This window comes from Marinomonas sp. KMM3893 (assembly GCF_004352855.1).
Lineage (GTDB): Bacteria > Pseudomonadota > Gammaproteobacteria > Pseudomonadales > Marinomonadaceae > Marinomonas > Marinomonas arenicola.
The window spans coordinates 230,686-288,356 of record NZ_SJSC01000003.1 but is presented as its reverse complement, the minus strand read 5'-3'; the positions used below and the strand labels follow the sequence as shown (position 1 = coordinate 288,356).

Below are 57,671 nucleotides of genomic sequence, written 5' to 3'. Positions count from 1 at the left end.
AGGCGGAGATGTCGCCAACGCATTGGTGCCACCGTCTTTGGCCTTAGCGATAACCACTTGATGGCACCTTGCTGCTTGCAACAAGGCACTAAACTCCCCCTGATCCAATAAGGCGATGTCGCTCGGTATAATAATTTGATGGCTGAATCCGGCGTTTTTCACCCATTGGCAGGCTTGCGATAACGCACCATTCAGACCTTTTTTGCCGTCTTCACGCAGGGTGTTTGCCCCATATGATGCGGCTAACGACAACATCTCATCGGACTCACTAATCACCATCATATTGAGCGCTGGAAAGTGACGACGAAAAAACATCAAGGTATTCGTGAACATACTGATCGCCAACTGCTCACGCTCGCGATGAGACAAGCAGCCCGCTAACCGCTGTTTCGCATGGGCTGGGCGTTTCATTGGAATAACCACACACAGTTTGCTCATTAGGCTGCCCTCTGCTTACGTTGTTGTTCCGCAAAAGCCACAGTGTTGGTCAATAACGCGCATTTATCGTCGCGGGTTTTCATCAGCGTTGGCGTCACCAAGACATCCAGACCTTGATCCTGCAACCAAGGCAACTCATCGCGGTCCGCATCATCGATCACCATGGCATTCAATAACGAGCCATAGCATTGATAAATGCCTTTTGAATCGGTGCTTTTCCCCATGCTTTCCAGCATTTTATCCGCAGGCCCTTTAACGGTTTTACCTGCGATCAAGGGGGAGATGGCAATCACATACGCGGTGCTTTTTTCAATCGCTTCTTGGAGCCCCGGAGTGGCCAAAATGGCACCAATACTAACGATGGGGTTACTCGGTGCGATCACGATCACATCGCTCTTAGCAATCTGAAACAAGGCTTCCGAAGTGGCTCTGGCGATGTTTACTCCCTTATATTCCACCCCCAACACCTTAGGCTTGCATTGCTCACGTACAAAATATTCTTGAAACGACAACCAACCCGATTCGGTTTTTACTTGAGTTTGCACCACGTCATCCGTTGGCAACAAAATCGGCATGGTGACACCGTGACGTTTCGCCAAACGCTGAGTAATGTGGCTTGCTCGAACCCCTTGTTTGCGTAATTCGGTGCGGTAAATATGAGTGGCCAAATCCAAATCCCCAAGGGTCATCCAGGCTTCTTGGCCAAGGGCACTCAATTCGTTTAATACTTGATAGGACTCGTTTTTCCTGCCCCAGCCTCGCTCCCGGTCGATCTGATCTCCTAAGGAATACAGTAATGTATCTATGTCTGGCGATACCCATAAACCATGAAACGCGTCATCGTCTGCAACATTGCCAATGATGTGAGTCGTACTGGCATAGACACTGGCAGCCAATCCCTCTGCCGCTTTTGCTCCCCCCACACCACCAGCCAATAAAGTAATGGTCAAATCGGACATTAAGCGACTCCTTGAATGGGGATGCGTCGAATCACTGAGGTGTCTAATGCAAAGGTTTCTAATGGTTCATATAGGGTATTGCGTTGTACTGCCTCTAAACCGGCCGAGTGAATATTCGCCACCATGTCTTCAGGCATGACTTCTTGCCCATGCGTCGCCCCTGCCGCCCGAGAAATACTCTCGTTCATCAAGGTGCCACCCAAATCATTCGCCCCAGAACGCAGCATTTTCGCCGCCACATCCGGCCCCATTTTGACCCAAGAGGCTTGAATATTATCGATGTGACCTTGCAGCATTAAGCGCGCAATAGCGTGCATTTTAAAATGCTCATCCCGCGTCGGACCTGGGCGGACGACATCTGGGTTATCGTTATATAAGCGAGTTTCATAATGGATAAAACCCAATGGCACAAACTCCGTAAAACCACCGGTTTCCTTTTGAATATCACGCAACAATTCAAGATGGTTAGCCCAATGGATCGGCTGATCCACATGGCCATACATGATCGTTGAGGTGGTTCTCACCCCCACTGAATGAGCGGCTTTAACAATGCGCACCCACTCTTCTGTGGTCAGCTTATTTTTGGTCAATTGTTTACGAATTTCAGTGTCTAAAATCTCCGCGGCTGTGCCTGGCATGGTGCCCAGCCCCAGCGCTTTCAGTTCGCTTAAAAACGCCTCAGGCTCCAGTCGAGCTTTCTTACAGCCATACCAAATTTCAAAAGGTGAAAAGGCATGAATATGAATATCTGGCACGCGTTTTTTCACCGCAACAATAAGATCACGGTAATAATTCGCATCAATATCTGGGTGCAAGCCGCCTTGAATACAGACCTCAGTCGCACCACGAGCCCACGCTTCTTCCGCCCTGTCTGCCACTTGTTCAACCGTTAAAAATTCCGCGTCTTGATCGCCTTTTTCTTTGGCAAAATTGCAAAATCGGCAACCCATATAGCACACGTTAGTAAAGTTAATATTGCGTGTAATAACATAGCTTCCGGTGTTACCGACTCTTTTTTGGCGAACTTGATCGGCGGTATCTAACACCGCTTGCGCTTCTTCACCTTGCGTCGCAAACAACACACAAGCGTCGTCAACCGATAGCTCATTACCTTGTAAACACTGGGCTAAAATCTGTTGTACTGGCGCACTAACCGCTTGGCTAAAAAAAGCGGGCGCGCGGCGGCCTTGATAAGTTGACTGTATTGGGTTCATGCTGGAACACCTCCTGACTGAACATAGGTAGAGTGCGCAGCCTGCCCTGTTAGCAGAGCGATTTTGTGCGCCAAATGAGTGGTGAGATAGCCTTCTTTTTGCTGATAAAAACGCTCGTAAATGGTCAATCGCTCAGCAAGGGAATACCCCAAACCTTCACACGCTTGCGCCACACTGCTGATCTGAGGCCAGGCACGCTCTGGGTTAATGAAGTCTTTTGTTAAAGGGGAAATGCCACCAAAATCATTAATACCCGCACCGACATAACAGCCATATTCCCTCTCTAAGTTAGGTGGTGCCTGAATGCTGATTTCAGCCGGTAGAATAAGACGCGCCATCGCGATGGTGCGTTTCATGTCGTCTAAGTCGGGTTCTTGGCAACCCGCCATTGTGGTGCCTTCTTTGGCACGAAAGTTCTGGATAATGACTTCTTGAATATGGCCATAAGAAAGGTGACGGTCACGAATGGCGATCAAGCTATTCACCCGGTCTTGCCAGGTTTCCCCAATGCCAATCAAGATTCCTGTGGTAAAAGCGATGTCCAGTTTTCCCGCCTGCTCTATGGTGTCGAGCCGACGTTTCGGCGTTTTATCCGGACACGAGTAATGGGCTTGGCCTTTTTTAAGCAAATCGTTGGAGACATTTTCCAGCATCATCCCCATGCTCGCCGCCACAGGCTTGAGGTGCTTTAATTCGTCGTATGACAAAGCGCCAGCGTTCACATGAGGCAACAACGAGGTGTTCGACAAGACATTTTCACATTGGTCATGCAGGTAAGCTAATGTGCTGTCGTACCCTAACGCCGTCAGCAGCTCGCGGGCTTTTTGATGGCGCTCTTCCGGTCGCTCTCCCAAGCTAAATAAGGCCTCCTTACAATCTAGTTGCTCCCCTTCAAACGCCGTTTTAAGCACTTGAGATGGGGTCATGTAATTCGCATGAGGTGAATCAGGGCCTTGCACAAAGGTGCAATAACCGCACGCATCACGACACATATTCGTTAGTGGGATAAAAACTTTTTTAGAATAGGTAAGCTGTTTGCCCCAGTGTGCATCGCGTAGCTGAGCCGCTTGCTGGCAAAGCGAATACAAGTCTGGTCCAGTGACAAACTCATAAGACATAGCTTCAGAAACAGAAATCATATTCACTCTCCGGCAAACCTAAAATTTATTTTTTACCATTTGGTATAAAAACTAATATCAAGAATATCAAAGAGAGTAAATTGTTTTTTTTAGTGCAGAGACGCACCAATAACCGACCTCGAAACTAAAGTTTAGTTAACTTTAAAGTTAACTAAACGGTTAAGATCATGAATAGGAAAGGTTTTTATTTTTTAATCTATATTCTTAAGGGGAGATACACTGCATTTAAACAATAAAAAATCTTAAATTAATAAATCTATTTTTTATTATGTGCACCAAGAGCGCGCACAACAAAGTCGGTGACGGCTTTCTCTGCTCGTTCAAAGTCGGGTTCGGTCAAATCACTTTTCCCTAATAAAACTTCAATCTGAGTTGAAAAATCCGCATAAGTTTGCGTCGCGGCCCAAATGGTAAAAAACAAATGTTCAGGGTCAGTTTTTTCAATTAATCCCTTATTTATCCATGAGTTAACCAATGCTACATCGCGATCAAACTGAGGTTTAAGATGGCTTATTAAGTAATCCTTTAATACCGGAGCCCCACTGATGATTTCATGGGCGAAGACTTTGGAACCATTGGGGTAGAGGCGTGAGATCTGCATTTTTTCTCGCACGTAGCTGCGGATCACCTCTTCTGGGGTATCCCCATGATTTTCAAGAAAGGAGAGTTTTTCGATCCATATGTCGAGAATCTCTTCTAGTACTTTTCTATATAGTAAGTCTTTGTTTGGAAAGTAATAAATAAGATTTTGCTTGGATATTTTAGATATTTCCGCAATGCGTTCCATAGAGGCGCCGCTAAATCCTTTAGACGCAAATACAATTTCCGCCGACCGTAATATACGTGACTCTAATATCTTTCTATTAACCGACTGCTTAGTATATTTTGGCTTTTTCTCAATCAAAGTTTACCCCTACCTTATTTGACAACACTTATAAAAATAACTATCTATAATCTTATTTACTTCATTCTACCTTTAAAGTAGCATCGAAAATCACTTGAATTATCATATCATTTTAATTGCTAATATTAAAAGTTGGCCTGCTAATTGCTTTCTGTAAAGTCTAATACACTTTTTGCCAATCACGACTCAACGCTGGATCATTATATTCTTTCTTCGATAAAAAAGAGTATGTGATTCACTTTGTTTCGATAACTTTTTTACCTTTTGGTAAAAAGAATGATTTCAAAGAGAGATACGATACCTAGGAGAAAAGTATGCAAGATCTACGCATTAATGAGCAACGTCTTTGGGACACCTTAATGGAAATGGGTGAAATAGGCGGCACCGAGAAAGGTGGCTGTAACCGGCTTGCTGGCACCGACTTAGATAAGCAATCACGTGATCTTTTTGTGGCTTGGTGTAAGGCCTGTGGCTGCGAAGTGAACATTGATAAAATCGGTAATATTTTTGCGCGCCGACCAGGAAAAAACAACGACTTACCTGCAGTAGGCACTGGCAGCCATCTTGATACTCAGCCTACCGGTGGTAAATTCGATGGTGTTTTTGGTGTCCTTTCTGGTGTTGAAGTACTGCGCACCTTGCATGAAAACAACATTGAAACACCCACGCCAATGGAGTTCTCTGTTTGGACAAACGAAGAAGGCTCCCGCTTTCAGCCTGCCATGCAAGGCTCAGGTACCTATGTTGGCCGCTTTGACCTTGAAACCGAATTAAACAAAACCGACGTCAATGGCATTCGACTAGGTGACGAACTAGAACGCATTGGTTACTTGGGAGACATGGAGCTGGGTAGCCGCAATATGGGGGCCTTTTTTGAAGCCCACATAGAGCAAGGCCCTATTTTAGAAGACGAAAAGAAAGCCATTGGTATCGTTCGTCTTGGCCAAGGAATTCGCTGGTACAACATTGAAGTCGTTGGACGCCCTTCCCATTCTGGCACCACACCAATGCACCTTCGTAAAGACGCTATGCTAGCGGCGGCGGCCATAGTGACAGAAATGAATGCCATCGCCGATCGCCATGAAAATGGTTTGGGCACAGTCGGCTTTATGCAAGTCTGGCCAAACTCGCGCAACACCATTCCTGGCAACGTAAAATTTAGCGCCGACCTTCGCAACCCTCGTCCTGACGTACTGTTAAAAATGCATGAAGAGTTGCTCGCCTTTTGTGAAAAAATCGCCAGTGAACACGAATTAGACGTCAACATTGACCCTTTCTGGTATTTCGCCCCAGTAGAATTTAATGCGTCCGATGATGTAAAAGCCGCCACCGAAAAACTCGGCTACAGTCATATGGACATTTACGCAGGGGCTGGCCATGACGCGTGTTACATGGCGGACCTAGTTCCTACCGGAATGATCTTTACACCTTGCTTAAATGGCATCAGCCATAACGAAGCAGAATACAGCTCACCAGAAGAATGTGGCGCTGGAGCAAACGTATTGCTGCATACCATGCTCGAAGCCAGTGAACGAATAGCCAAGCAACATAACGCTTAGCACTCATATGTAACCCGTAATGAAGCGCATAATTTGACCCAATGACCTAACACTGATAATCACAAAAGAAGAGGTGAAGCATGACCAGCAAATCTGTCCAGCAAGGTGAGTTTTACGAACTCGAGGTCGATAGCGACCTCAAGCAAAGCCCGGCCTATAACGATGACTTAGCCCCAACTAAAGTGCATGAACGCACCTGGAACAAATGGAATATCACCGCTTTATGGGTGGGCATGGCGATCTGTGTGCCCACTTATACACTTGGGGGTGTACTCACCGCGTATTTTGGCTTATCCGTCATGGAAGCCTTATTTACCATCTTGGTGGCGAACATAGTTCTGCTCGTTCCTTTGACCTTGAATGCTTACCCAGGTACGAAATTTGGCATTCCCTTTCCGGTGCTACTGCGCTCTTCCTTTGGCATAGTCGGCTCCAACATTCCTTGTTTGATTCGAGGCTTAGTCGCCTGCGGCTGGTTTGGCATTCAAACCATGTTTGGTGGCCTTGCCATTCATCTATTCTTATCCGCCGTGTCGTCTAGCTGGGCAAGTTTAGGGGGGGTCGGCGAAGTCATTGGCTTCTTCATTTTTTGGTCATTAAATATGTACGTGGTCATTCGCGGGGCCGAGTCAATCAAATGGCTTGAAACATTGTCTGCTCCCCTGCTATTAATTGTCAGTATTGGCTTGATGGTCTGGGCCGGTGGCAAAGTGTCTTTTACTGAAATCCTAGCCACCCCTGCTTCACGCCCTGAAGACGCCAGCTTTTGGAGCTATTTCTTCGGTGGTTTAACCGCCATGGTAGGTTTTTGGGCCACTCTGTCACTCAATATTCCTGACTTTAGTCGCTATGCTAAATCGCAAAAAGATCAAGTTCTTGGGCAAATCATTGGTTTACCGATCACCATGTTCTTCTTTGCGGCGTTAGGCGTTGTGTTAACCGCGGCATCTTCTACCTTAGTTGGCGAAACCATTTCTGATCCTATTTCTTTAATCGGTAAGATCGACAGCCCTTTCTGGGTCGCCATCGCCATGGTGTTGATTATCATCGCTACCCTCTCAACCAATACCGCGGCGAACGTTGTCTCGCCTACCAACGATTTCCAAAACATTGCGCCTAAATACATCAATCATACTCGTGGTGCATTGCTCACAGGGTTTGTCGGCATTGCCTTAATGAGTTGGGAACTGTTGAAAAAAATGGGTTGGTTAGAATCCGACGTCAGTGTCGAGAGCATGTACTCCAATTGGCTGTTAGGTTACTCCAGCTTACTGGGGCCTATTGCTGGCATCATGATTGTCGATTACTTCTTGATCAAGCGTCAACATCTTGACCTTGTCGCCCTGTATACCCCAAACAGCCTGTACCCTGCCTTTAACAGTGCTGGTTTGATCGCCTTTGCGGTTCCTGTGGTGATCACCTTGATTGCTCTGAATGTCTCTGCTCTAGGTTGGTTCTACAGTTACGGTTGGTTTACCGGTGCTTTCACTGGCGCCATTGTGTACTTCATTATCGCGAAAGCACAACTTTCTACCGTCAGCCAAACAAACGCCGTATCGCCTTAAAGGGGATCTGACATTTCTTTGGTCATAACGCAACGTGTTCAGAAGAGTAGCGTGCGCGCAGCTCTTCTGAACACGCTCTATTTAGCCGCTGTTTCATCAGCAACAGGTCACATAACACGCTCAAAATACCAATAAGACACACAACAAAGGACAACATTATGAGCCTATTCATAAAAGGGGGGACAATCGTCACCCACGAAGAAACTTACCAAGCTGATATTTTGTGTTCAGGAAACAAAATCGTCGAAATTGGCCAACAGCTCACGCCACCTCAAGACGCAACCCTTTTAGACGCCACCGGTAAACTTATTATGCCAGGTGGTATTGACCCTCATACTCACATGCAACTGCCTTTTATGGGCACGGTCGCCAAAGACGATTTTGCTTCCGGCACCCGAGCCGCGTTAGCTGGCGGCACCACCAGTATTATTGACTTTGTTATTCCTAACCCTCAGCAATCCCTATTAGAAGCGTATCATCAATGGCGTGAATGGGCCCAAAAAGCCCACTCAAATTACACCTTTCATGTGGCCATTACATGGTGGGATGACAGTGTCGGAAAAGAGATGGAGACCCTGGTTAAGCAATATGGTGTCAACAGCTTTAAGCACTTTATGGCGTACAAAAATGCCATTATGGCGACCGATGACATCTTGGTGGCAAGCTTCACCAAGTGCCTTGAATTAGGGGCCTTGCCTACCGTTCACGCAGAAAATGGGGAGCTGGTGTACCATTTACAAAATTCTTTAATGGAACAAGGCATTACTGGGCCAGAAGCGCACCCATTATCACGACCTTCTTCGGTTGAAGGAGAAGCCGCTAACCGTGCGATTAGCATCGCCAACACATTAGGCGCGCCACTGTATTTGGTTCACGTTTCAACAGAAGAAGCGGTCGACGCCATTCGTTACGCAAAAGACCACGGTCATACGATATTTGGCGAGGTGCTAGCGGGGCATTTGACCGTGAACGACAGCGTTTACCAAAACCCAGATTGGGCCACGGCGGCGGCGCATGTCATGAGCCCTCCTTTTCGACCTAAACATCACCAAGATGCCTTATGGAAAGGCGTGCAAGGAGGCACGTTACAAACCACAGCCACTGACCATTGCGCCTTTTGCAGTGAGCAAAAAGCCATGGGTAAAGACAACTTCACGCAAATCCCCAACGGCACAGCTGGCGTCGAAGAGCGCATGATGGTGCTATGGGAAAAAGGCGTCAATGAAGGCAAGATCACCCCCAATGAATTTGTTGCTCTTACGTCGACAAATAGCGCTAAGATTTTCAATATTTACCCAGATAAAGGCTGTGTTCGCGTTGGGGCCGACGCTGATCTGGTTATTTGGAACCCGAACGCTGAGAAAACACTATCAGCGAAAACTCACCAATCAAATATTGAGCACAGTATCTTTGAAGGCATGACGATTCATGGCATTCCAGAAACCACCATCTGTAATGGTGCTCTTGCTTGGCATGAAGGTAAATTGCTGGCGCAATCTGGCGATGGAAAATACATAGACAGACCAACCTATGCGCCTTTTTACGAAGCGCTCAAAAAGCGCCAACAGCGAGCGAAACCGCAGTGCGTGCAACGCTAACCAGCGCATAAGCAAGACTCTAGAAACAACAAAGGGCACTGGGTAAGTGCCCTTTTCTTTGCTTAACCCGTTATCGGATAAAAGCTTAACTAAGCGCTTAACCGCCATTGTTGCGCCTGCTTAATGGCACTTTTTAATAATGGCCATTGCAACAAGCTCTGCTGATATTTTCCTGCATCGCCGGTTAAATACACACCGTATTGTTGCAACCGATACGCCAAAATGGCGTAACACGCATCCACCGCACTAGGGCGCTCAAACATAAATGGCCCTTCGGCTTGAGCAAATATCGCTTCCACTCTGAGCAACTCGCCTTGCACACTGCCTGGAATCACCTCTAACGGTGTTGAGTTGGCGGAAGAAAATGGGCACTGCTGACGTAGCTGATGAAAACCAGAGTGCATTTCTGCACACAAACTGCGCGCAATGGCTCTGTCTTCTAGAGAAATGGGATACAAGGCGCCTTTTGTCAGTTCATTCAGGTATTCAATAATGGCCAGAGAATCGTGAATGACAAGAGAATCGGTTTTCAGAGCAGGCACCAACCCTGATGGAGAATGCTGATAAAGGGTCGTTTTATAGTCTGCTAAAGACAGATCAATCACAGTTTCTGTCAAGTCAACATTGACCATTTTAGCGCACAGCCAAACCCTTAGTGACCACGTCGATTCCATTCCAACCACAAGCTCCATAGCACTCTCCTTTTTTATTATTAAGCGGACATATTGATCTACAATGCCTTCTCAATATACTCGCCTCAAGCCCTGCCTGGGAATAGCCAACGACATAAAGAACAAAAACACCCCGCTCTATAGCCGCATTATTCCTTACTTAACACCATCAGCCGTGCGCCTTCGCCGTAGCTTTCACTGACCGGAACCTCTTTTACTTGAAAACCATAGCGGGCCCAAAATGGCACTGACCCTTGCACGGCAACCAGCATAAAACGGCTATACCCCATTAAAGACGCTTGCTCGAAAAAAGCACTTAGCAAGGCTTTTGCAATGCCTTTCCCCGCCGCCTCTGGTGAGACCGCTAAATCGTGGACAAACAACTGATCACCAGCGCAAGCCTCAGGCAACGCATCGTGTAATTTTGGCGCTGCAGACGATCCCCATGCGTGGGTCAATAAATAGGCAACAATGCGCCCAGTCTCATCGCGATACTGAAAACAAGTGTCTGGAGAGGCCTGCCATTTACTTTTCAGTACTTCACACTCTTCATGCAGAGACTCAACATAAGCCGCTTGTTGGATCCGCTGAATATCTGACCATGAAGAGGCATTTAATACACTAACCGCCATACAATTTTTCCCGTTAATACGTAAACATTAAAGCGCGTCTGTAATGCTTTTTGCCATCGGGTCTATGACTTTTTGGAACCAAGTAGACGCCAACGTTTGTACCAAGGCGGAATAACCATTCTCGCTCAATGTTTCTTTTACCATAAACCCATGGGAACGAATAATTTGCCCAGTTTCAGAGAACAATGTCCAACGTCCAGACACATACACCTGACCATCTAACCCTCCATAAAAGGCGTCTACCTCTATGCTTAATTTAAGCAGATTCGACACCTGAGTATTGTGCCCTTTATACCAGTTTGCGGCCGGTAAACGCTGAATTAAGCCCTGCATCGTTAAGCGATTTAATTGCGAAGACAATGGCTCAGCCCATAAATTTTGTTGAGAGCGGTGCACTTCGCCTTGCTTAGACAGTAAAACGATTTCGCTGCCTGCCAAATAATCTGCCACCTGAATTGGCATGAGCTGAATATTGACCTGAGTTTTAGGATCACTGATCACCATTTTAGGCGTGTTGTCCATCAACAAATATTCACTACTCGGCAGCGCAGTGCTGGCACACCCTGCCAATAACCAAGATAAACAGATGACCATTAAAGCCGATAAATACTGACGTTTCATATCTCTTTCCTTTTACTGTGCGGCTTTAGGTTGTATATCTGGCTGCGATTTTTTATCAAAAATTAAGGTATTTGGGTTATTTCTCAGCTGTCGCAATAATGGCTGAAGCTCGTTTAACGACTTTTCCAACGCCGTTAGATTGTCTTTTATCGGCAACCCTATTTCACCATTTGTTTGATACGCTTCTAGAATACGTGACACTTGATTCAAGGTCGTCATTACCTCTTTAGGCAATTTCTGTATCCCTGGCTGATTTATCAACTGGTCCACTTGTACAGAAACGTCTTTCATCGAGGCCAAGGTATCGTTGGCATTGCTCATGGTATTTTTAATGCTCTGCAAACTTTCATTAACGGGTGCTTTCGCCAATTTATCGAGTATCTCAGTCACTTTCTTTTCGATGCTTGAGAAGCCAGTATTGGTCACAGGAAAGACGTCTATGCCCGCCACTTTTTGTGCTTTCTCAATCTTAGCATTAGGGTAATAATCGATATTAATCGCCTTAGCACCGGTTAAAAAGTTACGCGTTTTCAGCGTCGCTCGAAAGCCACTGTCAATTCGATCTTGAAGCAAGGCTTCCCATTCTTGTAACGTGAGGTCTTTGTCCCCATTGTTCAAACGCTGAGGTTCAATACGAGCCAATACAGGAATCGCAGACTGCTTCAATGACGTTAACGCCACCATAGAAAGACCTGTGAAAGGCACTTGCTCAACGGTACCAATGCGGATGCCTCGAAACTCCACGGGGGCACCAGCCGCCAAGCCACTGATGTCAGAGTTGAATAAAAAGACATACTCAATAAATTGATTAAAATACTGATTTTGCGCAGCTTCTTTGGATTTATACAAATGGAATTTGGCTAAATCTTCCACCGCTTTGCCTGTTCTCTGATGATGAACCAAGCCAAAACTGATGCCCCCAGATAATAAGGTTTCCAGTGAGTCAACGCGTACTTCCACCCCTTGGGCCGAACTTTTTAATGCAATGCCTGGGGTTATCCAAAATTCGACGGCGCGGTTTACCAACGCATCGTATGGGGCCTTGATAAAGACTTGGTAAGTAATGGCCCCAGCTTTCGTGTCAAAACCCACTTTTTCAATATAACCCACGTCGTAACCACGAAAATGCACAGCGGTGCCAACGTCCAGTTTTGAGTTGTCTGTGCTATCGAGTATGACACGCACCCCCTTGTCTTCTGTCGTCGACAGGGGCGCTTGTTCAAGCACATGAAATTGAGACTTGATGTCCCCATTAGAGCCGGGCTCCATATCAATATACGCTCCGGATAACAAGGTGCCTAAACCGCTGATGCCTTCTTTGCCAACACGAGGTTTGACCACCCAAAACTTAGCGTCTTGGTGCAACATATTGTCGGTGTCTTTGTTCATCCGCACAGAAATAATCGCCGTATTGTAATCTGCACTAAGGCGAATGCGAGTCACGGTACCAATATCAACATTGCGTGCTTTGATCTTGGTTTTCCCGGCTTCCAACCCTTCTGCATTAGAGGCGATCAAGGTGATTTCTGGGCCTTCACTCGACCAATTTTGATACACCATCCAACCCGCTACGATTAGGGCCAATAAAGGAACAAGCCAAATCGAATTGAAGCGTACCTTGCGTACCGACTGGCTGTTCTCTTGTAACTCACTCAACGTTTATTCCCCTTGTTCATTAGTAACACTTGCTCACTATTAATGACTGTTGCGCCCTACTTGCCTAACTCGCGCGCTCTTCTTGGTCCCACAACAGCCGTGAATCGTAGGACATTGCGGCCAGCATGGTTAAAATAACCACCCCAGCAAACGACAACGCCGCCGCGCCGGGCACCACCGACATAAGCCCGCCCATTTGCACCAAACCGGTCAATGTCGCCACCACAAAAATATCAATCATCGACCAGCGGCCCACACACTCTGTAAGGCGATACAGTTTCAATTTCTGTGTCGTTGAATGGCGAGAAGAAAAACGCAACTGCCAACATAACCACCCTAAAGAGAGAATCTTGGCAATGGGAATGAACACACTCGCCAATAAAATAATAATCGCAATAGGATAAGAGCCCATTCCCCAAAGCTGGAACACACCGCCTAAGATGGTCGAGGGCTCGCTGACACCAAAGAAGGTGGTGTCCATAATAGGCAGCAGGTTTGCAGGAAGGTACATCAATAAGGCGGCTATCAATAAGGCGATTGTCATTTGTACGCTGGCGGGTTTTCGACTGTGAGTTTTGTGCCCACAACGACCGCAATGGCCCAACTCATCGGCGACCAGCGCACCACAAAAATGGCACCCAACCAACCCTTGAGATAATGCAGAGCCACCACTAAAAGGCTGAGGTTTCGCCGCACCAGCCACTTGATTCCAGAGCCAGCGGCGATTCATTAACGAAACGGTTTTCAATAAACACAGCACGTAGCCACAAAACGACCAAAAAGATAAACCAAAACCAATATCCGCCATGCTTTGCATTTTTACCAATGCCACAAGCACACCGACTAAAAACACATCCACCATTAACCAAGGTTGAATGACCGTGGTAATGCGTGCGCACAAACGCTGCACTATTCTGTTTCTTCTTTTTTTAATAAGCCAAGCCAGCATCACCGCACTGAGTAAATAACACGCAGGCAACACCAAAAGCACAAACACCAATAATGCGCCTAGAAACGTAAAATGCTGATCTAATAACACAGACATGCTTTGCCAAAACGTCACAGTGCGACCTATTCCTGAGGTAGAAAAACTCAAAAAAGGAAAGCTCAGCGACAACACCAACATTAATAAACCCGAGCCACCATAGGCCAAGATTTTTTCCAGTCTTTTACTCGGCAAGCGCACCAATAGATGATCGCAGCGGGAACAGCACAGAAGATCACCAGACGCCATGGGGGGAATGTCATTCACCCAGTCACACTCATCACAGACTGTGGCATATTCGTTAAATTCTGAGCGACTCATACCCTTCCTAAAAAATAAAACGCGTTCAAGGTAATGTATTCCATCCAGTGAGATGACAGCAAGTTATGAAAGATAGTTCGAAAAACACACATATCTAAAAGCAAAACGCGACGTTAAAATGGCATTTTAAACATCGATCAATTCGCACACACTTTCTTTTAACTTTTTTGATACTTTCCTCACAAATAGGTTCATTTTTTTCACAGCGTAAATTAGCCTAAAAAAAAGGATGCGTCTTGCACTTTGTCTGCAAAAAAAGGAAACAAGGTCACAAAATCTTTTCAATTCTTGGACGCCAAAAACTCACTATGAAAATATGAAAGCTTTATCATAAGGCTTTATATTAAAAGAGATTCTCAAGGAGTCAGAGGCTCATAAAAACCACAACATTCAGAACCAGGTTTTATACTCAGTACTGTCTGTTTATTTAGAGCTCATTTTTTTTACTATGCATAATTCGACATCTATTAAATTCTTTTTCATTGTTGCCTCTCTGCTATTAAGCGCCTTTGCGCAAGCAGAAAATGACGTGGCAACCCCTAAACCAGAAAACCTTGTGGTGACCCCACAAATAAAAGACACACAAGACGACCTCGTTAAAACAACAGAGGACGCAACCACGTCAGCAAAGAAAATAGAAAAGAAAGGCGCCCAGTCTTCTGCTGAAAAGGATACTAAGTCAGTTAAGGAGACAGAAAAAGACGCGAAGGAAGATTATCCCTTTTCTTCCCAAACTGTGATCGATATTGCAAGAAATCTGGCTAAATCTCCCATGGTTGCCCCTGATGTCGCACCTGAAATGCTAACCAACTTAGACGCAGCAACCTATCAAAAAATAGATTTTCAGCAAAACAAGGCCGTGTGGGGGAATACACCGACGCCGTTTTCCATCCAGCTGTTTGCACCAGGCTATTTATACAAAGATTTGGTGTCTATCGATGTGGTTGAAAATGGTCGCGGCTTTCCTCTAGAAGTTTCCGCGTCGTCATTTACCACACCGACTCAAGAAATTGACGACATGATCGCTAAAGCAGGTAAATACGCGGGGCTGCGCCTTCATTATCCACTCAATTCAAGCGACGAAAATGATGAGTTCATCGTCTTTCAGGGCGCCAGCTATTTCCGCGCTATTTCGAAAGGACAGAGTTACGGATTGTCTTCTCGCGGTTTGGCGATAAATGTGGCGCAACCGATGGGAGAAGAATTCCCACGCTTTAAACATTTTTGGATCGAGCGCCCTTCTGTCACACAAAAAGCCATTGTGGTTCACGCTCTGCTCGACAGCAAAAGTGTCACCGGTGCGTTTCGTTTTGGCATCTACCCTGGGGCTCCAACACGAGTGGATGTTCAAGCAACCCTATTCCCACGCGTTGATATTAAACATGTGGGCTTAGCACCGCTGACTTCCATGTTTATGTATGACGGTTCTTTAGACATCTCGGATCGCCCTGATTATCATCCAGAACTCCATGACTCAGATGGCCTACAGATCCAAACGGGCAACGACGAAATGTTATGGCGCCCTCTGAACAACCCTAAAAACCTGCAAATCAGCGCCTTTGTTGACACCTCACCAAAAGGCTTTGGCTTGATTCAACGCCATAATAAATTCAGTGACTATCAAGACTTAGACAATGACTACCAAGATCGCCCATCAAGCTGGATTAAACCGCTGAACGATTGGGGGGCAGGTCACATTGAATTAGTAGAGATTCCTTCTAACTCAAAAGACAACGACAATATTGTTGCCTATTGGCAGCCAAAAGATGGCCTTAAGAAAGACACGCCATACACTTACTCATACCAACTGACTTGGCCCAATGACACGCCGACTTTGGCCGGAAAACCGCATATAGTGCGCAGCGCTAAAGAAGTGTCACCTGGGAACAACTACCGTGAAATATTGATTGATTACAGCAACCTAGCAATCAAAGACATCAATAAAATCACGGTAGACACGAGTACTAGTCGGGGAAAAATCGTAAAAACCCGCGTGGTAAAAAATCCTCACATTCATGGTGTTAGAGCCTACGTTACGTTTGATCCTCAAGAAGCTGATGTTGCAGAATTGCGCGTACAGCTGAAAGAAAATGATCAATCAATTGCTTCTACATGGTTATATCGATGGTTGAAACAAAAATGATGACTCCCCAAGAACGTCTAGCCTTGCCGCACGAAGCGCCACTAGATATGCCGCGCCATGCGGTGAATGAGCCTCGTCAGAAGGCTAAAAAGCTGGTTAAGCCTTTCCTGCTGCGCACCTTGTTAGCTCGCTTGTGCGTGATCAGCATTACTCTTGGCCTCACCTGGTACGGTGCGACAGAAATGTACGCCGTACTAAATACCAACGCCATTGCAGGCTTGCAGTGGGCATTTTTAGTGCTGTTTTGCATTAACTTCACTTGGATTTCATTTGCCTTTTCCCAAGCAAGCATTGGCTTTTTATGCCGCCTTTGGCCATTTTCTCGCAAAGTGAAAGAAGCAGAACCTGAAGGTGTCACGGCCATTTTATTGCCGGTTTACAATGAAGATCCGATTCGAATCCGCGCCAGCATTGAAGCCATGCACGATGATCTATTGGAGAAAGCCCCCGGTAAATTTGCCTTTTTTATTCTCAGTGACAGCAACCGCTCAGACGCCTGTATTAAAGAAAAACACACCTTCTATCCGTTACTGAACCATGAAGATCAAGGCTGCCCTATTTATTATCGCCGTCGTCATAACAACAACGAGCGTAAAGCCGGTAACATCGCCGAATGGGTGACTCGCTTTGGCGCACGCTATGAAAGTATGATTGTGCTAGATGCTGACAGCTTAATGAGTGCCGACTGTTTGATTAGTCTGTCTCGCCGCATGGCCGCTGAGCCTGGTCTTGGCCTCATACAAACTCTGCCAACCATCATCAAAGCGAATACCTTATACAGCCGCATTCAGCAGTTTGCTAACCAGTGTTTCGGGCCGGTTTATGCCTCAGGCTTAGCCGCATGGCATGGCACCGCCTCTAACTTTTGGGGGCATAATGCCATCATTCGCACCAAAGCCTTCGCCGAAGCGTGTGGTCTGCCTATTTTAGAAGGCAAAGCCCCATTTGGTGGCCATGTGATGAGCCATGATTTTATGGAAGCCGCCATGTTACGTCGTGCGGGTTGGGGAGTGCGTTTTGACATGGATTTGGAGGCCTCTTATGAAGAAGCGCCGCCATCATTGATCGACGTTATGGTGCGGGACCGTCGCTGGTGTCAGGGCAACCTACAACATAAAGCCTTCCTGTTGGCGCAAGACTTTCATTTTGCGACACGCGTGCATTTATTTTCGGGTATTTTCTCGTACCTAAGCGCTGTCTTTTGGTTTTTACTGATCGCCGTAGGGTTTGCTCTTGCCGTGCAAGCACACTTTGTGCGCCCAGAGTATTTTTCTAACCCTTCCCTGTTTCCTACTTGGCCTGTGTTTGATTTCCAAAAAGCCTTGTTATTATTCGAGCTGTCTATGGCGCTTGTCTTGGCGCCCAAGGTCTATGGCTGGTTAAGCGCCCTTCTCTACCCTAAGCGCTGCATGTCATTTGGTGGGCCCATATTATTGACGCTAGACACCTTACTTGAGGTGGCCTTGTCTGCCTTGTATGCGCCCATCCTGATGTTCTCTCAGTTCTTGGTCGTTTTTGATGTGCTAAAAGGCCGCGATAGTGGCTGGAAACCTCAATCTCGAGACGATGGCGCCACCCCATGGAAAACCGTTGCTCGCGCCCATTTGTCTCATACTTTGTTGGGAGCAGGGTTAGCCAGTGCCGCGTTATTCCTGAGCCCTGCGCTGTTTTATTGGTCCTTGCCCATTACCATAGGCTTGGTGTTTTCTATCCCTCTGTCCTGGTTAAGCGGTGGCGAAAAACGTGGCAACCTCTTGTCCAAGTTTATGTTGCTTCGAGCGTCTCAAGAAAAGCGCCCAACGGGCATAGTAAAACGACTCAATGAAAAACAAGCGCAGGCCATTGAAGATGACAGCAGTGCGACACAACCGGCGTTGCAACGCTTTATCAACGATGTGAACTTTTATCATTGGTACCTTGCTCAACTACCACAAGAAGAAGAAAACACCCTGTGTCGTAGTCGTATTTGTGCACAATGGCAGATCGAAAAAAGTGCGAACTTGGAGCAGCTTACCGAGCACCTTCAAGAAAGCGAATGCTTGGCTATTTTGAAACATAAGTCTTTGATGCTGGCCATGGGGAAATACCTACCTCAAGCCTAGCGCTTCGGCGCTATGACTGGCTATTGTCAGTCATAGCGCCCTACTTCCTCTCCTATCATTGTTCCTCCCCTCGCCATCTTTGTTTATTGTTTTTATCCCTTCGTTCTCACATATGTGCTTGTCCTCACGGCTTTTATTTACCCTATTCTTCACGCTTAGCTAGCTAATTTAAAATATTAGTGAGATAAATAAGTGTCGTAAGTGAGCAAGCTGAGCCATGCTTATCTTGTTAACTTAGTAGAAAAATCAATAATAAACGACTAACCACACTGTACTTCACCACTCTGTTTGTTAGTCCTACAGCAGGGAATGTCTATGTATGAGCTGATTCAATTGGCAGGCGCCATTACTTTATTGCTTTGGTCTATTCGCATGGTCCGCACAGGGTTCGAGAGAGCCTACGGAAAAAACTTAGAAAATGCCGTCCGCCTGATGACACGCCGCCGTCTGCAGACAGCGGTATTAGGCGGTGTCGCCGCCGCGGCTTTACAATCAGGAACCGCTGTCGTGCTCTTGGCTGCAGGCTTTGTCGCCACCAGCGCATTAGGGCTTATTCCTGCGCTTGCCTTAGCCGTTGGCGCCGAAATTGGCTCTAGCCTAATGGCGATGCTATTGAGCTTTGACCTGTCCGCGCTCTCGCCTTTGCTGCTTTTAATTGGTTACGTCAGCTTTCAAAAATCGTCCAAACGAAAACACAAATACTGGGGGCGAATTTGCTTAGGCCTTGGCCTGCTTTTGCTCGCCTTATCCTTGATTGCAAGAAGCACCGCCGACATGCGTTCCGGCAATGGAATGACGTACCTGACCAGTATTTTGGCTCATGACACCCTGCTCACCCTGTTTTTGGTGGCGCTCTTTACTTGGTTGGTGCATTCCAGCCTCGCCGTTATTCTGATTATTGCGCACCTTGTTACTGACGGTGCCATCTCTTTAGAAATGTCGATGATCATGGTTATAGGCGCCAATATTGGTGGCGCTCTGCCGGCATTAAGTTCAGGCTGGGGACTCAGCGCAAAAGGCCGCTTGGTGATCATTGGCAACCTGGTGATTCGTACCTGTGCGGTCATTATTGGTTTGCTGATTTACTACCTTCAAGAATCTGGCGGCCCTTCGCTGGCCGACATTGGCTTAGATTCCCCTATGGCCTTCCATGTTCTTATCAATGCCATTAACGGCGTTCTGTTTCTGTCTATGTTGCCTTTCTGGGCGCAATTATTAAAAAAATACGTCTCGCCGAATGACACAGAAAACGATACTCACAAGCCTTTGACCTCGGTGTATTTGTCACAAGATGATATCCAACACCCAACTCGAGCCATTGCCAATGTCACCAACGAAACACTGCGCATTGCCGACATCGCTTATCAAATGCTAGAAAGCACCCCCAAAACCTTTACCAATGGCAAACACATTAATCGAGTAAAAGAACTGGACGATGACATTGACCGAATACACCGTGAAGTGACTTACTATTTGGCGGCCATTGAAAACATTAAGAGCGCATCAGAAGAGCAAAGCAGCTGGCAAGATGCCTTTAGTTTCGTCACTAATTTAGAGCACGTAGGCGACATAATTGACGCCAGCTTGATGGTACTGGCACGGAAAAAACACAAAGAACACATTCATTTTTCAGAACAAGGAGAGCGAGAATTAGACACTTTATTCTCTGAATTATTCGAGATCTTTCGTTTGGCACAAGCGGTTTATGTGTCAAAAAGTCCAGATTTAGCGACCGAGTTGGTCGATGCAAAACACGTCTATCGCAATAAAATCGCGGTTTGTCGAGAACAGCATACGCGTCGGATTCGAGATCAAGTGCCTGCGACGCTTGCGTCCTCACAAATTCACATGGATATTTTGCGAGACTTACAGCGTTTATGCTCTTTACTCGTCTCCACCGCCTACCCTATTTTAAAACGCCACAAACAAGAAAAAGGCTGACCTTAGTCAGCCTCTCTGTTTAACGAGACGATTTTGGTTTGCGTGGAGCGCCTTTGCCATTTGGCTTAGACCCAGCGGGTTTTGAAGCGCCAGGTCTGGAACCGGCAGGCTTGGGTCTTTGTCCTGGTCTGCCCCCTTTGGCTGGGCCATTTTCCCCAGGACGCTTATGTTTGGTGTTCGGCGTTTTAGAAGCACCATTCGGACGATTAGGCTTACCACCAGGTTTGCCATGACCGCCTGGAGAGGCGCCCGTTTTAGCTCTAGGGCCGGGGGTTTTCTTCGTTTTAGAAGAGGATTTTCGAGCACCAGAAGACGTTTTTTTAGCCGGCTGGGATGACTCAGAAGACGAATCCTCGATGGCTTTAGACAGCAGTTCTACTTCTTTTTGAGTAAAGTCCCGCCACTCACCCACTGGCAAACCTTTTAAACCAATGTGCATGATACGAATGCGCTCAAGCTTCATGACTTCATAGCCAAAATGCTCTGCCATACGACGAATCTGACGGTTCAAGCCCTGTACCAGAGTGATGCGAAACACATTATTAGATTCTTTTGATACTTGGCACTTTTTCGTCATGGTGCCCAAGATGGGCACGCCATTCGCCATACCGCTGATAAAGTCATCCGTGATGGTTTTGTTCACCGTCACCAGATACTCTTTCTCGTGATTATTGCCAGCGCGCAGTACTTTATTGACTAGGTCGCCGTTATTCGTCAAAAAGATAAGCCCTTGGGAGTCCTTATCAAGACGACCAATCGGGAAGATACGCACACCGTGTTTAACAAAATCGACTATGTTATTACGCTCGGCACTTTCCGTCGTACTGACAATGCCAACGGGCTTATTCAACGCGATCAAGACAAAGTCTTCCGCATCTTGTGGTTCGATTAATTGCCCATTAACTCTGACCGTATCGCCAGGTGCAACCTGATCCCCTATTTTTGCTCGCTTGCCATTAATAAACACATTGCCTTGTTCGATAAAGCGATCTGCGTCTCGACGGGAGCAAATGCCACTTTCGCTAATGTATTTATTTAAACGGATTGTGTTTGAAAGATTCAGCATAAATAGTTGTCTTATAAATTCTTAATAATCACTGTGGAATGGGGTCAAAGTAACGCCAGTACACTCTACACCGCCAGTCTAACAGCGCAGTGGGAAGAGATAAAATTTGCACACGGATTATAGGGGATTGAGGCGTAATAAACTGTATAAATGCGTTTAAAAAAGCGTTCTTTTCATCGCGACTATTCACTTTTTTTTGTTCATAAGGGCAATAGACTGGCGTCAGTGCATAACGATCCGATGAAGAGGCCCAGCATGTCAAAGACAATACCATCCTACAACCCATTACAAATAATACTGCACTGGCTTATTGCCACCTTAATCGTCGCTAATTATTTCATTAGTGATCATATGCCGAGTTATTTTGATGCTCACCAAAAGGACAGTAACAGCCCAACAAACTGGGTAGAAAACTTCCATATTTATGTAGGCCTTAGTATTTTGGCCTTGGTTGTGGCTCGAATTATTGTCCGCGTTATCAGCAAACAGCCTGAGAAAATAAGCACAGGCAACGCATGGCTAGACACGCTATCACGCTACTCGCACAAGCTGTTGTATTTGCTCATGTTGCTTGTTCCTGCTTTGGGCGCCCTCGCCTGGTATTTCAACCTAGATCAACTAGGGTATGTCCATGTTGTTACCATAAACGCCATGATGATTATTGTGCTTTTACACGCCGCGGCCGCCCTCTTTCACCATTACGTCCTTAAAGACAGAATATTAACTCGCATGCTCGGACGTTCATGATAATGGCTTAATCAACGCATTATGATAGGGATAAAAAACACAAAAAGACTCGCCAAAGTGGAGTTAGCTTGAGGCTATTGGTAAACTGCCCGCAGATTTAATTTTGAATGGACATTTCATTTCATGCTAACGGCAACCAAGTCACGAATTTCTCTTCCCGCAGCGTTACGCGTTGGCGCCTTGTCACTGGCTACGGCGTTAATGCTAAGCGGCTGCAGTCAACCACCTAAGATCGAAAAAGTCGAAGGGTACGCTCAAGGCACCACTTACCATATCAGTTTTTGGTCCGATTCGTCGGTGCCAGTGGCCGACGTTAAAACGAGCTTTAACAATACGCTAGCGCAAATCGACAAAGAGCTGTCTACTTGGCGTAATGACTCTTACATTTCAGAGTTTAATCACAGCAGCTCTACCGCATGGCAAGCCGCTTCAGACGATTTTATCGCGCTGATCCATATCGCCAAAGACATCAACCAAAAATCTGGCGGTTGTTACGACCCAACCATAGGCCCCTTATTTGATTTATGGGGCTTCAAAAAAGAATCGCTCCATGTGCCAAGCCAACAAGAATTAGCCGCCGCCAAAGCGGATCTTGGTATGGACAAGCTGGAAGTCGACGACACCGGCAAACGCATTCGTAAAACCATCCCAGCCTTGCAAATCGATTTCTCCTCCATGGGCGAAGGCTATACCATCAGCAAGCTGAGCCAGGTCTTAGAAGCCAAAGGCGTGAACAACTATTTGGTTGAGTTTGGCGGCGACATGAAAATCAAAGGGCACAAGCCAAACGGCGATAAATGGCGTGTCGCGGTTGAGCGTCCGATCTCAGACAACGGCAATCCGACCCCTTACCAAATAGTCACCATCAATGATGAAAGTGGCGTTTCTCTAGACACTTCAGGCACGTATCACCACTATTTTGATGATAATGGCAAAGAATACTCACACATTCTTAACCCCAATACAGGGCAGCCTGTCGCCCACGATTTGGTGTCGGCTTCTGTCTTTGGCACCGACCCAAGAGTCAGCGATGCGTGGGCAACCACCATGTTGTGTCTTGGTCAAAAAGAAGGCGCTAACATTGCCAAAAAAGAGAACTTAGAAGTGTTCTTTATCGAAAACAAAGCAGGCAAATTGGTCAACTCCAGCAGCCAAACGTTAGCAGACTCTCCTCGCGTGACTTTCGAAAGCGACAAAAAATAGCACAGTGAATTAGCGCTATAGCGTGTTTATTTACTCAAAAATGCAACGCAAAAAAAATGGCCGCAATACGCGGCCATTTTTTATGCGAAACAACGCTCATCGCGTAACATTACTCGCCAATGTGCCAACCGTTGGTAATCGGGTAACGACGATCGCGACCAAAGCCACGCCCTGTTACTCGAACCCCTGTCGGCGCTTGACGGCGTTTATACTCGTTAACATCCACCAAACGCAGCACCCGATACACAGTATCACGATCAAATTGATTGGTCGCCAAGATCGCTTCAGCGCTTAAGTCTTGTTCGATGTACATGCGCAAGATCTCATCCAACACATCGTAGCTTGGTAGAGAATCTTCATCCTTTTGATCCGGTGCTAATTCCGCAGACGGCGGACGAGTAATAACACGCTCAGGAATAACATAGCCCAGAGTATTACGGTAACGACACAGCTTAAATACCAAGGTTTTAAACACGTCTTTCAAAACAGAATAACCGCCCACCATGTCACCATATAAGGTCGCATAGCCAACCGCCATCTCGCTCTTGTTTCCTGTGGTTAACACCATCAAGCCTTTCTTATTCGATATGGCCATGAGCACCACACCGCGCGTACGTGCCTGTAAATTCTCTTCCGTCGTGTCTTTTCCAAGCCCTTCAAATTCTGGCGCCAACACATCACTAAACGCAGACACCATAGGTTCGATCGGCAATACACTGTATTTCACGCCTAATAGCCTTGCTTCTTCTTCTGCGTCATGCAAGCTGATAGACGAGGTGTAGGTGTATGGCATCATGACCGCTTGAACACGGTCTGCACCAATCGCATCCACCGCAACGGCCAATGACAACGCAGAATCAATGCCGCCACTCAAGCCCAACACTATGCCTTTAAAACGGTTCTTTTCAATGTAATCACGCAAGCCCAACACCATGGCTTGATACACACTGGCTTCAACATCTAACGCGGGCGCAATCGGGCCAGCGACAGGCTCAACCTTGTTAGGCTGGGTCTCATCAACAATGAAGTCGACACAATATAAACCCGATTCAAACCAAGGGGCTTGTGATACTTTTTCGCCTTTTGCGTTCACCACAAAAGAGCCACCCTCATACACCAACTCATCTTGCGCGCCCATGTAATTCACATAGACAATCGGCAAGCTGACTGCAGTGGCGCGTTGGTGTAATAACGCTTCACGCTCGCCCATTTTTTCAATGTGGTAAGGCGATGCGTTCAGATTAAGAATCAATTCGGCGCCAGCCGCCTTTGCTTGAGCAATCGGCTCTGGGTGCCAAATATCTTCACAAATACTTAATCCGACTTTCACGCCTTTAATATCAAGAATGCCCGCTTCACGGCCTTCGCTGAAATAACGCTTATCATCAAACACCAAAAAGTTGGGCAGTTTTTGCTTAGCGTATTCCGCCAACATGGCGCCTTGATAGATAACCCCTGCGCAGTTAAATAATTCACCATCAATGCGTCTTGGGTAACCCACGACAACATAAATGTCATGAACCTCATCTAGAATGCGTTGCAGAGCAGATTCGATGCGAGGGTCTAAACTGGGACGCAGCAATAAGTCTTCTGGTGGATAGCCTGTTAAGGTTAACTCAGGGAAAACAATCACATCCGCTTGTTCGTTATCGCGGGCTTTGTGTGCCGAATCGATCACAGATTGTGTGTTTTTTGCTATGTCGCCGACCAGCATATCCAGCTGGGCCATTGCTACTCGTAATGTCATACAGTTGCTATCTCGTTAACTCTGTTAGAATATGCCTTTATTGTCTGGAATTACCCAACCTAGGTAAAGTATATGATCGTCCGATTGATCGTTTTTATTGCTATTTTCGCAATTGGCTGGTGGTTATACCGCCAAGTGCTCGCTTTTCAACGCGCGAAGCTATCAAATAAGCCTGATTCTCCTGCTAATACCACGAAGCAGGAAAACCAAGAAAGTATGGTTCGCTGTGAACAATGCAAAACCCATGTGCCAAAGTCCCATGCGATTCATGACCAAGATGCCAATGCTTTTTGCAGCAAAGAGCATTTACAAGCGTTCCACAAAACGTCGTCTTAAGTTATTAAAGAGCGCCTACTGCTGATGACCTTCTAGTTGGTGGTATTAACAAAACCTCGACTGATGAGTCTGTGTTCTTGCCACCACCAGCAATAATTTTGCTGCTGGTGGCGTGCGCACAAGCGATAAAAACGCCGATTTTCATCATGGCTGTAATAACGCCACTGATACATCAGAACATCTTCGCCATGACGCCAGACATTCGCGTTGGCCATGTAGGCATTGGACGTTAATGGGCAAAATCCTTGGCACAGACTTTCTGTCGCCAATGAAAAATCAACCGATGCGACCAGTGAACCCTCAAAAGCCTGCCACAACTGCGTGCTTTTGGTGAGCGAATCAAGCGTCGAACGAAACACAAAATGCGCTTCTAAGCGCTGCTGATAAGCCAATGACAACCCAGCGACTGTGATCAATAACACCAAAATAGGCAGAGAAACCCAACCCTGTAAAGACCTGTGTTTTGTCATCGCCATTCAGCCAAATCCATTAAGCACAATGATTTGATTAGCCACGCCCTGACAAGGCGCTAGGTATTCCCAGCGCTCACCGCGTAACGTCTGATATTGCCGAGCCAACGGAATCTGTGTCGCCGCCTGGCATGGCTCTAACTCATAGAGGTATTCCACCCACAAGGCTCGTACCTTGCTCAACGAATAGCTCCCATAACGAGAGTCGATGGTGTCCACCAAGCCATCCTGATCCTCATCCAGCAAGGGCGACACTGATAAAGCCATCACCCCCGACCAAAGCTCTAATGAATTGCCACTTACTGTCGGCGTACGCCACAACGCTTGCTGACCGTTTTTGCCTTCCCCCACATACCAATAAAATGGCATTCTGGTTTCGAGTATTCCCGTTTGCTCAAGCACTGAGTTGCCCAATAAATCAAATCGCACCGCAAGATCCGTCGCCTGCGTCACTTGCGCTTGCACACTGGCTTCACAACTTGCAACACGCACTAACTCACCGACGTTTAAGTCACAATCATTGCTGGTGATAAGAGGCGCTTGAATGGAGTCTAATGACACTCGGCACGCGCCGTAATCCATCCCCTCTAGCCAATCCGATTGACTCGACATTGAGCGCTGAGATAAACGCACAGGCACATTTTGAGCTGACCCTATGGTGAGGCTTAGTGTGCTATCAAGGTAACACCCTGCGGGCAACAATCGCGCCCAATGGGCGGTGAATTGCGCCCCCAATGCCGTTTGGTATTTGGCTTGGTCAAGATACGTCAGGATAAGAGAATGGCGTTTTTGGAGTTGCCAAAAAGGAGACACGAGCAAAGGCAAAAGGATTGCCAACAGCGCACACACCAGCATTAACTCTAGCAAGATACTGCCAGCTAACCTTGATTGTGGAAGGGGTTTGCGCTGCTCATTCATCCGCTGGCACCAACGCTTGCACCTTGGCGGAAACCCTGTGCTGGGTGGCGCCAAACCAGGTTGAAAACTCTACGCCTGTGCACGGCTCACAGACCGGATAACGCCCCTGCCGAGAAGAGTAGACAGAGTCTAACCAAGCCTCAGAACCCGTAAGCTGCACCATTAAGGCTTGCTTTGCGGCATTGTCACGCAGCTGACGGACTTGCTCTCCTTGTTGCAGCGTTTGCCATTGCCTTGCAGATTGACGCTCTAGCACAAGCATCACCACCGACAGCAATACCAAAGCCAACATAATCTCCAAAGTGATCCAACCACCGCTGGAAGAGCGCAACGAAAGAGAACCGCGACTCATAAGCAGGCCCCATCACTGTCACTCACATCCACAATATCTGAGGCATAAAAACGACCGCTTTGATTAATAACCAAGCGGGTGTGCCAATCGAGGTAACAGAAAAGAAAGGTGCCATTTTGGTAGCTGGATAAGCCCGTAGGCAGAAACGTTATGCGAGATTTATTGGCGGGAAAACCTTGCCAAGCAATATTGACTTCATGATCAAAGACAACCCGGCGATACAGGCCACCAAATTGCTCTGTCTGCATCACGACAAAGCCGTCCGACCAGTTCCCCCTGCAATCTGCACCACCACAGACATAGCTGCTATCGCCTGACTGTATGGCCAATAAACGCGCCTCTTGCAGGGCATTACTCAGATTTTTAACATCGTCTAGTAATACCGCTTTGTCTTCATTTCTTTGCGCTTTCTGGATAATAAACCCAGAGCCGATAACCGCAAGCAAACTCAAAATAGCGAGCACACACATCACTTCAAGCAGTGAAAAGCCTTGTTTGTTTTGCATAGAAACCTCCCTGTTTCTAGCCTTTATACATTCAGAAAGCCACGACTACGCTGACAACAAGATCACACCATCCTTAGTGTTTTGCTGCTTACTCAGTCTTGCTTCCTGTGTTCTTATTACAGTCCACCTCAGGCGAAAAATCTAGTTCAAAGCAAACCATCGATTAATATGATTCGCAATTTGTCTTGGTTTTTGGAACGGCAATGAATGATCGCACGCGCTCATCACCTTATGTTGCCAGCCAGGAAACTGCTCACTCAGCTTTTGATAATGCTCTCTTAATTGCTCACTGCTGAGCTCTCCAGAAAACAAAAACACCTCTTTCGCAGAGCGAATCATGGCGTCTCTGTGCTCCGGCGCTTGCGCTAACACATCCACATGATTGGTGACCGCGTCTAAGGCATAAGAAAAACCATGGGGGCGATGCGCCAACCGCGATTGCGTGGTTGCCTCAGCCACCGGATGCTTACGCCGATTTGGCGAAACGCCGTCCATAAAGTGCGCGACCCCTTGCTCAACATCACCGGTTTCACGAATGATGCTCGAAGCTTGACGGTACTTTTTGCGCACTTCGCTCAGCGCATTCAAATCTTCTCGATCCAAGGAGGCGGGCTCCATCAACGCCATTTTGACTGGCAAATGTCCTGAGATCACTCGGCGATGGTTTAGGTTCAACGCAATTAAGCCGCCTAATGAATACCCCACCACATCAAAATCCTGCCAATTAAGATGCGCCAACAAGGCTTCTATATCATGAGTTAACTCACTGATGGTGACAGGGGCTTCTTTGCCATGCAGATGAAACGATTCCCCCATGCCCTTGATGTCAGGCACCAGCATCCAACGCCAATTTGTGAAATAAGGAAGTATCGGCGAGTAGGTAATTTCGCCCGCCACACCTGCGCCATGAAGCAATAAGCAGTGGCGATCTGTGGTGGCGTCTTTATTTTCATAAAGGCGATAGGCAATACGACTGTTAAATAAACTAAGAAAATGTACGTCAGACACTTGTAATAACCCTGTGGTCGCCCTTATTAAAGGACTACAATTGTAAACTTTTGAAATCGTGGTTCCATTATGCCAGAAATAAAACGGATAACACTGCCCTATCAGGCTTCTTTACTTTCTCTATACCAAGCCCTACGGGCGCTGCCTTATCCCGCTTTATTGGACAGCAATCACCACGCCTTCCCTGACACTAAGTTTGATATCTTGGTGGCAAACCCACTGGCGCGAATCTATGCCAAACAAGGTGCCTACCATATTGAGTGGCGTGACGACCAAGCTGACACACCGCTTTATACGTTAACCGACAGCGATTCCCCTTTGTCGACACTTGAGCAATTGTTGACGCTCAGCACGCAAGAGCCATGGGCGAAAAATGCCCCCAAAGATCTGCCTTTTACCGGCGGTCTACTGGGCTATTATGGCTACGAATGCGGCCATTATGTCGAAACGCTGCCCGATAACGTGCTGCACGACATCAGCTTGGATCAACTCAGTGTTGGCCTCTATGGTTGGAGCATTGTTTCCTCCCATACCAGCAGCACAACCGAGCTTATTATTACGCCTTGGTGTTCAATTCAAGAAGAAAAAAGTCTGCTTACGCAGATCAATAAGGCGCTGTCTCTCAACCCGCCTGCAGCGCTCAACAGCGACCCTATTGAACCGCAAAGTCGCCCGCGTTTTGTGTTAAAAACGCCCTTTGTTTCTAATATGACGGCGCTTGAATACAAAACCAAATTTGACACGGTGAAAGACTACATTCTCTCTGGAGATTGCTATCAGGTAAATCTGGCCCAGCGTTTTTCCAGCCATTATGCTGGCGATCCCATGGACGCCTACCTGCGCTTACGAGAAGTTTGCCCAACGCCCTTCTCAGCGTTTATGGAGATGGGTGAACAACAAGCCATCTTAAGCCACTCACCGGAACGTTTTTTGCTGTGTGAACAAGGACGGGTCGAATCCAAACCGATTAAAGGCACCATTGCCCGCGGCAAGACACCAGCAGAAGACAAAGCCAACGCAGACACCTTACTGGCCTCCGAGAAAGACCGCGCCGAAAACCTGATGATTGTTGATCTATTACGCAACGATCTGGGTCGCACCTGCCTTACTGGCAGCATTAAAGTGCCCAAATTATTTGCCTTAGAAAGCTACGCCAACGTTCACCATCTGGTGTCGACCGTGGAAGGAAGAATTGAAGGGTTGGATCAATCCATTCGCGTGTTCCATGAAAGTTTCCCAGGCGGCTCAATCACAGGCGCGCCCAAGATTCGTTCTATGGAAATTATTGACGAGTTAGAACCTCACGAGCGCTCTGTTTATTGCGGCTCCATTGCCTACTTCAGCGTTAACGGTCAAATGGATTCCAGCATCACCATTAGGACCTTGGTTGCAGACCGTGGGCGCATCCATTGTTGGGCTGGCGGTGGGCTCGTTGCTGACTCTAAATATCAAGAAGAGTACCAAGAAACCTTTACCAAAGTAGGTAAATTAACTCATACTCTTGAACATGATTTTTTAAAATAGGCCGTAGTATGTCCGACATTGTGCAGTTTTTAAACGCTCCTCCTATCTCAACCAACTTAGATGAGATACGCGCTGCGCTAGACACGACACAAGAAGTACACCCTATTTACAACCCAGATAAAGACCTGTCTCCTAGCGCCTACAAATTAAAATACCGCTCTGCGGCGGTATTGATTCCTATTTGGCGTTCACCCGAAGACGATCAACTCAATGTGCTGGTGACCAAGCGTGCCTTACACATGCGCAATCACCCAGGGCAAATATCGTTCCCAGGTGGTAAACATGACCCCGACGATGCCAGTATTCAATACACGGCGTTAAGAGAAACGCTTGAGGAAGTCGGCTTGGCGCCAGACTGTTTTGATCTGATTGGTGAGCTCGGCGAATACTGTACAATTTCTGGTTATTGCATCAAACCCATCATTGCTGAAATGACCCGCTTTAGCGAAATGAGCTTGTGTGAAGATGAGGTAAAATCGGTCCATTGGGTGCCCTTAGATTATTTATTAGACCCTGGTAATTACCAGTTTAAGACCAAACAATTGGGGACGGTTGCACGAGGGTATTTTGAAATAAACTACCAGGGAATTCGCATTTGGGGCGTCACAGCGGGCATTTTGTACGGCCTTTATCAGACCCTATCCAACCATATACGCTAAGCCATTATAAGGTTAGTGTGCTTTCGTCTTTTGCATCGCTGGCGCAAATTGTTATGGTACAGCCAACATAAATTTAGATAGTGGTAAAACAGACTATGTCTACTTTCGACTTAACGTCTTTCGTTGCTAATAACGTTGAAGACGAAGCGCAAAAAATCATTCATAACGCCATGAAAGAATTCGACAACATCGCCATTTCATTCAGTGGCGCAGAAGATGTTGTATTGATTGATATGGCCGTCAAAGCCAATAAGAATGTGAAAGTTTTCTCCCTAGATACTGGCCGTTTGCACGCAGAAACATACCGTTTCATTGACCAAGTTCGCAAACACTACAATATTGAAATCGACATTCTGTCCCCAAATAACGAAGCGCTTGAAAACTTCACTCGTGAAAAAGGCTTATTTAGCTTTTTTGAAGACGGCCATAAAGAGTGCTGCGGCATTCGTAAAGTTCAGCCATTAAAACGCAAACTTGCGACGCTGGATGCATGGATCACAGGCCAACGTAAAGACCAAAGCCCAGGCACTCGAAATGTATTGGCATTTGCAGAAGTCGACTCAGCGTTTAGCTCCGATGAGAAAACACTGTATAAATTCAACCCATTGGCGAACTGGTCTTCTGAAGACGTCTGGAACTACATTAAGATGTTTGATGTGCCATACAATGAATTGCATTCAAAAGGCTTTGTCAGCATTGGTTGCGAACCTTGTACCCGTGCTGTGCTGCCTAACCAGCATGAACGCGAAGGTCGTTGGTGGTGGGAAGAATCTGAGCACAAAGAATGTGGCCTACACATTGGCAACTTGATCCCTACTGCTCAGCAATAAACACAGTATCCATTAAGCCGATCAACAGGCTGGATTATCCCGCCTGTTGATCTCTCTCTTGTACGACCTCTTGTTGCCACTTCTCCATAAAACGCTCATAGCACACTTCCAAATTCAAAATGTGCTTAAGCAGGACTTCGCCCGCACACGTCAATTCGGTCGTTCTACCGTGCCGAATCACCAATGTTGCGCCCAGCCCTTGCTCTAACTTTTTGATATGCTGGCTCACCGCTGGCTGAGTCAATCCTAACTGCTGAGCGGTTTGTGTGAAGTTTCCCGTCTCAACCAATGTTTTAAACGTGATTAGATGATGCGTATTTAACATAACGATTCCTTATAGTTAGGGACATTATGACGAAGCCTTTTCGTGGGCACATTGACCTAAGTCGTGTTTTAATGAAAGACTGATAATTCCTTACATACGTAGAGTATGAGCATGACGATAGAGCAAGATGAGATGATGCCTTGGCACGAGAGGCAATCCGGTCACCAACAATCTCGTGAAAATGACTACCGTACGCCCTATCAACGAGATCGGGCGCGTATTATTCATAGCGCGGCGTTTCGTCGCTTGCAGTCTAAAACCCAAATACTGGCCATCCGCCAAAACGACTACAGCCGAACACGCCTGACCCATTCATTGGAAGTGGCGCAAATTGGCAATGGCCTAGTGCACCAGTTAAAGCACAGTGCTTCACCGGATGCGCCTTTTCAAAAATGGCTCGCCGATGCCGCTTTAATCGAAACCGTTTGCCTGAGCCACGACATAGGCCACCCACCTTTTGGCCATGGTGGTGAAGTAGCACTCAACTACATGATGAACAAAAATGGGGGCTTTGAAGGCAATGCTCAGTCCCTACGCATCTTAGGCAAGCGCGGCTCCTATTCGCCAACATACGGCATGGATGTGACCCGTCGCACTTTATTGGGTATTTTAAAATACCCCGTTTTACACCATGATGTGGTCGGCACTTACCCAGCGAAGCCTGCACGCTTTAGACAATTTAAAGCCAGCCATTGGGCACCACCTAAATGCGTCTATCAAGAAGAGCAAACACTCTTAGATTGGGTACTCGCGCCCTTTAGTGAGACCGATAAGGTCGCTTTGCAACACACCACTCGCGCTACGCCAGAGAGCCATGGAAAATCGAGCCATTCAAGCTTTGATACCAGCATCATGGATTTGGCCGACGACATTGCCTATGGGGTACATGATCTAGAAGACGCCATCGTCTTGGGCATGGTCACTAGAGAAATGTGGTCAGAACACCTAGAACCGCAACTGGCTAACCTCCCATCGTCCTTTTTGAGCGACAACCTAGACACCATTAAAACTCAGCTTTTTAGCCGCCAAAGTCATTTACGCAAAGAAGCCATTGGCAGCCTAGTCAGTTGGTTTATCACCGCGTGCCAAGTGGTTGAAGACAAGCGCTTTGAACATCCACTATTGCGCTTTCAAGTCACGCTTCCAGACAGCCAACGCCAAGCATTATCGCTCTTGAAAAACTTTGAAATGGCGCACATTATTCAGCGCCCAGAAGTGCAAATGCTGGTCTATAAGGGCCAGCAAATGCTACTGGAAATGTTTGAAGCCCTCGCCGCAGACCCAAGCCGCCTGCTGCCGAGAGAAATTGCCAACGAATGGCAAAAAAGCATTAACGAGGGCCATGACGGGCTGCGTATTATCTGTGATTACATGGCTTCCATGACCGATGATTACGCCAGCCGCATGTACAACAAGCTGTTTGTCCCCAGTTTAGGCTCTGTTTTCGAACCCATGTAACGCAAGCCATCAACCCACTTTCTTATGGCTTATAAGAAAGTGGGTTCTTTTTATCTAGGCCTTTAAAATGAACACCATTGATAGACAACAACTGATTCGCCAATTTCCATTGCTTGAGCAACTCATCCACTTGCAAGAAACCCATTGGTTTAACCCCAATGTCACCAGCCTGAAAGACGCTTTACCTTATGTTGGCCTCAGTGCACAAGACATCCAAGAAGCCAGCGACAGATTGGCTCGATTCGCTCCCTATTTGGCCCAGGTCTTCCCAGAAACCGCAGAAAGTCATGGCATCATTGAATCTGACGTGATCGAAATCACCGCCATGAAAGCCAAGCTTGAAGAAGAATACCAAACCGCCATCAGCGGCTCGTTGCGACTAAAAAAAGACAGTCACTTGCCGATTTCCGGTTCCATAAAAGCCCGCGGAGGCATTTATGAAGTCCTAACCCACGCCGAGCAATTAGCCATTAAGGCGGGCTTGCTGTCCGTGTCAGACGATTACCGTAAGCTGGCTTCCCCTGAGTTTAGACACTTCTTCCAGCAACACAGCATTGCGGTGGGATCGACAGGAAATTTGGGTATGTCGATCGGCATAATGAGCGCTAAATTGGGCTTTTCGGTGGCGGTGCATATGTCGGCCGACGCTCGCCAATGGAAAAAAGACAAGCTACGAGAACACGGTGTCACCGTCGTTGAGTACCTCCAAGACTATGGCGTGGCCGTGGAGCAAGGCCGTCAAGAAGCCGAAAATGATCCCTCCTGTTTCTTTATTGATGATGAGAATTCACACACCTTGTTTCTAGGTTACGCGGTCGCAGGAGAGCGTTTAAAAAAGCAGTTTGACCAGCAAGGCATCACAGTAGACGAGCATCATCCACTGTTTGTCTATTTACCTTGCGGTGTTGGCGGCGGCCCTGGTGGCGTGGCCTTTGGTCTAAAGATGGCGTTTGGCGATCACGTCCATTGCCTTTTTGCCGAACCAACTCACTCCCCTTGCATGATGCTTGGAGTGCACACCGGACTGCATGACCAGATTTCAGTGCAAGACCTTGGCATAGATAACATCACCGCAGCAGACGGTTTGGCGGTGGGTCGTGCTTCTGGGTTTGTCGGACGTGCAATGGAACGCCTACTCGACGGTTATTACACCCTATCCGATGAGCGCATGTATCGACATTTAGGCGACATGGATGCACTCGAAAACATTCAATTGGAACCCTCTGCTTTGGCGGGCATAATGGGGCCGATTCTGGTATCAAACGACGCGGACTATCGACATCGTTTTGCACTGGACGATGCAACAATGCGCAACGCAACTCACCTTATATGGGCCACAGGCGGCGGCATGGTACCAAAAGAGGAAATGGCGTCGTATTTAGCCAAGGCGCTTGATGAAAAAACGCGTAATGAGAGCGCGAAAACAACGAAATGAGGTAACCGCTGAAAAGCGGTTTCTCTTTATAAAGGCAGCCATGAAAAAGGAGCGACTCAGGCGGTCACTTATTGCCCAGCGCCTTAGCCACACAAATAGCAGAATGCGCGTCATTCGCAGCATACAAAATTTGACTTGTCTTCAGCGGGTAAGCGCCCCAATTTGAAATTTGGGCGCCTTTTCTGAGGCACAACTTAAGCACCATGGCCACCGCCGCGCGGGCACCAATGGTGTTTTTCTCGCCCACCTTGTTCTTCAATATGACCGACAGGTCTTGCGTATTCGCAATCTCTATATCAAGTTTGTTGCGCAACGCCTTGTTGTCGTCTTTGATGCCGAAACCGACTTTTTGAATGCCTTCATTACTCAACAACACCCTAGCGGCGTCGACGGCAAATGGAAACCGTGTTGGAAACAAATATGCGCAAGATTCCGTTGCTAACTGAATTAACGCAGGCCCTGGGCTTTCTTCTCCCTTACGAAAGATGGGCTTTGTTTCTGTGTCAAAACCAAGGCAAGTTTCATTTGCTAATGCGTTCAACGCTTGGTCAGCGTCTTGGGCGTTTTCAATGATTTTAATATCCGACAACCCCAAGCCAATATAAAAAGGCAAGGCTTTGATCTGTTCCTTAGTTGGACGTTCCATATTGGCTCTCTTTCGTTATGCATTTGGATTTGTGCTCAATAATAAACAACATCCGCCATCTGATAACACAGTCGCAACAAGGTGACCATGTTATAGTCAGCCACTTAATCTGTGCTGTCGCTTAAGGTCTGACCACTGTATGGCAATGTCTGAATACCCTTCAAAGCTGAGTTTACCTCAGACCAACCCCGGCGTCGTTACTGTGCTGGACTACCTGATCATTAAATTCCCTTATATTGACGAACAAACGTGGCGACGGCGCATGGCGGCAGGTAAGGTACATTGGCATGATGGTAGCTTGATTAGTGCAACAACTCGATTTCAGCCACAGCAAAGGGTGTATTATTATCGAGAAGTAGACAATGAACCTCAGATCCCGTTTCAAGAAACCATTGTTTTTCAAGACGAACATCTTTTGGTGGCTTATAAACCGCATTTCTTGGCCGTTACCCCTGGTGGCCAATTTGTGAATGAGTGTCTGCAAAATCGCTTACGTCGCCGCACTGGCATTCACACACTACAAGCCCTTCATCGCTTGGACAGAGTCACGGCCGGCTTGGTGATTTTCTCGATCAACCCGGACTCTCGCCACCCTTATCATCAGCTATTCAAAACCCAACAGATTCATAAGACCTATCAGGCCGTTGCCAATATTCACAGCGACGAATGCCTTGTAGGCCAAGAATGGGTAATGAACAATCGCATAGAGCCCAGCGAGCCACGCTTTCGGATGCAGGTGGTTGAGGGCGAAGCCAACAGTCGCTCGGTGATTCGCTGCCTACAACAAACCACCCAGCAAGCCTTGTTTGAATTACACCCTGTCACCGGTCGCACCCACCAGCTGCGGGTTCACATGCAAACGCTAGGCTGGCCGATTTTGCATGACAAGTATTACCCTGAGTTACAGCCGCTCAGTGCGGACAACTATACGACGCCATTGCAACTGCTCGCCAAAGAGATCCAGTTTATCGACCCTCTTACGCAGCAACCAAGACACTTCTGTTATCAGGGGCAACTCACACTAGCTCCCCCTAACCGCCAATAATGTGCTTAAGCTATTTCTCAAAGAGCGGTTTCTGCGGCCAAATATCGTCAAACTTAGCCTGAGTTTTCTGCTGCTTGGCGGCAAAGCTTTTTACCATATCATTGGGTCTAAACATGCCCGCTTGCCAAGTCGCCATGTATTTTAAACTGTCTTCCACACTGTGATCGCGGCTGTAGTTAATCATCTCTTTGCAACCAGCTACCGCCAAAGGCGAGTTCCTCGCGATCAATTTTGCCACCTCCAACACCTCTTCAATCAAGCTTTCGTGATCGGGGTAAACGGCATTGATCAAGCCCATTTCTTTGGCTTCTTGGGCACTAAACTTACGTCCCGTATAGGCCAATTCACGCACCAATCCCGGCGGGGCTAAGGCCGGAAAGCGCTGCAAGGTACCAACATCCGCGGTCATCCCAAGTTCTGTTTCTTTAATGGTAAAAAAAGCATCCTCTGTGGCATAACGACAGTCTGCTGCACACACCAAATCCAAAGCACCACCAATACAGCCCCCATGAATCGCCACCAAAACAGGAATGCGTATCTCTTCAAGCGCAGACAAACTCGCTTGAAGCTGCATCACCACACGCCGTAAATTTTCCGCCATTCGGCCAGGGTCGCCCGTCAAGGGAACCGCATCGCCTCCCATAAACACACCAAGATCCATACCGGCACTGAAGTGTTTTCCGGTCGATGAAATAACAATCACTCGCGCCAGCGCCTCATCGTCTAACGCTTTCACCAAACGGGGAAGCTCTTGCCAGAACGCCTTATTCATGGTGTTCAGCTCATTTGGACGAGACATCTGAATGTGCGCAATATGGTCTTTAATATTGACCTCAAAACACGTGAATTTTCGCTCTAAAACAGCCATGACTCTCACCCTTTATTTATCATTTTTATAAGTTAGGCCATTGCCTATTAAACAACCAAGACACATCAAATTAGCAAGCTTTGACCGTTAGAATCAAGTCGCTTGCACACCACCCTCCGGCGCTGAACTTTTCTCATCCTCATCCGGACGAAGTTTCATTATCATTTGCGGCAAATTATGGTTGAATTGCCTCCTCTTAATTTGGGCCGACACAAGACCTCTACAATGAAAAATCTAACCATACTCGATGGCGGCATGGGCCGTCAGCTTAAGCGCATGGGCGCGCCTTTTTCACAACCATGGTGGAGCGCCGCTTCTCTGATAGAAGCCCCTCATTATGTGACGCAAGCACACCAAGAATTTATTGCCGCCGGCGCCAACATCATTACCGCCAATAGCTATGCCTGTGTGCCATTTCACCTTGGTGAAGCGCTTTATCAAGAACGTGGCTGCGCTTTAGCCACATACGCCGCCGCCCTAGCGAAAGAAGCCGCCGACAAGGCGAAACAAAACGTATTGGTCGCAGGGTCGTTACCACCTCCGTTTGGTTCCTACCGTCCTGATTTATTCGATAGTAACCGTGCATTCGACATTTTAAATGACTTGATGCAGGCACAGGACGATCATGTGGATCTTTGGCTTGTTGAAACCATCGCCAGCATTGAAGAAGGCCTTATCGCGGCCAATGTGCTAAAAGGCTCAACCAAGCCTTGCTATTACGCCTTTACATTGAGCGATGAGGTGAGCTCATCGGCCAAGTTACGCTCAGGTGAACCTGTGAGCCAAGCCATTGAGGCCATTCTCTCGCAAAACATAGCGGGCATTTTCTTCAACTGCTCCATCCCTGAAGCCATGGCACAAGCCATTCGTGACACCACAGAGGCATTGGCGACACACAATCGCTCCATTGATATTGGCGCTTACGCCAATAGCTTTACCCCCATATCGAAAGACCACCAAGCCAACGACAGCATACAAGACTACCGTGAGTTATCGCCTGAGGAATATCTCGCGTTTGCCAAACACTGGTATCAGCTTGGCGCTCGTATTATCGGCGGCTGCTGCGGCATTGGGCCTGAACACATTGCTCTATTAAGCCAATGGCAAAAGAGCATAAACAACTAACACCATGGTTAGACGCCTCTTTGCTATTGAGTTTGATCACTAGCAAAGAGGCAGCAATGGCAAAGCCTCTCAGCAAGACGCTGTCCAACAAGCATGGACCCGCTTCAAGACCAAGATAGCCAATGATATAGATATTCAGGCGGTGAGCTCGTAAGGCATAATGTGACTGGCGTGGCCAATAATCACAACATCAGCGATGACAAAACACGCCCTTAATGACTCGATGGATGAGCAGTACCCATGATACCTTCAACTCAATTTCCGATGATTGCCGCCTTTGCTTCGTTGCTGTCTTTACAGGTTGGCGCCGCCTTTGCGAAAACCATTTTCCCTCTCGTCGGCACCGATGGCGTCGCCGCATTGCGTATCGGCATCAGCGCACTCCTTTTTGTTGTCCTTTTTCAGCCATGGAAAGTCAGGCTCAGCGTGTCTCAATGGCCGAGCATTGTGATCTACGGCGCCATGATTGGACTCATGAACCTATTAATTTATCGCGCATTTCTGTACATCCCTGTCGGCATCGCCATTTCCATAGAGGTGCTGGGGCCGCTTGGTATTTCATTGCTTTCTACTAAACGTAGAACGGACATTATCTGGATATTCTGTGCATTGATTGGTGTGCTGTTACTGCCATTTAATCAAACCGATACCACGTTAAATATAACCGGTGTGATTTACGCCGTATTGGCGGCCATCTGCTGGGGTTTGTACATCAAGACGGCAAGCACAGTCTCACAAATTGGCAGTAAAGGTGTGGCAACGGGGATGCTGATCGCCGCGCTGTTTATGGTGCCTATTGGCACAGTTCAAGCGGGACTCTCTCTCTTTACTCCAAATGTTCTTATGCTTGGTTTAATCATTGCCTTGCTATCCAGCGCCATCCCTTTCTTGCTCGATATGTACGCGCTAAAACGGCTGCCAAGAAGTATTTTTGGGGTTTTAATGAGCGCATCGCCTGCGGTTAGCGCCATTGCTGGCGCCATCATTCTTAACGAGCAACTAAGCGCATTGCAGTGGCTGGGCATTGTGGCGATCAGTCTAGCCTGCATTGGTGCAAGCCTTACTAAAAAATCATAAGTCACTGCTTGTCGCGCTCGCCTCCCTCTTTGAGGCCTTGCCCGCTCTCATTTTTCAAACAAAAAAACAGAGCGGGCGCCGATGAATCCCTTCTTTATTTAAGCGCCACCGATAACAGATCAAAAAACAAGCAATTGTGTCACATTTAATCTCTCGTCCCTATGGTAGACTAGCGACTCCACGGAACCTGCCAACCTCAAAAAAGCCAAACAGCGCGCCGTTTTTTAACTTAATTAAAAGAGCCATATATGCAAAATTTAACGCAAGACGGACAACAATTAGTTAATAACCTTAGCCGTAAGTACAACCTGAGTTTCGATGCGGTGATGCACATGCTGATCGCCGTCAATAACGGGGCTGGTAGCATGGCACAATTCAATTGCCCAGAGTTAGGCGGCGGCGGTCAATGGATGCGCGGTGGCATGACCATGGTAGGCGACATGTTCAATTATGGTTTGAAAAACACCGTAGACAACCTTTGTAACGAATTGGCCAATGGCCTAGTCAACTTTCAAGTGTTTGTTCCTATTCCAAAAGGCACGCCCGGTAGCAACCAATGGTGGCCAGGCGATTTAGGTCAGCCGTTTAGCAGTGGCGCACAAAACAATATTCGCTACGCAGTCTTTCCCAACCGTTTGGCGGTGGAGCTCAATGGCCAAGTCACCGTTTACAACACACTGGACAACAATATTGGCGGCGTTAGCCAGCAACAAGGTGGCGACTCATCTCTCACCTTCAGCAGCCAATACGGCACCATCGCGGTCAATAGCTTGCCCATAGTGTCAGGAGTAGGCATAGCGCCTGCACCACAGCGTAATTTCGCCGAACCGACACAGAATAGCTATGCGCAGGCGAACAACAACCAAACAAGCAGCCAAACCAATAATGCTCCACAAAGCAACACCAGCCTTCCGAGTAGTACATCGATTGATGAGACCTTACAAATCATCGAGAAGCTGGCCAAATTAAAAGACGCTGGCGCCATCTCCGAAAACGAATACAACTCGAAAAAGACAGAACTGCTTAATCGTATCTAGTCGCTATTAAGAGATACGAAACCACTCCCGCCCATTGAGTTTTCAATCAGCGGGAGTGGTTTCACACTCTCTCATGCGTGTCGTAAGACCTTATCGAATTAAGCCGAGAATGGAACGAAACTCCGGAGCTCTGCAGTCTTTTACCAGTTCGTACAGACACATTTCCAAGCCCGTTATCGCCACCCCTTTATTCATCAGTGCGGTTATCCCAAGTTGCTTATTGGTCTGCGTTCGGGAAGAAACACAATCACTGACCAAGTGCACATCGTAACCACGATCCAACAAGCCAATGGCGGTTTGATAAACGCATATGTGCGCCTCAATGCCACATACTAACCAAGTGGTTACCTGTGATTCTGCCTGCACCGCTGCGCGAAACTCGGTTGCTTCACAAGCATTGAAGGTAAACTTTTCGATTGCCTCCAATGGGGCAAGTAACGAGTGAACTTCTTCTATCGTCGAGCCTAATTTATCCGGATTTTGTTCAAGGTAAATAATCGGGAGAGCGAGCGTCTGGGCAGCCTTAATCAGCTTTTCGCAATGGGAAATAAAGGATTCACTGTCGTGAACTAGGCGAGCAAGCTTACCTTGAATATCCACCACGATAAGGCCCGTCGTGTCTTTTGCTAACATGAACACCTCCTAAATATTGACCAAACCTAACGCCAATCTGCACGCTGTAATCCATACACAGCATGATCAAGCACTCGACCATTCACGTTTTCGGCTCGTGTAATCATACCTTCAAGCTTGAAACCTAAACGTTCACACACTCGGCGACTGGGCCGATTGTCTACCGCCGCTGATATTTGCACTTTCTCCATATCGAGGTCAGTAAAGGCCATCGTTATTAGTTTAGTAACGCATTTAGAGACAATCCCTTTACCTTGATAATTAGCGCTTAGCCAGTAACCAATCTCCACCTTTTTCAGATCATGATCGATGCTGTTAAAGCTGATATTACCCACTAAGGTTTCATTATAAAACATTGCACAAACCAGTGATTTTCCATCGGCGTAGTCGCGCAAAGAGCGACTAATAAAATTCAGAAAAAAACCGTCATCATGAGCCTGTGGCGGCCAAGCCAACCATTCCCCCAAATAGTCACGCTCTCTCGTCACAATATCAAAATATAAGGGCGCGAATGTGCGGTGAACCAGAGCCAGTTTTAAGCCTTTTTCAACCTCCAATGTAAACATAATTTCCTATTACGTTAGGCAAGCTTTGCAATAAATCAGTTAGTCTTTCTGCGTTTTGCGACACTCAAAGACAGTACGAATCATTTTAAAACGACACCGATGAAAAGCTAGAGAATAATTAGGAGAGTAATAACAGGAAAGCAGTAACAGGAAAAAGGGAGAGGTAAAAACGACGTTACCCATGTCGTCTGGGTAACGTGCTTTAGCGTGTGGTTAGGCGTCTTGCAACTCTTTTAGTAGGTCGTGAATTTCCGCTTTGAGCTCTTTGTCGATGATTTTATTGCTGTTGATTTTGGCTTTTTCTAACGAGGCAATGGCCCCGGCCGTATCGCCAAACTCAACTTGCAGGCGGGCTGTGGAATAACCAATAGAAGACAAGTAGTCTTTTGAATTAATCGCTTCCGCTTTTGATAAAGCCTTATGGTAAAGCGCAATGGCCAATTCAATGTCATCAGTAAAGTCAGCAAGCGCTTCCCATTGAACCGGGTGATCCTTGTCGGTGTTGTCGTGTTCGTCACAGATTTTTTTCAATTGCGCGTAGCAAGTATCAAAGCCTGCTTGATCTTGTTTATTTGCACAAGACATCAAATCACTGGCAAGGGAAAAGACTTCTTTATAAATTTTCGTGTTCATATGTCACTCTAAGGTATGCGTTCAAAGGGAATTGTCGCCTATGGTAATTTTAATCGCGTCGTTATGACAGTTCTGTTGTGACAAAGCCCACTTTTCTTTAAAAAGCGTGCCACCCACAAACACGATGACGTTAAGATTCGACGACGGCGCTAGCTTGGTTCGCTAAATTCTTTGCCAAAAAGATGAATGTCTTCTTTGACGCTGCCATATTGCGCAATGTTGGGCAATAACCCCCACTGCTCAAACCCTTGCTTTGCAAAAAAGCTTTGGCTGCGAACGTTACTTGCGTAGATAAACGCAATCAGATGAGTAAAGCCAATGTCGTCTTGGTGCTGCGACAAATAATGAATAAGCTGTTTCCCCAACCCTCTGTGTTGATGTTCAGGAGCAACATAGAGGCTAAATTCGGACGCTTTATCAAAGGCAGGAAGACCATAAAAGGGCTCAAGAGAACACCAAGCAAGCACCTCCCCATGGGCTTCAATCACCAACATTGGGTGCTTGTCTGTAGCGGTTTCAAGCCATTCCATTACGTCAAGCAGACTGATGCAGTCTTGTCGATTGGCGGTGACCGCAAACGGATCACCTTGCTGAAAGATGGCTAAAATAGCCGGGGCGTCGTCTAACACAGCGGCACGAATAAAATGACTTTGCTTTGTATTCATACCGCTATGGTCTCTTAGACGGTCGTTATTGAGGCTTGCAACCTAGCCTTGCTCAAGCAAACTGCGCAAATCAATCAAGGCCGCGTTAGCACGAGAAAGGTAAGACGCCATCACCAAAGAATGGTTCGCCAACACCCCAAAACCACTGCCATTTAGAATCATTGGAGACCACACACTTTCCTGAGTGGATTCCAGTTCTCGAATAATTTGACGCAAGCTAACAAGCGCATTTTTATCGCGCAGTGTCGGAGCAAAATCCACTTCTACGGATTTAAGAATGTGAATCAAGGCCCAGCTTGTACCACGCGCTTCATAAAAAACGTTATCGATCTGACCCCAAGGAGTCTTAACGTATTTATAAGCTTCTTCATTGTTATTGTTGCTCGCATCCTGTGCGCTCTTATTACCGGCCAAATCTGTGTTCTCGCGCACTTTCACCACACTGGCAGATAAACGCTGAGACAGGCTGCCTAATCGCGTACTAACATCAGACAACCAATCCACTAGATTGTCTGCACGGGCATAAAATTTCGCGGGGGCTTGTGAAGAATTTCCCGCCAAGCGATCCATGTATTCTAATATTTCTTTGTTGCCACGCAGGTACTCGCTTTCACTAGACGGCAATGCCCAGCTGTTGTTATCGAAGTTAAACTGCGGCTCAGCGACTTTTAGGTTCACATCTTCGGTAGATTGAGATTGCGAACGGCTAAACTCTTTACGCATCGCGCGGGCTAAATCCCTGACTTGTACCAAGACGCCAAATTCCCAAGACGGCATATTGTCCATGAATATACCTGGCGGCATCACATCATTCGAAATAAATCCGCCTGGCTTATTAAGTAAGGTATCCACCATTTCATGCAATGTATTGGCGGTGGTGTAACCCACAACCAATTGCTTGTTTTCCCCCAGATCATCGCGCGCTTGCGCCGTCGCTTTGGCTTCTGCAACCACATCAAACTGGCTCGGTTCATTGCTCCAATACATGCCCAACACAGAGAGCAAAATAGCCAACACACACACCAACGCCAGCAACCATTTCCACAAACCAGGTAAATGGGAGCTACCTTTCCAAAACTGCAATTTACTTAATAAACTCGCCATCATTATTTCACCTTAATTCTGTTGTAATTCGACCATGTAATCTGAGCGATGATAAATCATAGCCCGCACACGAAAATCAACCACACGACTGTTAATAATTTGATAAATCAATCGCGCTTCTTTGTCATTCGGCCAATAAATGGCAATGTCATTTTTGTCTTTTTTTACCTTATCGATGATAGGCTGCATTTTCTCAACAATCTCATCGTCACTCAAACTAAATAGCGTCTTTGGCAAAAAGTATTGCCCAGCTTTTGCTGGCGCCGTCGTCACTGCTGTCTCAACGGCGTGGCCGTTCTCCTTTTGTGATGACTCAGCAGATGGCTGAGCCGCCTTTTGACGCGCTACTGCGGCCGCTCGCTGTGCTTTTAAACGGGCAATTCGTTGGTCCATTTGCGTAATAGTCGCATCTTCTGGGTTAGCAGAACGCGCGGACGCCAAATAACGAGTCGCCATTTTATAATTACCCTGTTGCGCAGCATTCCACGCCCACTGGGTGTAAGTATCGACAATCTCGGCAATCCCTACTGTCGCAGAGTAATTACCTGGGTCGCGCCCTAACACCGCTTGAAAATACAAATTAGCATTGTCTTCTACAGGCGTAAGCAAACGCTTCTCCGCCAGCGCTTGTTGACCCTGTTTGACCAGCTTGTCAGTAAGACTCTCATACGCCGTCATCGTTTTTTTAGGTAAAGCCGCCGCTTGTGTGACTGACGTGCGAGGCGGCGTTGTTGATTGTGATGATGCCAAGGTCGGCGCGGACGGTTCTGCGTCAGCCATCGTTTGTGATGAGTCTGATTTTTTCACATTTGCCTGACACCCTGCTAGGAAAATGACAGCAAACAGTAAGGATATCGTTTTAATGCTCAATTTAACCCCTTATGACTAGCAACTTTTTGACGGCTTGATAGTCTATATCCGCTATTCGCGTGATGGAATAGATTCACGCACTCTAACTTATTTTACGAAAGATTATTATGCGCACATTGATTGTATTTTTTTTGCTATTGGTTAACAGCACGGCCTTTGCCTTTACTTTTGCCCCCACTAGCAAATCATTAGAGCCAACCTTTCTTCCCGTTGAGCAAGCATTCAAAGTGTCTATTGATGCACCTCAAAATGGCATCATCAAAGCCAATTGGTTTATTCACGAAGGTTATTATCTCTATCAAAACCGCCTGTCTCTTTCTGGTCCGCAAGCCGACAAACTGCATTTCGCGGCGCTGCCGAAAGGAGAAGACAAAACCGACAAATACTTTGGTGATGTCATTGTTTACAAACACCAGCTATCGGTTCCTATTTATTATGACATTACCTTACCTGCTGGCACCAAAATCAAGGCCGCCTTACATTATCAAGGTTGTGCTGAAAAAGGCCTCTGCTATGCGCCACAAGTAGAGCCAATTGAATTTACCGTACCGCCCGTAGAAAAAAAGTTCACGACAACTACCGCTGAACAAACAAAGCCTAGCATAGACAGCAAAAAGACGTCATCGTCTGCGTCACAAACGCCTGATTTTGCGCCTTCAGAAGCCTCCTCCATTAGCCAATTGCTTGCATCAAGCAGTCTGTGGACCGCTATTGCCGCGCTCTTTGGGTTTGGGCTTTTGCTCTCACTCACCCCTTGCGTATTGCCTATGATTCCAATTGTTAGCGCTATTGTGGTGGGCACTCGGCGCTCAAAACTAGGGGCTTTCTATTACAGTGTTGTCTATGTGTTGGCCATGGCTCTGACGTATGGTGCCATTGGTGCCATCGCTGGCGTCTTTGGTACCCAACTCAACCTGCAAGCGCAATTGCAAAGCCCTATTTTACTGGGCATTAGTGCCGCTCTCTTTATTGCGCTGGCGCTCGCCATGTTTGGTGTTTATGAGTTGCGTCTGCCCTCTTCTTGGCAAAATCGACTGCAACAAAGTGGCAAGTCTGAAACAAACTCTAGCGTACGCACTACTCTAAATACGTTTATGGCTGGGGTACTGGCGACGCTGATCGTTTCACCTTGTGTCTCGGCTCCCGTGGCAGGCATCTTGCTTTATATTTCCAGCCAAGGGGATATTTGGTATGGCGCGCTTATGCTGTTTGTCATGGCGTTAGGCATGGGGATTCCTTTGCTCTTGGTCGGACTTTTTGGCCCCAAAATACTACCCAAAAATGGCCCTTGGCTGCACGATACCAAAGTCATTATGGGCTTTGCCCTACTGGCGGTGTCGATTTGGCTCGCCACCCGTTGGCTACCCGCTATGACACACCTTGTGTTGTGGGGCGCGCTGGCTTTTGCGATCAGTGCCTATTTCTTACATAGAGTCACCACGTCTTACTCTCACCCAGTGCGCTGGTTCTTCGCCCTATTCTTTGGCGTCATTGGTGCGTTCGAAATGTACGGCGGAGCCACTGGTTCAAGCAACCCTCTAAAACCCATTGCTGCCAGTCAAGGCATGGTCACGACACTGTCCGCACCTATGTTCAAACAAACCATCGGTGGATTGGATGAGATCCACGCCTTGGTAGCCGCCGATGACAACAGACCCATAGTGTTGGATATTTATGCGGATTGGTGCATTAGCTGCAAAGTCATGGAAGAAGAGATTTTTAAAGCCAACGACGTGCGCCCACTGCTGCAAAACGTTCAGCTTGTGAGAGTAGATGTGACCAAAAACACGCCAGAGAACAAAGCGCTGATGGCGCATTTCGCTATTTTCGGCCCGCCATCACTGATTTTTCTAGACACTAAAGGCAATGAAAGGAAAAAGTTAACCCTCGTGGGTGAGCCGACTAAGGCTGAGGTTTTAAATCGTCTACACTTTGTAACGAAAAGCGATTAAGTGAAAAAAGGCCGGTCGGTTTACCACTGGTTAAATATAAAACAGGAGTGCCAGTTTTCGGTTTTTTTACGTCATAACTGGACAATTTCACGGTTTTTAACGATAATTTCTCGCCACATGACTCTGACCCCTTCCCTTTGGTCATTTGATGTTAGCAGGTTGCCAGGACGGCTGTTTTGCAATCTCTTCATTAAAGATCTTTATTTTTGCCAGAGCGTGCCGAATTAATAATGATTAGCCTTCATAAAAGCGCTAAACAATTTAGACCGAAAGAAGAGAGTAACAATGGATATTCGCAAAATTAAAAAACTAATCGAGCTTCTAGAAGAATCTAACGTCTACGAGATTGAAATCAAAGAAGGCGAAGAAGCCGTTCGCATTAGTCGTGGCGGCGCTCCCGTTGCTATGGCGCCACAAATGATGGCAGCGCCAGCACCTCAAGCTGCGCCAGCGCCTGCACCAGCGTCTTCTTCTGCCGCACCAGCAGCCGCACCTGAAATCGCAGGCCACACAGTAAATTCCCCAATGGTTGGAACTTACTACAAATCTTCAGCACCAGGTGCTAAAGCCTTCATTGAAGTCGGTCAAAAAGTCAACGCTGGCGATACTATCTGTATCGTTGAAGCCATGAAAATGATGAACCAAATCGAAGCTGACAAGTCTGGTACTATCGGTGCCATCCTTGTAGAAGACGGCGAGCCAGTTGAATTTGATCAACCTCTCGTTTCCATCGTTTAATCCACAGCAATAGGTTTCATCATGCTCGATAAGGTATTGATTGCAAACCGAGGCGAAATCGCGCTACGTATTTTACGTGCGTGTAAAGAACTCGGTATCAAAACCGTTGCGGTTCACTCTAAAATTGACCGCGACCTACTACATGTTCGCCTAGCAGACGAATCCATCTGTATCGGACCAAATCCTTCAGCGCAAAGCTATCTGAACATTCCTGCGATCATCAGTGCCGCAGAATTGACAGACACTTCTGGGATTCACCCAGGTTACGGCTTTCTAGCTGAAAACGCAGATTTTGCTGAACAAGTTGAACGCTCTGGCTTCGCCTTCATTGGACCTAAAGCTGAAACGATTCGCCTTATGGGTGACAAAGTTTCTGCGATTAAAGCCATGAAAGAAGCTGGCGTTCCTACCGTTCCAGGCTCTAACGGCCCAGTGCCAGAAGACCCAGAAGAATGTGTTCGCATTGCTCGTGAAATTGGCTTCCCTGTGATCATCAAAGCCGCTGCAGGTGGTGGTGGTCGTGGTATGCGCGTTGTTCACAACGAAGGCAGCCTACTTAAAGCCATCAGCGTGACGCAATCTGAAGCGGGTTCTTACTTCGGTGACAGTACGGTTTACATGGAAAAATTCCTACAAAACCCACGTCACGTAGAAGTTCAAGTACTTGCTGATGGCCAAGGCAACGCGATTCATTTATACGATCGCGACTGTTCTTTGCAACGTCGTCACCAAAAAGTATTGGAAGAAGCACCAGCACCAATGCTGAACGAAGAATCTCGCCAAGCCTGTTTAAAAGCGTGTGTTGATGCTTGTATCAAGATCAACTACCGCGGCGCAGGTACATTCGAATTCCTATACGAAGATGGCGCTTTCTACTTCATCGAAATGAACACTCGTGTACAAGTAGAGCACCCTGTTACAGAAATGGTAACGGGTGTCGACATCGTAAAAGAACAGCTTCGTATTGCCAGCGGCATGCCTTTGACTCTTAAACAAGAAGACATCAAGCTAAACGGCCATGCAGTAGAAGCACGAATTAACGCTGAAGACCCTAAAACCTTCATGCCAAGCCCTGGTAAAGTGAACTACTTCCATGCGCCAGGCGGTAACGGTGTACGCGTTGATTCTCACCTTTACAGCGGCTACTCAGTACCACCAACGTACGACTCTATGATTGCAAAAATCATCTGTCATGCGCCGGACCGTACTATGGCACTAAAACGCCTTTCTGGTGCACTAGATGAAACCTTCATCGATGGCATCAAGAGCAACATTGACCTGCAAAAAGATCTCACAAACGATGCGAACTTTATTGCTGGTGGCGTTAACATCCATTATTTGGAGAAAAAGCTCGGCCTTTAATCGCTGACGCTTTTACCCCTAGCGATCGTAAAAATCGCTAGGGGTAATCATTTTCTACTCGCGAACCTTCCCCAGCTTCGTTATTCTACCCCTTGATTGTTTATTTTCGGATTCTTGTTTTATGCCTTGGCTTCAAATACGTTTAAATACCACACCTGAGCACGTCCCAGCCTTTGAAGATACTCTGCTAGATTGCGGCGCAATCGTGGTGACCTTTGAAGACGTGCATGACGACCCAGTCTACGAACCAGACCTGAACACCACACCATTATGGAAGCACACCCAAGTCACTGGCTTATTTGAAGCAGATGCTGACCTTGAGCACATTCGCCCAGCCGTTGAACACAAAGCCGCTGCATTAGGCGACGCTGAGTCACTTGAGCTAAAAATTGAAATCGTAGAAGACAAAGATTGGGAACGAGAATGGATGGACAGCTACCATCCCATCAAATTCGGCGAACGCCTATGGGTATGCCCTAGCTGGCGCGAAGTGCCTGATGAAAATGCCATCACGCTGATGCTAGACCCAGGCTTAGCCTTTGGCACAGGCACTCACCCAACCACAGCGTTATGTCTACAATGGCTAGACAGCATTGACTGCGAAAACAAAACCATCATTGATTATGGTTGTGGCTCCGGCATTCTAGGCATTGCAGGGCTATTGCTTGGCGCGAATAACATGGTGGGTATCGACATTGACCCACAAGCGGTTCAAGCCACCCAAGCCAATGCAGAACGCAACCAAATAGACCCAGCGCGCATTGAAGTAAAACTGCCGCCTTATGAGTCAGACTTACAAGCTGATATCGTGGTAGCAAACATCCTAGCGGGCCCTCTTGCTCAATTGGCTACAACGATCACCACCCTAGTGAAACCTAACGGTAAACTGGCGCTATCCGGCATCCTTGCAAATCAAGCACAGGAAGTCATCGAGGCGTATCAGGAATGGTTTACCATTGAGTCAATTACAGAAAAAGAAGAATGGGTACGCATTGTTGGCGTAAAAAACGCTTAAAACAACATTGCTCTTTGTGAAAGTTCGATAAGGAAGGCCGTAACGCAATGACCGATAGCTTAATTACTCGTTGTCCAAAATGTTCCACTGCATTTCGTGTAACCGATGATGTATTAAGCATGGCAAAAGGAAAAGTGCGTTGCGGTCAATGTTTCCATATTTTTGATGCCATGGAAGCCGCTAACCCCTCATCCCATGGCTCTATCGCCACGCCACCCCCAGTCACGGAGCATACCGCGACAAACGACACAGCAACCAAGGCGGGCTACAGCGAGACACAAGACCCTATAGCCAGTGCATTTGATGACACTTTTGCAGAGCAGCCAGACACATCGGCGAAAAACACCATGTTGTTCACCTCGGCTGATGATGAACCCGTCAATCCGGAATGGCTGCAAACCTTATTCGACGAAGACGATCTAGCCCCAGGCACACCAGACGATCCATTATTCGACGCGCCAAAACACAACAAAACCTATTCCGCCACACCACAAAACAAGGCGACCAAAGTCAGCGAAAGCACGTACGCTGGCAATGAAACACCACACACGCCTCAAGCCAAATCATCCCCCAAAAAGCCTGTCACAGACAACAGTGACCCGGCACCGTGGGAATTAGAACTGGCCGAGGTAGAAGCCGCTCTTAGCGCGTCGCCAAGATCGCAGCCCATCAAAAAAGAAACCATAGAGCACTTTGCGACAACCCAGAAAGAGCCTAAGCAAGATGCCAAGGCCAATGAGCCAGAACCCGATTATATGGTGGCACTGCATTCACTCGCGCAAACCGCAGCGGAAGTAGAAGCCCCGAATCGAGTCAGCCAGCAAAACAATGCGCTTAACCAAATCACCAGCCAAGAATACCTAGACCCCTTGATTGGCGAATATGAAAAAGAGCAGAAATCCAACAAAAAACCTCGCACTTTCCTGTGGTTTTTAGGCGCGCTATTGGCCCTATTCGCACTGGCGACACAAGTAACAGGGCACTTTTTTGCGCAAGGCAGTCAGTCGGAAAATTTTCGCGTTTTTTACCGAACTTTTTGCACCTATACTGGCTGCACACTCCCCACGTTTGTAGACATCCATGCCATTAGCATTCAACACGTGCGCATTCAAAGCCACCCGACTCAAACCAATGCGTTGTTAGTCAACGCCATTATCACTAACACCAGTCGCTACGCTCAACCCATGCCCAAAATTGCCCTGGAGTTTTTTGACCTTAATGGCGCACCAGTGGCCGCCCGCCTCTTCGCCCCTAAAAACTACCTAGACAAAGACTTCCTCGACATCACTTATATGCCACCCAACACGCCAATTCATCTGGTGATTCCGATCCGTGATCCAGGCGCAAGAGCCGTCACTCACCAACTCAGAGTTTTCCCAGCAGAGACTCGCTCTTACTAATTTGGGGTTATTTTGATCTAGCGGCAAAATAAGCACAATTTTTAGTCAATTTTTGTGCTGTCAAGACTTCAAAAATGCCTATCGACTAGGTATTATGCACGCCCGCTCGACGTTGTCGCCGATCTTTAAACATCCGATTCAGTATTCAGGAACAACATGGCATTTGCTATTGGTTCATATTGCGTTGACAAACCCGTTATTCTTGCCCCTATGGCAGGTGTAACAGATTTGCCTTTTCGCCGTCTTTGCCATGATCAGGGTGCCGGTTTGGTCGTCTCAGAAATGGTGACGTCTGATGTTCGTCTTTGGAACTCAACGAAGAGTCGTCATCGTTTAATTCATGATGCCGAAGTCTCGCCAAGGTCAGTGCAAATTGCTGGCGGAGACCCACTGATGATGGCTGAAGCCGCTCAACAAAATGTTGAGCTTGGCGCACAAATCATCGATATCAACATGGGCTGCCCTGCTAAGAAAGTCTGCAACAAAGCCGCAGGCTCTGCTCTGTTGAAAGATGAAGTGTTGGTTCGAGAAATACTAGAGTCGGTGGTAAATAGTGTGTCCGTTCCTGTGACGTTGAAAATCAGAACAGGATGGAGCCTAGACCAGAAAAATGGTCTCACCATAGCCAAGATGGCAGAAGACATTGGCATTAAAGCATTGGCCGTTCATGGAAGGACTCGTGAATGCAAATTTAAAGGCCAAGTCGAATACGATACCATCGCCGAAATTAAACAACACCTTACCATTCCGGTGTTTGCTAATGGCGATATCAAGGACGCGAAGACCGCAAAGTTTGTGATGGATTATACCAAAGCAGATGGCGTTATGATTGGACGTGCCGCACAAGGACGACCATGGATTTTCCGGGAAATAAATCACTATTTACAAACCAATGAACTGTTAGCGCCTCCTTCTCTTTTAGAAGTGCAACAGTTAGTGATCAGCCATGTGAATGCTCTTCACCAGTTTTATGGTGATTATCTAGGCGTGCGCATTGCACGCAAACATGTTGGCTGGTACCTGCAAACGTTGGCGGACAAAACACAATTTCGCAGCGAATTTAACCGTATTACTAATACGCAAGAACAGCTCGATCAATTGAACGAATTTTTTGTTTGTCATATGGCAAACGAACCTTGTACTTAATAGACAACGATTTCATAGTCTCGGCTGATTTATCCTCATCCGTGGTCTATGCTCAATGCCTATTACTAAATGGTTAGCTTTAAACTAGAAGGTTACTCTGTGGTAGAACAAACTCATACTCAAACGTTTCAAGCTGCTTCTTCAGAGCAGTCACAAACCCTACGTGACAATGTTGAAAAGGCACTGCAAAACTATTTCGCTCACTTGGATGGGCAACCAGTGACTGACTTGTATCAGTTAGTCTTAGCTGAGGTTGAGGCACCTCTGCTAGAGTCTGTCATGAGCTACACAAAAGACAATCAGACAAAGGCGTCAACTATCCTTGGCTTAAACCGAGGTACGTTGCGCAAAAAGTTAAAGCAGTACGGCATGCTTTAACCATTGAAAAAAGGGCGGTTTCGCCCTTTTTTCGTTTTACCTTCCCCTTGTTTATTTATCGTTAATCAATTGCGAGAACCATGATGGCAAATCACACTACTGTTACTCCAATCAAACGAGCTCTAATCAGCGTTTCCGACAAAACAGGCATTGTCGAATTCGCACGCGAACTGACCGCACAGGGCGTCGAAATTCTTTCTACTGGTGGCACTTACCGCCTACTGCTTGAAAACCAAGTAGCGGCAACGGAAGTGTCTGATTACACAGGCTTTCCTGAAATGATGGACGGCCGTGTAAAAACCTTGCACCCGAAAGTACATGGCGGCATCCTTGGTCGTCGTGACATCGACGGCGCAATCATGAAAGAACACGGTATCGACGAAATCGATATGGTGGTCGTTAACCTATACCCATTCGAAGCAACCATCGAACGCCCTGACTGCGATTTGCCAATGGCCATTGAAAACATCGACATCGGCGGCCCTACTATGGTTCGCTCTGCTGCGAAGAACCATAAAGACGTCGCAATCGTTGTTTCTCCAGCAAGCTACGACACACTGCTTGCTTCGCTAAAAGCAGATGGCGGCTTAACCTACGACCAGCGTTTCGACTTGGCCGTTCAAGCCTTTGAACACACGTCTCATTATGATGGCGCTATCGCTAACTTCCTTGGCAAAAAAGTGGCTGGCGGCAGTGAAGATTTCGCTCGCACCTTCAACTTGCAATTCAACAAGCAAGAAGAAATGCGCTACGGTGAAAACCCTCATCAAAAAGCGGCGTTTTATGTAGAAGCCAATCCAAAAGAAGCGTCCATCAGCACCGCGAAGCAAGTTCAAGGTAAAGCCTTGTCTTACAACAACATCGCCGATACAGATGCCGCTCTAGAATGCGTTAAAAGCTTCGACAAGCCAGCCTGTGTTATCGTTAAACACGCCAACCCTTGTGGTGTCGCGACGGCTGAAAATCAGCTGGCAGCGTACGAACTGGCCTTCCAAACTGACCCAACGTCTGCTTTCGGCGGCATCATTGCTTTCAACCAAGAATTAGACGCTGCAACGGCTCAAGCCATTGTTGACCGTCAATTCGTTGAAGTTATTATCGCGCCAAGCGTCAGCCAAGCGGCAGCCGATATCGTTGCAACTAAGCAGAACGTACGCCTGCTAGAATGTGGCCAATGGTCAGCGAACAAACCCGCTGCCCTAGACTACAAACGCGTTAACGGCGGCTTATTGGTTCAAGACCGTGACGACGGTGTCATCACTCTTGATGACCTTAAAATCGTGTCTAAGCGTCAGCCAAGTGAAGCAGAACTAAAAGATCTATTGTTCGCTTGGAAAGTCGCTAAATTTGTTAAGTCTAACGCCATTGTTTACGCGAAAGCAGAACAAACGATCGGTGTGGGCGCTGGCCAAATGAGCCGTGTATACAGTGCAAAAATCGCTGGCATTAAAGCCGCAGATGAAAATCTAGAAGTGGTTGGCTCTGTTATGGCCTCTGATGCTTTCTTCCCATTCCGCGACGGCATTGATGCCGCAGCACAAGCGGGCATCACAGCGGTCATTCAGCCTGGCGGATCTATGCGCGACGCTGAAGTTATTGCGGCTGCCGACGAAGCTGGTATGGCCATGGTCTTCACTGGCATGCGTCATTTCCGTCACTAAAATAGACGTCACTATTTAGCGAATAGCCAGTGGAGCGATCCACTGGTTTACAATAGAAAGGATGAAATAATGAAAGTTCTTATTATTGGTAACGGCGGCCGTGAACATGCTCTTGCATGGAAAACCGCAGAATCAAACGATGTCGAGAAAGTCTTTGTTGCTCCAGGTAACGCTGGCTCAGCAACCGAAAACAAAGTCGAAAACGTTAATATCGGCGTGACTGACATCGCCGATCTTGTTGCCTTTGCAAAAAAAGAAAACATCGACCTGACCATTGTTGGTCCAGAAGCACCGCTTGTTATCGGTGTGGTTGATGCTTTTGAAAAAGAAGGTCTTGCGATCTTCGGCCCAACCGCCGCAGCCGCTCAATTAGAAGGCTCCAAAGCCTTTACTAAAGACTTTTTGGCTCGCCACAACATCCCAACAGCGGCTTACGGCAACTTCACTGAGATCGCACCTGCGGTTGCTTACATCAAGCAACAAGGCGCGCCTATCGTGGTAAAAGCCGATGGCCTAGCCGCTGGTAAAGGCGTGATTCTGGCTCAAACAGAAGCAGAAGCCATCGAAGCCGTTGAAGACATGCTACAAGGCAACTCTTTTGGTGACGCTGGCAGCCGTGTGGTTATCGAAGAGTTCTTAACTGGCGAAGAAGCAAGCTTCATCTGCATGGTTGATGGCGAAACGGTTCTACCAATGGCCACCAGCCAAGACCATAAAGCGCGCGACAATGGCGACTTAGGTCCAAACACTGGCGGCATGGGCGCTTATTCTCCTGCCCCTGTTGTTACGCCTGAAATCCATGATCGCATCATGAACGAAGTGATTATGCCAACCGTGAAAGGCATGAATGCAGAAGGCAATCGCTATCGTGGTTTCTTGTACGCTGGTGTCATGGTTGCCGCGGACGGCACACCAAAAACACTGGAATACAACTGTCGTTTTGGCGACCCTGAAACGCAACCTATTATGATGCGTTTACGTTCCGATCTAGCAAAAATGTGTTTGGCGGCCATTCATGGCGAGCTAGACAGCGTGGAAGCAGATTGGGACCGTCGTGCCAGCCTAGGCGTTGTACTGGCGGCGGGCGGCTACCCTGCTGACTACCCGAAAGGCGACGTAATCTCTGGTTTGGACACAGCACTGCCTGCACACCAAAAAGTCTTCCAAGCGGGCACCGCATTGAAAGATGGCAAGGTCGTTACAAATGGCGGTCGCGTATTGTGTGCCGTTTCTCTTGGTGACACAGTCGCTGAAGCACAAGCAGGCGCGTACGACGTAGTGAAAACACTGTCTTGGGATAAAGCTTATTTCCGTACCGACATTGGCCACCGCGCCATTGCCCGCGAACAGAAATAACCCCAAGCGTTACGAATCCATTACGCAATAAAAAGGCCTCATTTTGAGGCCTTTTTAGTTGGTGAATTCGTTTACTGTTTTATCTGTCGCTCTTTTTTGTCGAGCCACTGTTTAAATGTGCGACCAAGCTCTAGCACAATCAGCCCAAATATCACGCCCGCCACCCAATCCAGCGCAAGCAAAAAGCCCACAACAATCAGCATTCCATAGCCATACATCAAGTTAGTACGTGTTTTTGGCTTGTGTTGGCGAGTGAACCAAGTAATGCACAATAACGCTAAGCCGAACCAAACATAATACTCGACCAAAATTGGATATAGCATTTCATCCCCTATCTAGTTAATAATAATAGCCTTACTTCAAATAGGTTGGGCTAGCTTTTTGTTTTCACGACTAATTCTACTCTTTTTATTGTGCGCAACCAATTACTCATGGGCAGCCAACGACATTGCTTTGATTGATGATAATCACAGCGATTTTAACGTGGCCAAGAGTGCGTACTACATTATTGATGAAACTGGGCAGCTTTCTATCGACACCATTTCATCGGAAGAATATGCCTCGCATTTCTTGCCGGTGAACGACCGTTTTCTACAACTTGGCTTAACCAAAGGCAATATTTGGTTACGAACCGAAGTGGCGATTCGGATCACTAAAAATGAGCCTGTGTTACTCGAGCTGAACGCCCCGCGTTTAGAGTACCTGAATATCTATATACCCAGTCTCTACGGAAACCAAGCTCAGGCCAGATTAGGCGAGGCTCGCCCTTATAGTAATCGACTGATTGAGCACCCCAGCTATCTGTTTCCTATGCCCAGCACCGCACCGCCTGTTTTTACCGTGTATATAAAGCTGTCATCCCATTTACCGGTTAATGTACGCATTCATCTTAAAACCCTCTCACAGGTCTCTCTCGACTCCCAAATAGACTTTTCTTTTACCGGGTTACTGATGGGAATTTTGTTAATCCTGTTCTTGAGCAATATATTTTTCTACATCAAAAGCTCTCACCCAATGTACATATTGTACAGCCTACTATTGCTCGGAATTGCCTTATTGCACCTTGCTTTACATGGTCAGTTGTATCAGTTTTTTCCGAATCAAATCGGCATTCAAGAACGAATCTATAATTTTGCCGCGCTCTCCTGTGGCGTTGCCATTACTTTTTTCTCACGGCTATATTTAGACACCAAGTCGTATTTTCCTACACTAGACAAGGCAATGATTGCTCTGGGTGTCACCAACGCATTGGGGACTATTTTATTCACTGTGTCGCCTCAGCTCATCAACATTTTCTTTTTGTCGTTGATGACATTTTTCACCTTGTTTGCGCTCACCACATTGGCCATGTACGCGTTCTTT

55 protein-coding genes (2 of these 55 only partly in view) are annotated in these 57,671 nt (G+C 47.1%); 28 read left to right on the top strand and 27 right to left on the bottom strand.

Annotated features, from left to right (window positions below; genetic code table 11):
* The 5 genes from cofC to E0D71_RS09230 all read right to left on the bottom strand — a co-directional run.
* Window positions 1-438, bottom strand: partial view of a 2-phospho-L-lactate guanylyltransferase gene (cofC, locus tag E0D71_RS09250; protein WP_133003020.1) — the 5' portion only. 222 nt of this gene lie to the left of the window's left edge; the window shows 438 of its 660 coding nt (coding positions 1-438); the start codon lies at window positions 436-438; the stop codon falls past the left edge of the window.
* Window positions 438-1,397 (bottom strand): 2-phospho-L-lactate transferase, encoded by a 960-nt coding sequence (cofD, locus tag E0D71_RS09245; protein ID WP_133003019.1) that lies wholly within the window; start codon window positions 1,395-1,397, stop codon window positions 438-440. The genes cofC and cofD overlap by 1 nt, the downstream gene beginning before the upstream one ends.
* Window positions 1,397-2,611, bottom strand: a complete 1,215-nt coding sequence (gene cofH / locus E0D71_RS09240) for a 5-amino-6-(D-ribitylamino)uracil--L-tyrosine 4-hydroxyphenyl transferase CofH (protein WP_133003018.1) — start codon at window positions 2,609-2,611, stop codon at window positions 1,397-1,399. The genes cofD and cofH overlap by 1 nt, the downstream gene beginning before the upstream one ends.
* Window positions 2,608-3,750 (bottom strand): 7,8-didemethyl-8-hydroxy-5-deazariboflavin synthase CofG, encoded by a 1,143-nt coding sequence (cofG, locus tag E0D71_RS09235; RefSeq protein ID WP_133003017.1) that lies wholly within the window; start codon window positions 3,748-3,750, stop codon window positions 2,608-2,610. Before cofG ends, cofH begins: the two co-directional genes overlap by 4 nt.
* Before the next feature lie 256 nt (window positions 3,751-4,006).
* Complete coding sequence (locus E0D71_RS09230) at window positions 4,007-4,654, bottom strand: TetR/AcrR family transcriptional regulator (protein ID WP_133003016.1); 648 nt, start codon at window positions 4,652-4,654, stop codon at window positions 4,007-4,009.
* Window positions 4,655-4,968: 314 nt separating this feature from the next.
* Between E0D71_RS09230 and E0D71_RS09225 the strand changes: the two genes are divergently transcribed.
* The 3 genes from E0D71_RS09225 (at window position 4,969) to hydA (ending at window position 9,376) form a co-directional block, all read left to right on the top strand.
* Window positions 4,969-6,213, top strand: coding sequence for a Zn-dependent hydrolase (locus E0D71_RS09225; RefSeq protein ID WP_133003015.1), 1,245 nt, complete (start codon window positions 4,969-4,971; stop codon window positions 6,211-6,213).
* Between the two features lie 80 nt (window positions 6,214-6,293).
* Window positions 6,294-7,778 carry an NCS1 family nucleobase:cation symporter-1 gene (locus tag E0D71_RS09220; RefSeq protein WP_133003014.1) on the top strand — a complete coding sequence of 495 codons (1,485 nt, stop codon included), beginning with the start codon at window positions 6,294-6,296 and terminating at the stop codon, window positions 7,776-7,778.
* A gap of 158 nt (window positions 7,779-7,936) precedes the next feature.
* Window positions 7,937-9,376, top strand: a complete 1,440-nt coding sequence (gene hydA / locus E0D71_RS09215) for a dihydropyrimidinase (protein WP_133003013.1) — start codon at window positions 7,937-7,939, stop codon at window positions 9,374-9,376.
* Between the two features lie 89 nt (window positions 9,377-9,465).
* Here hydA and E0D71_RS09210 read toward each other — a convergent pair whose 3' ends face one another.
* From E0D71_RS09210 to E0D71_RS09190, 5 genes are all read right to left on the bottom strand, one after another.
* Entirely contained in the window at window positions 9,466-10,068 is a 603-nt protein-coding gene (locus E0D71_RS09210; protein WP_133003012.1) for a glutathione S-transferase N-terminal domain-containing protein, read from the bottom strand.
* A gap of 128 nt (window positions 10,069-10,196) precedes the next feature.
* The gene (locus E0D71_RS09205; protein ID WP_133003011.1) at window positions 10,197-10,679 is read right to left on the bottom strand and encodes a GNAT family N-acetyltransferase; all 483 of its coding nucleotides are present in this window, start codon (window positions 10,677-10,679) and stop codon (window positions 10,197-10,199) included.
* 27 nt (window positions 10,680-10,706) lie between these two features.
* On the bottom strand, window positions 10,707-11,300 hold the full coding sequence (locus E0D71_RS09200) for an ABC-type transport auxiliary lipoprotein family protein (protein ID WP_133003010.1): 594 nt from the start codon (window positions 11,298-11,300) through the stop codon (window positions 10,707-10,709).
* A gap of 12 nt (window positions 11,301-11,312) precedes the next feature.
* On the bottom strand, window positions 11,313-12,956 hold the full coding sequence (gene pqiB, locus E0D71_RS09195; RefSeq protein WP_133003009.1) for an intermembrane transport protein PqiB: 1,644 nt from the start codon (window positions 12,954-12,956) through the stop codon (window positions 11,313-11,315).
* Between the two features lie 64 nt (window positions 12,957-13,020).
* A complete protein-coding gene (locus tag E0D71_RS09190) occupies window positions 13,021-14,262 on the bottom strand; it encodes a paraquat-inducible protein A (protein ID WP_133003008.1) in 1,242 nt (413 codons plus the stop codon).
* Between the two features lie 448 nt (window positions 14,263-14,710).
* Between E0D71_RS09190 and E0D71_RS09185 the strand changes: the two genes are divergently transcribed.
* The 3 genes from E0D71_RS09185 (at window position 14,711) to E0D71_RS09175 (ending at window position 20,448) form a co-directional block, all read left to right on the top strand.
* Complete coding sequence (locus E0D71_RS09185) at window positions 14,711-16,405, top strand: glucan biosynthesis protein G (protein WP_133003007.1); 1,695 nt, start codon at window positions 14,711-14,713, stop codon at window positions 16,403-16,405.
* Window positions 16,387-18,507: a glucans biosynthesis glucosyltransferase MdoH gene (gene mdoH, locus E0D71_RS09180; RefSeq protein WP_243712004.1), complete on the top strand. Its 2,121-nt coding sequence runs from the start codon at window positions 16,387-16,389 to the stop codon at window positions 18,505-18,507. The genes E0D71_RS09185 and mdoH overlap by 19 nt, the downstream gene beginning before the upstream one ends.
* Before the next feature lie 315 nt (window positions 18,508-18,822).
* The gene (locus E0D71_RS09175; protein ID WP_165942978.1) at window positions 18,823-20,448 is read left to right on the top strand and encodes a Na/Pi cotransporter family protein; all 1,626 of its coding nucleotides are present in this window, start codon (window positions 18,823-18,825) and stop codon (window positions 20,446-20,448) included.
* 19 nt (window positions 20,449-20,467) lie between these two features.
* Here the strand turns inward: E0D71_RS09175 and rluF are convergent, their stop codons facing one another.
* Window positions 20,468-21,514: a 23S rRNA pseudouridine(2604) synthase RluF gene (rluF, locus tag E0D71_RS09170; protein WP_133003005.1), complete on the bottom strand. Its 1,047-nt coding sequence runs from the start codon at window positions 21,512-21,514 to the stop codon at window positions 20,468-20,470.
* A gap of 255 nt (window positions 21,515-21,769) precedes the next feature.
* Here rluF and E0D71_RS09165 point away from each other — a divergent pair, with 255 nt between their 5' ends.
* Both E0D71_RS09165 and E0D71_RS09160 read left to right on the top strand, forming a co-directional pair.
* Entirely contained in the window at window positions 21,770-22,261 is a 492-nt protein-coding gene (locus tag E0D71_RS09165; protein WP_165942977.1) for a cytochrome b/b6 domain-containing protein, read from the top strand.
* Between the two features lie 123 nt (window positions 22,262-22,384).
* Window positions 22,385-23,464 carry an FAD:protein FMN transferase gene (locus E0D71_RS09160; protein ID WP_133003003.1) on the top strand — a complete coding sequence of 360 codons (1,080 nt, stop codon included), beginning with the start codon at window positions 22,385-22,387 and terminating at the stop codon, window positions 23,462-23,464.
* A 109-nt stretch (window positions 23,465-23,573) separates the two neighbouring features.
* Here the strand turns inward: E0D71_RS09160 and E0D71_RS09155 are convergent, their stop codons facing one another.
* Entirely contained in the window at window positions 23,574-25,211 is a 1,638-nt protein-coding gene (locus E0D71_RS09155; protein WP_133003002.1) for an NAD+ synthase, read from the bottom strand.
* A gap of 72 nt (window positions 25,212-25,283) precedes the next feature.
* Between E0D71_RS09155 and E0D71_RS09150 the strand changes: the two genes are divergently transcribed.
* Window positions 25,284-25,547, top strand: a complete 264-nt coding sequence (locus E0D71_RS09150) for a PP0621 family protein (protein ID WP_133003001.1) — start codon at window positions 25,284-25,286, stop codon at window positions 25,545-25,547.
* 32 nt (window positions 25,548-25,579) lie between these two features.
* Here the strand turns inward: E0D71_RS09150 and E0D71_RS09145 are convergent, their stop codons facing one another.
* The 5 genes from E0D71_RS09145 to E0D71_RS09125 form a co-directional block, all read right to left on the bottom strand.
* A complete protein-coding gene (locus E0D71_RS09145; RefSeq protein WP_133003000.1) occupies window positions 25,580-26,023 on the bottom strand; it encodes a hypothetical protein in 444 nt (147 codons plus the stop codon).
* Window positions 26,024-26,935, bottom strand: a complete 912-nt coding sequence (locus E0D71_RS09140) for a hypothetical protein (RefSeq protein WP_133002999.1) — start codon at window positions 26,933-26,935, stop codon at window positions 26,024-26,026.
* On the bottom strand, window positions 26,928-27,287 hold the full coding sequence (locus E0D71_RS09135; RefSeq protein WP_133002998.1) for a hypothetical protein: 360 nt from the start codon (window positions 27,285-27,287) through the stop codon (window positions 26,928-26,930). Before E0D71_RS09135 ends, E0D71_RS09140 begins: the two co-directional genes overlap by 8 nt.
* Window positions 27,284-27,793 carry a GspH/FimT family pseudopilin gene (locus tag E0D71_RS09130; RefSeq protein WP_133003345.1) on the bottom strand — a complete coding sequence of 170 codons (510 nt, stop codon included), beginning with the start codon at window positions 27,791-27,793 and terminating at the stop codon, window positions 27,284-27,286. The genes E0D71_RS09135 and E0D71_RS09130 overlap by 4 nt, the downstream gene beginning before the upstream one ends.
* 141 nt (window positions 27,794-27,934) lie before the next feature.
* Window positions 27,935-28,801: an alpha/beta hydrolase gene (locus E0D71_RS09125; protein ID WP_133002997.1), complete on the bottom strand. Its 867-nt coding sequence runs from the start codon at window positions 28,799-28,801 to the stop codon at window positions 27,935-27,937.
* A gap of 69 nt (window positions 28,802-28,870) precedes the next feature.
* On the opposite strand from E0D71_RS09125, the gene pabB reads away from it, so the two are divergent.
* The 3 genes from pabB (at window position 28,871) to E0D71_RS09110 (ending at window position 31,814) form a co-directional block, all read left to right on the top strand.
* Window positions 28,871-30,325 carry an aminodeoxychorismate synthase component I gene (gene pabB / locus E0D71_RS09120; protein ID WP_133002996.1) on the top strand — a complete coding sequence of 485 codons (1,455 nt, stop codon included), beginning with the start codon at window positions 28,871-28,873 and terminating at the stop codon, window positions 30,323-30,325.
* Window positions 30,326-30,333: 8 nt separating this feature from the next.
* Window positions 30,334-30,984, top strand: coding sequence for a CoA pyrophosphatase (locus E0D71_RS09115; protein ID WP_133002995.1), 651 nt, complete (start codon window positions 30,334-30,336; stop codon window positions 30,982-30,984).
* A 95-nt stretch (window positions 30,985-31,079) separates the two neighbouring features.
* Entirely contained in the window at window positions 31,080-31,814 is a 735-nt protein-coding gene (locus E0D71_RS09110; protein WP_133002994.1) for a phosphoadenylyl-sulfate reductase, read from the top strand.
* A 34-nt stretch (window positions 31,815-31,848) separates the two neighbouring features.
* On the opposite strand, the gene E0D71_RS09105 is transcribed toward E0D71_RS09110, so the two are convergent.
* Window positions 31,849-32,139, bottom strand: a complete 291-nt coding sequence (locus E0D71_RS09105; RefSeq protein ID WP_133002993.1) for a LysR family transcriptional regulator — start codon at window positions 32,137-32,139, stop codon at window positions 31,849-31,851.
* A 111-nt stretch (window positions 32,140-32,250) separates the two neighbouring features.
* Between E0D71_RS09105 and E0D71_RS09100 the strand changes: the two genes are divergently transcribed.
* Complete coding sequence (locus tag E0D71_RS09100; protein WP_133002992.1) at window positions 32,251-33,597, top strand: anti-phage deoxyguanosine triphosphatase; 1,347 nt, start codon at window positions 32,251-32,253, stop codon at window positions 33,595-33,597.
* Between the two features lie 67 nt (window positions 33,598-33,664).
* Window positions 33,665-35,032, top strand: a complete 1,368-nt coding sequence (locus E0D71_RS09095; protein WP_133002991.1) for a D-serine ammonia-lyase — start codon at window positions 33,665-33,667, stop codon at window positions 35,030-35,032.
* A 64-nt stretch (window positions 35,033-35,096) separates the two neighbouring features.
* On the opposite strand, the gene E0D71_RS09090 is transcribed toward E0D71_RS09095, so the two are convergent.
* Window positions 35,097-35,678 carry a 3'-5' exonuclease gene (locus E0D71_RS09090; RefSeq protein WP_133002990.1) on the bottom strand — a complete coding sequence of 194 codons (582 nt, stop codon included), beginning with the start codon at window positions 35,676-35,678 and terminating at the stop codon, window positions 35,097-35,099.
* A gap of 139 nt (window positions 35,679-35,817) precedes the next feature.
* Between E0D71_RS09090 and E0D71_RS09085 the strand changes: the two genes are divergently transcribed.
* A complete protein-coding gene (locus tag E0D71_RS09085) occupies window positions 35,818-36,723 on the top strand; it encodes a pseudouridine synthase (RefSeq protein ID WP_133002989.1) in 906 nt (301 codons plus the stop codon).
* Window positions 36,724-36,733: 10 nt separating this feature from the next.
* Here E0D71_RS09085 and E0D71_RS09080 read toward each other — a convergent pair whose 3' ends face one another.
* Window positions 36,734-37,591 carry a crotonase/enoyl-CoA hydratase family protein gene (locus E0D71_RS09080; RefSeq protein ID WP_133002988.1) on the bottom strand — a complete coding sequence of 286 codons (858 nt, stop codon included), beginning with the start codon at window positions 37,589-37,591 and terminating at the stop codon, window positions 36,734-36,736.
* Between the two features lie 225 nt (window positions 37,592-37,816).
* Here E0D71_RS09080 and E0D71_RS09075 point away from each other — a divergent pair, with 225 nt between their 5' ends.
* The 3 genes from E0D71_RS09075 (at window position 37,817) to E0D71_RS09065 (ending at window position 40,830) form a co-directional block, all read left to right on the top strand.
* Window positions 37,817-38,716, top strand: coding sequence for a homocysteine S-methyltransferase family protein (locus E0D71_RS09075; protein WP_133002987.1), 900 nt, complete (start codon window positions 37,817-37,819; stop codon window positions 38,714-38,716).
* A 240-nt stretch (window positions 38,717-38,956) separates the two neighbouring features.
* The gene (locus E0D71_RS09070; RefSeq protein ID WP_133002986.1) at window positions 38,957-39,793 is read left to right on the top strand and encodes an EamA family transporter; all 837 of its coding nucleotides are present in this window, start codon (window positions 38,957-38,959) and stop codon (window positions 39,791-39,793) included.
* Between the two features lie 248 nt (window positions 39,794-40,041).
* The gene (locus E0D71_RS09065) at window positions 40,042-40,830 is read left to right on the top strand and encodes an SHOCT domain-containing protein (RefSeq protein ID WP_133002985.1); all 789 of its coding nucleotides are present in this window, start codon (window positions 40,042-40,044) and stop codon (window positions 40,828-40,830) included.
* Window positions 40,831-40,920: 90 nt separating this feature from the next.
* Here the strand turns inward: E0D71_RS09065 and E0D71_RS09060 are convergent, their stop codons facing one another.
* The 6 genes from E0D71_RS09060 to E0D71_RS09035 all read right to left on the bottom strand — a co-directional run bounded on the left by E0D71_RS09060 (window position 40,921) and on the right by E0D71_RS09035 (window position 45,301).
* Window positions 40,921-41,463 (bottom strand): isochorismatase family protein, encoded by a 543-nt coding sequence (locus tag E0D71_RS09060; protein ID WP_133002984.1) that lies wholly within the window; start codon window positions 41,461-41,463, stop codon window positions 40,921-40,923.
* 26 nt (window positions 41,464-41,489) lie between these two features.
* Window positions 41,490-42,029, bottom strand: coding sequence for a GNAT family protein (locus tag E0D71_RS09055; RefSeq protein ID WP_133002983.1), 540 nt, complete (start codon window positions 42,027-42,029; stop codon window positions 41,490-41,492).
* A gap of 213 nt (window positions 42,030-42,242) precedes the next feature.
* The gene (locus E0D71_RS09050; RefSeq protein ID WP_133002982.1) at window positions 42,243-42,662 is read right to left on the bottom strand and encodes a tetratricopeptide repeat protein; all 420 of its coding nucleotides are present in this window, start codon (window positions 42,660-42,662) and stop codon (window positions 42,243-42,245) included.
* Window positions 42,663-42,811: 149 nt separating this feature from the next.
* A complete protein-coding gene (locus E0D71_RS09045) occupies window positions 42,812-43,327 on the bottom strand; it encodes a GNAT family N-acetyltransferase (protein WP_133002981.1) in 516 nt (171 codons plus the stop codon).
* 42 nt (window positions 43,328-43,369) lie between these two features.
* Window positions 43,370-44,431 (bottom strand): DUF2333 family protein, encoded by a 1,062-nt coding sequence (locus tag E0D71_RS09040; RefSeq protein ID WP_133003344.1) that lies wholly within the window; start codon window positions 44,429-44,431, stop codon window positions 43,370-43,372.
* Between the two features lie 12 nt (window positions 44,432-44,443).
* Window positions 44,444-45,301 carry a hypothetical protein gene (locus tag E0D71_RS09035; protein WP_133002980.1) on the bottom strand — a complete coding sequence of 286 codons (858 nt, stop codon included), beginning with the start codon at window positions 45,299-45,301 and terminating at the stop codon, window positions 44,444-44,446.
* A gap of 107 nt (window positions 45,302-45,408) precedes the next feature.
* Here E0D71_RS09035 and dsbD point away from each other — a divergent pair, with 107 nt between their 5' ends.
* The 9 genes from dsbD to purD all read left to right on the top strand — a co-directional run bounded on the left by dsbD (window position 45,409) and on the right by purD (window position 56,309).
* Complete coding sequence (dsbD, locus tag E0D71_RS09030; protein ID WP_133002979.1) at window positions 45,409-47,253, top strand: protein-disulfide reductase DsbD; 1,845 nt, start codon at window positions 45,409-45,411, stop codon at window positions 47,251-47,253.
* Between the two features lie 285 nt (window positions 47,254-47,538).
* On the top strand, window positions 47,539-47,991 hold the full coding sequence (gene accB, locus E0D71_RS09025) for an acetyl-CoA carboxylase biotin carboxyl carrier protein (RefSeq protein ID WP_133002978.1): 453 nt from the start codon (window positions 47,539-47,541) through the stop codon (window positions 47,989-47,991).
* A gap of 21 nt (window positions 47,992-48,012) precedes the next feature.
* Window positions 48,013-49,353 carry an acetyl-CoA carboxylase biotin carboxylase subunit gene (gene accC / locus E0D71_RS09020; RefSeq protein WP_133002977.1) on the top strand — a complete coding sequence of 447 codons (1,341 nt, stop codon included), beginning with the start codon at window positions 48,013-48,015 and terminating at the stop codon, window positions 49,351-49,353.
* 121 nt (window positions 49,354-49,474) lie between these two features.
* Window positions 49,475-50,368, top strand: coding sequence for a 50S ribosomal protein L11 methyltransferase (gene prmA / locus E0D71_RS09015; protein ID WP_133002976.1), 894 nt, complete (start codon window positions 49,475-49,477; stop codon window positions 50,366-50,368).
* A gap of 47 nt (window positions 50,369-50,415) precedes the next feature.
* Entirely contained in the window at window positions 50,416-51,768 is a 1,353-nt protein-coding gene (locus E0D71_RS09010; RefSeq protein ID WP_133002975.1) for a zinc-ribbon and DUF3426 domain-containing protein, read from the top strand.
* A gap of 156 nt (window positions 51,769-51,924) precedes the next feature.
* Window positions 51,925-52,914 (top strand): tRNA dihydrouridine synthase DusB, encoded by a 990-nt coding sequence (gene dusB, locus E0D71_RS09005; RefSeq protein ID WP_133002974.1) that lies wholly within the window; start codon window positions 51,925-51,927, stop codon window positions 52,912-52,914.
* A gap of 69 nt (window positions 52,915-52,983) precedes the next feature.
* Complete coding sequence (gene fis / locus E0D71_RS09000) at window positions 52,984-53,292, top strand: DNA-binding transcriptional regulator Fis (RefSeq protein ID WP_243712003.1); 309 nt, start codon at window positions 52,984-52,986, stop codon at window positions 53,290-53,292.
* An 83-nt stretch (window positions 53,293-53,375) separates the two neighbouring features.
* On the top strand, window positions 53,376-54,953 hold the full coding sequence (gene purH, locus E0D71_RS08995; protein ID WP_133003343.1) for a bifunctional phosphoribosylaminoimidazolecarboxamide formyltransferase/IMP cyclohydrolase: 1,578 nt from the start codon (window positions 53,376-53,378) through the stop codon (window positions 54,951-54,953).
* Window positions 54,954-55,022: 69 nt separating this feature from the next.
* Window positions 55,023-56,309, top strand: coding sequence for a phosphoribosylamine--glycine ligase (gene purD / locus E0D71_RS08990; protein ID WP_133002973.1), 1,287 nt, complete (start codon window positions 55,023-55,025; stop codon window positions 56,307-56,309).
* Window positions 56,310-56,380: 71 nt separating this feature from the next.
* Here purD and E0D71_RS08985 read toward each other — a convergent pair whose 3' ends face one another.
* On the bottom strand, window positions 56,381-56,632 hold the full coding sequence (locus tag E0D71_RS08985; protein WP_133002972.1) for a hypothetical protein: 252 nt from the start codon (window positions 56,630-56,632) through the stop codon (window positions 56,381-56,383).
* A gap of 58 nt (window positions 56,633-56,690) precedes the next feature.
* Between E0D71_RS08985 and E0D71_RS08980 the strand changes: the two genes are divergently transcribed.
* Window positions 56,691-57,671: the 5' end (the start) of a 7TM diverse intracellular signaling domain-containing protein gene (locus E0D71_RS08980; RefSeq protein ID WP_133002971.1), read on the top strand. The gene runs 1,326 nt beyond the window's last position; only the first 981 of its 2,307 coding nucleotides appear in the window; the start codon lies at window positions 56,691-56,693; the stop codon falls past the right edge of the window.

Excerpts from the sequence above, each read along its gene's own strand:
- cofD (WP_133003019.1), bottom strand. The coding sequence starts at position 1,397 with ATGTCCGATTTGACCATTACTTTATTGGCTGGTGGTGTGGGGGGAGCA.
- cofH (WP_133003018.1), bottom strand. The coding sequence starts at position 2,611 with ATGAACCCAATACAGTCAACTTATCAAGGCCGCCGCGCGCCCGCTTTT.
- cofG (WP_133003017.1), bottom strand. The coding sequence starts at position 3,750 with ATGATTTCTGTTTCTGAAGCTATGTCTTATGAGTTTGTCACTGGACCA.
- E0D71_RS09225 (WP_133003015.1), top strand. The coding sequence starts at position 4,969 with ATGCAAGATCTACGCATTAATGAGCAACGTCTTTGGGACACCTTAATG.
- E0D71_RS09220 (WP_133003014.1), top strand. The coding sequence starts at position 6,294 with ATGACCAGCAAATCTGTCCAGCAAGGTGAGTTTTACGAACTCGAGGTC.
- hydA (WP_133003013.1), top strand. The coding sequence starts at position 7,937 with ATGAGCCTATTCATAAAAGGGGGGACAATCGTCACCCACGAAGAAACT.
- E0D71_RS09210 (WP_133003012.1), bottom strand. The coding sequence starts at position 10,068 with ATGGAGCTTGTGGTTGGAATGGAATCGACGTGGTCACTAAGGGTTTGG.
- E0D71_RS09205 (WP_133003011.1), bottom strand. The coding sequence starts at position 10,679 with ATGGCGGTTAGTGTATTAAATGCCTCTTCATGGTCAGATATTCAGCGG.
- E0D71_RS09200 (WP_133003010.1), bottom strand. The coding sequence starts at position 11,300 with ATGAAACGTCAGTATTTATCGGCTTTAATGGTCATCTGTTTATCTTGG.
- E0D71_RS09190 (WP_133003008.1), bottom strand. The coding sequence starts at position 14,262 with ATGAGTCGCTCAGAATTTAACGAATATGCCACAGTCTGTGATGAGTGT.
- E0D71_RS09185 (WP_133003007.1), top strand. The coding sequence starts at position 14,711 with ATGCATAATTCGACATCTATTAAATTCTTTTTCATTGTTGCCTCTCTG.
- mdoH (WP_243712004.1), top strand. The coding sequence starts at position 16,387 with ATGGTTGAAACAAAAATGATGACTCCCCAAGAACGTCTAGCCTTGCCG.
- E0D71_RS09175 (WP_165942978.1), top strand. The coding sequence starts at position 18,823 with ATGTATGAGCTGATTCAATTGGCAGGCGCCATTACTTTATTGCTTTGG.
- rluF (WP_133003005.1), bottom strand. The coding sequence starts at position 21,514 with ATGCTGAATCTTTCAAACACAATCCGTTTAAATAAATACATTAGCGAA.
- E0D71_RS09165 (WP_165942977.1), top strand. The coding sequence starts at position 21,770 with ATGTCAAAGACAATACCATCCTACAACCCATTACAAATAATACTGCAC.
- E0D71_RS09160 (WP_133003003.1), top strand. The coding sequence starts at position 22,385 with ATGCTAACGGCAACCAAGTCACGAATTTCTCTTCCCGCAGCGTTACGC.
- E0D71_RS09155 (WP_133003002.1), bottom strand. The coding sequence starts at position 25,211 with ATGACATTACGAGTAGCAATGGCCCAGCTGGATATGCTGGTCGGCGAC.
- E0D71_RS09150 (WP_133003001.1), top strand. The coding sequence starts at position 25,284 with ATGATCGTCCGATTGATCGTTTTTATTGCTATTTTCGCAATTGGCTGG.
- E0D71_RS09145 (WP_133003000.1), bottom strand. The coding sequence starts at position 26,023 with ATGGCGATGACAAAACACAGGTCTTTACAGGGTTGGGTTTCTCTGCCT.
- E0D71_RS09140 (WP_133002999.1), bottom strand. The coding sequence starts at position 26,935 with ATGAATGAGCAGCGCAAACCCCTTCCACAATCAAGGTTAGCTGGCAGT.
- E0D71_RS09135 (WP_133002998.1), bottom strand. The coding sequence starts at position 27,287 with ATGAGTCGCGGTTCTCTTTCGTTGCGCTCTTCCAGCGGTGGTTGGATC.
- E0D71_RS09130 (WP_133003345.1), bottom strand. The coding sequence starts at position 27,793 with ATGCAAAACAAACAAGGCTTTTCACTGCTTGAAGTGATGTGTGTGCTC.
- pabB (WP_133002996.1), top strand. The coding sequence starts at position 28,871 with ATGCCAGAAATAAAACGGATAACACTGCCCTATCAGGCTTCTTTACTT.
- E0D71_RS09115 (WP_133002995.1), top strand. The coding sequence starts at position 30,334 with ATGTCCGACATTGTGCAGTTTTTAAACGCTCCTCCTATCTCAACCAAC.
- E0D71_RS09110 (WP_133002994.1), top strand. The coding sequence starts at position 31,080 with ATGTCTACTTTCGACTTAACGTCTTTCGTTGCTAATAACGTTGAAGAC.
- E0D71_RS09105 (WP_133002993.1), bottom strand. The coding sequence starts at position 32,139 with ATGTTAAATACGCATCATCTAATCACGTTTAAAACATTGGTTGAGACG.
- E0D71_RS09100 (WP_133002992.1), top strand. The coding sequence starts at position 32,251 with ATGACGATAGAGCAAGATGAGATGATGCCTTGGCACGAGAGGCAATCC.
- E0D71_RS09095 (WP_133002991.1), top strand. The coding sequence starts at position 33,665 with ATGAACACCATTGATAGACAACAACTGATTCGCCAATTTCCATTGCTT.
- E0D71_RS09090 (WP_133002990.1), bottom strand. The coding sequence starts at position 35,678 with ATGGAACGTCCAACTAAGGAACAGATCAAAGCCTTGCCTTTTTATATT.
- E0D71_RS09085 (WP_133002989.1), top strand. The coding sequence starts at position 35,818 with ATGGCAATGTCTGAATACCCTTCAAAGCTGAGTTTACCTCAGACCAAC.
- E0D71_RS09080 (WP_133002988.1), bottom strand. The coding sequence starts at position 37,591 with ATGGCTGTTTTAGAGCGAAAATTCACGTGTTTTGAGGTCAATATTAAA.
- E0D71_RS09075 (WP_133002987.1), top strand. The coding sequence starts at position 37,817 with ATGAAAAATCTAACCATACTCGATGGCGGCATGGGCCGTCAGCTTAAG.
- E0D71_RS09070 (WP_133002986.1), top strand. The coding sequence starts at position 38,957 with ATGATACCTTCAACTCAATTTCCGATGATTGCCGCCTTTGCTTCGTTG.
- E0D71_RS09065 (WP_133002985.1), top strand. The coding sequence starts at position 40,042 with ATGCAAAATTTAACGCAAGACGGACAACAATTAGTTAATAACCTTAGC.
- E0D71_RS09060 (WP_133002984.1), bottom strand. The coding sequence starts at position 41,463 with ATGTTAGCAAAAGACACGACGGGCCTTATCGTGGTGGATATTCAAGGT.
- E0D71_RS09055 (WP_133002983.1), bottom strand. The coding sequence starts at position 42,029 with ATGTTTACATTGGAGGTTGAAAAAGGCTTAAAACTGGCTCTGGTTCAC.
- E0D71_RS09050 (WP_133002982.1), bottom strand. The coding sequence starts at position 42,662 with ATGAACACGAAAATTTATAAAGAAGTCTTTTCCCTTGCCAGTGATTTG.
- E0D71_RS09045 (WP_133002981.1), bottom strand. The coding sequence starts at position 43,327 with ATGAATACAAAGCAAAGTCATTTTATTCGTGCCGCTGTGTTAGACGAC.
- E0D71_RS09040 (WP_133003344.1), bottom strand. The coding sequence starts at position 44,431 with ATGGCGAGTTTATTAAGTAAATTGCAGTTTTGGAAAGGTAGCTCCCAT.
- dsbD (WP_133002979.1), top strand. The coding sequence starts at position 45,409 with ATGCGCACATTGATTGTATTTTTTTTGCTATTGGTTAACAGCACGGCC.
- accB (WP_133002978.1), top strand. The coding sequence starts at position 47,539 with ATGGATATTCGCAAAATTAAAAAACTAATCGAGCTTCTAGAAGAATCT.
- accC (WP_133002977.1), top strand. The coding sequence starts at position 48,013 with ATGCTCGATAAGGTATTGATTGCAAACCGAGGCGAAATCGCGCTACGT.
- prmA (WP_133002976.1), top strand. The coding sequence starts at position 49,475 with ATGCCTTGGCTTCAAATACGTTTAAATACCACACCTGAGCACGTCCCA.
- E0D71_RS09010 (WP_133002975.1), top strand. The coding sequence starts at position 50,416 with ATGACCGATAGCTTAATTACTCGTTGTCCAAAATGTTCCACTGCATTT.
- dusB (WP_133002974.1), top strand. The coding sequence starts at position 51,925 with ATGGCATTTGCTATTGGTTCATATTGCGTTGACAAACCCGTTATTCTT.
- fis (WP_243712003.1), top strand. The coding sequence starts at position 52,984 with ATGGTTAGCTTTAAACTAGAAGGTTACTCTGTGGTAGAACAAACTCAT.
- purH (WP_133003343.1), top strand. The coding sequence starts at position 53,376 with ATGGCAAATCACACTACTGTTACTCCAATCAAACGAGCTCTAATCAGC.
- purD (WP_133002973.1), top strand. The coding sequence starts at position 55,023 with ATGAAAGTTCTTATTATTGGTAACGGCGGCCGTGAACATGCTCTTGCA.
- E0D71_RS08985 (WP_133002972.1), bottom strand. The coding sequence starts at position 56,632 with ATGCTATATCCAATTTTGGTCGAGTATTATGTTTGGTTCGGCTTAGCG.